At 52.8% G+C, this 46,135-nt stretch carries 37 protein-coding genes, 3 tRNA genes and 1 pseudogene; 13 read left to right on the forward strand and 28 right to left on the reverse strand.

What is annotated here, in order from left to right:
- Window positions 1–228 (reverse strand): hypothetical protein (locus KJ970_16055; GenBank protein ID MBU2692438.1); only part of this gene is annotated, 228 nt, incomplete at its 3' end.
- Window positions 229–390: 162 nt separating this feature from the next.
- Here KJ970_16055 and KJ970_16060 point away from each other — a divergent pair.
- The 5 genes from KJ970_16060 (at window position 391) to murB (ending at window position 9,362) form a co-directional block, all read left to right on the forward strand.
- Complete coding sequence (locus KJ970_16060) at window positions 391–966, forward strand: GNAT family N-acetyltransferase (protein ID MBU2692439.1); 576 nt, start codon at window positions 391–393, stop codon at window positions 964–966.
- Window positions 967–995: 29 nt separating this feature from the next.
- Complete coding sequence (locus KJ970_16065; protein MBU2692440.1) at window positions 996–2,177, forward strand: pyridoxal phosphate-dependent aminotransferase; 1,182 nt, start codon at window positions 996–998, stop codon at window positions 2,175–2,177.
- A gap of 242 nt (window positions 2,178–2,419) precedes the next feature.
- The gene (locus tag KJ970_16070) at window positions 2,420–4,543 is read left to right on the forward strand and encodes a hypothetical protein (GenBank protein ID MBU2692441.1); all 2,124 of its coding nucleotides are present in this window, start codon (window positions 2,420–2,422) and stop codon (window positions 4,541–4,543) included.
- 606 nt (window positions 4,544–5,149) lie between these two features.
- On the forward strand, window positions 5,150–8,350 hold the full coding sequence (locus KJ970_16075) for a T9SS type A sorting domain-containing protein (protein ID MBU2692442.1): 3,201 nt from the start codon (window positions 5,150–5,152) through the stop codon (window positions 8,348–8,350).
- A 172-nt stretch (window positions 8,351–8,522) separates the two neighbouring features.
- Window positions 8,523–9,362: a UDP-N-acetylmuramate dehydrogenase gene (gene murB, locus KJ970_16080; protein MBU2692443.1), complete on the forward strand. Its 840-nt coding sequence runs from the start codon at window positions 8,523–8,525 to the stop codon at window positions 9,360–9,362.
- Between the two features lie 101 nt (window positions 9,363–9,463).
- Here the strand turns inward: murB and pheT are convergent, their stop codons facing one another.
- The 16 genes from pheT to KJ970_16160 form a co-directional block, all read right to left on the reverse strand.
- On the reverse strand, window positions 9,464–11,329 hold the full coding sequence (gene pheT / locus KJ970_16085; GenBank protein ID MBU2692444.1) for a phenylalanine--tRNA ligase subunit beta: 1,866 nt from the start codon (window positions 11,327–11,329) through the stop codon (window positions 9,464–9,466).
- Entirely contained in the window at window positions 11,305–12,867 is a 1,563-nt protein-coding gene (locus tag KJ970_16090; protein MBU2692445.1) for a phenylalanine--tRNA ligase subunit alpha, read from the reverse strand. Before KJ970_16090 ends, pheT begins: the two co-directional genes overlap by 25 nt.
- Before the next feature lie 10 nt (window positions 12,868–12,877).
- The gene (locus KJ970_16095) at window positions 12,878–13,666 is read right to left on the reverse strand and encodes a 16S rRNA (uracil(1498)-N(3))-methyltransferase (GenBank protein MBU2692446.1); all 789 of its coding nucleotides are present in this window, start codon (window positions 13,664–13,666) and stop codon (window positions 12,878–12,880) included.
- Window positions 13,667–13,672: 6 nt separating this feature from the next.
- Window positions 13,673–14,860 (reverse strand): molecular chaperone DnaJ, encoded by a 1,188-nt coding sequence (dnaJ, locus tag KJ970_16100; protein ID MBU2692447.1) that lies wholly within the window; start codon window positions 14,858–14,860, stop codon window positions 13,673–13,675.
- A 215-nt stretch (window positions 14,861–15,075) separates the two neighbouring features.
- Window positions 15,076–16,509 carry a sugar transferase gene (locus KJ970_16105; GenBank protein ID MBU2692448.1) on the reverse strand — a complete coding sequence of 478 codons (1,434 nt, stop codon included), beginning with the start codon at window positions 16,507–16,509 and terminating at the stop codon, window positions 15,076–15,078.
- A gap of 17 nt (window positions 16,510–16,526) precedes the next feature.
- Window positions 16,527–17,624, reverse strand: a complete 1,098-nt coding sequence (locus KJ970_16110) for a glycosyltransferase (GenBank protein MBU2692449.1) — start codon at window positions 17,622–17,624, stop codon at window positions 16,527–16,529.
- 30 nt (window positions 17,625–17,654) lie between these two features.
- Window positions 17,655–18,839 carry a radical SAM family heme chaperone HemW gene (gene hemW / locus KJ970_16115; protein MBU2692450.1) on the reverse strand — a complete coding sequence of 395 codons (1,185 nt, stop codon included), beginning with the start codon at window positions 18,837–18,839 and terminating at the stop codon, window positions 17,655–17,657.
- Window positions 18,836–20,650, reverse strand: coding sequence for a translation elongation factor 4 (gene lepA / locus KJ970_16120; protein MBU2692451.1), 1,815 nt, complete (start codon window positions 20,648–20,650; stop codon window positions 18,836–18,838). The genes hemW and lepA overlap by 4 nt, the downstream gene beginning before the upstream one ends.
- Window positions 20,647–21,240: a hypothetical protein gene (locus KJ970_16125; GenBank protein ID MBU2692452.1), complete on the reverse strand. Its 594-nt coding sequence runs from the start codon at window positions 21,238–21,240 to the stop codon at window positions 20,647–20,649. Before KJ970_16125 ends, lepA begins: the two co-directional genes overlap by 4 nt.
- 71 nt (window positions 21,241–21,311) lie before the next feature.
- A tRNA-Sec gene (locus KJ970_16130) sits at window positions 21,312–21,409 on the reverse strand.
- A 111-nt stretch (window positions 21,410–21,520) separates the two neighbouring features.
- Entirely contained in the window at window positions 21,521–23,359 is a 1,839-nt protein-coding gene (gene glmS, locus KJ970_16135; protein MBU2692453.1) for a glutamine--fructose-6-phosphate transaminase (isomerizing), read from the reverse strand.
- A gap of 24 nt (window positions 23,360–23,383) precedes the next feature.
- Window positions 23,384–24,727: a phosphoglucosamine mutase gene (locus KJ970_16140; protein MBU2692454.1), complete on the reverse strand. Its 1,344-nt coding sequence runs from the start codon at window positions 24,725–24,727 to the stop codon at window positions 23,384–23,386.
- Window positions 24,728–24,767: 40 nt separating this feature from the next.
- Window positions 24,768–24,840 (reverse strand) — tRNA-Thr (locus tag KJ970_16145).
- Between the two features lie 98 nt (window positions 24,841–24,938).
- Window positions 24,939–25,014 (reverse strand) — tRNA-Phe (locus tag KJ970_16150).
- A gap of 24 nt (window positions 25,015–25,038) precedes the next feature.
- Window positions 25,039–25,488, reverse strand: a complete 450-nt coding sequence (locus KJ970_16155) for a response regulator (GenBank protein ID MBU2692455.1) — start codon at window positions 25,486–25,488, stop codon at window positions 25,039–25,041.
- Between the two features lie 22 nt (window positions 25,489–25,510).
- Window positions 25,511–27,595: a GHKL domain-containing protein gene (locus KJ970_16160; protein ID MBU2692456.1), complete on the reverse strand. Its 2,085-nt coding sequence runs from the start codon at window positions 27,593–27,595 to the stop codon at window positions 25,511–25,513.
- Between the two features lie 122 nt (window positions 27,596–27,717).
- Here KJ970_16160 and KJ970_16165 point away from each other — a divergent pair, with 122 nt between their 5' ends.
- Window positions 27,718–28,014 carry a DUF3467 domain-containing protein gene (locus KJ970_16165; protein ID MBU2692457.1) on the forward strand — a complete coding sequence of 99 codons (297 nt, stop codon included), beginning with the start codon at window positions 27,718–27,720 and terminating at the stop codon, window positions 28,012–28,014.
- Window positions 28,015–28,065: 51 nt separating this feature from the next.
- The gene (locus KJ970_16170) at window positions 28,066–29,271 is read left to right on the forward strand and encodes a pyridoxal phosphate-dependent aminotransferase (protein MBU2692458.1); all 1,206 of its coding nucleotides are present in this window, start codon (window positions 28,066–28,068) and stop codon (window positions 29,269–29,271) included.
- 2 nt (window positions 29,272–29,273) lie between these two features.
- On the opposite strand, the gene KJ970_16175 is transcribed toward KJ970_16170, so the two are convergent.
- The gene (locus KJ970_16175; GenBank protein MBU2692459.1) at window positions 29,274–30,179 is read right to left on the reverse strand and encodes a LysR family transcriptional regulator; all 906 of its coding nucleotides are present in this window, start codon (window positions 30,177–30,179) and stop codon (window positions 29,274–29,276) included.
- 330 nt (window positions 30,180–30,509) lie between these two features.
- Here KJ970_16175 and KJ970_16180 point away from each other — a divergent pair, with 330 nt between their 5' ends.
- Window positions 30,510–31,817, forward strand: coding sequence for an inositol-3-phosphate synthase (locus tag KJ970_16180; protein MBU2692460.1), 1,308 nt, complete (start codon window positions 30,510–30,512; stop codon window positions 31,815–31,817).
- A gap of 115 nt (window positions 31,818–31,932) precedes the next feature.
- On the opposite strand, the gene KJ970_16185 is transcribed toward KJ970_16180, so the two are convergent.
- The 10 genes and pseudogenes from KJ970_16185 to tatA all read right to left on the reverse strand — a co-directional run bounded on the left by KJ970_16185 (window position 31,933) and on the right by tatA (window position 39,143).
- Window positions 31,933–32,790: a fumarylacetoacetate hydrolase family protein gene (locus KJ970_16185; GenBank protein ID MBU2692461.1), complete on the reverse strand. Its 858-nt coding sequence runs from the start codon at window positions 32,788–32,790 to the stop codon at window positions 31,933–31,935.
- Between the two features lie 47 nt (window positions 32,791–32,837).
- On the reverse strand, window positions 32,838–33,755 hold the full coding sequence (locus KJ970_16190; GenBank protein ID MBU2692462.1) for a lysophospholipid acyltransferase family protein: 918 nt from the start codon (window positions 33,753–33,755) through the stop codon (window positions 32,838–32,840).
- Window positions 33,752–34,651, reverse strand: a complete 900-nt coding sequence (gene dprA, locus KJ970_16195; protein ID MBU2692463.1) for a DNA-processing protein DprA — start codon at window positions 34,649–34,651, stop codon at window positions 33,752–33,754. The genes KJ970_16190 and dprA overlap by 4 nt, the downstream gene beginning before the upstream one ends.
- 79 nt (window positions 34,652–34,730) lie before the next feature.
- On the reverse strand, window positions 34,731–35,351 hold the full coding sequence (locus tag KJ970_16200) for a hypothetical protein (protein ID MBU2692464.1): 621 nt from the start codon (window positions 35,349–35,351) through the stop codon (window positions 34,731–34,733).
- A gap of 166 nt (window positions 35,352–35,517) precedes the next feature.
- The gene (gene obgE / locus KJ970_16205) at window positions 35,518–36,687 is read right to left on the reverse strand and encodes a GTPase ObgE (GenBank protein ID MBU2692465.1); all 1,170 of its coding nucleotides are present in this window, start codon (window positions 36,685–36,687) and stop codon (window positions 35,518–35,520) included.
- 3 nt (window positions 36,688–36,690) lie between these two features.
- A complete protein-coding gene (locus tag KJ970_16210; GenBank protein ID MBU2692466.1) occupies window positions 36,691–36,990 on the reverse strand; it encodes a zinc ribbon domain-containing protein in 300 nt (99 codons plus the stop codon).
- Between the two features lie 82 nt (window positions 36,991–37,072).
- Window positions 37,073–37,594 (reverse strand): pantetheine-phosphate adenylyltransferase, encoded by a 522-nt coding sequence (gene coaD / locus KJ970_16215; GenBank protein ID MBU2692467.1) that lies wholly within the window; start codon window positions 37,592–37,594, stop codon window positions 37,073–37,075.
- Window positions 37,587–38,147 (reverse strand): RsmD family RNA methyltransferase, encoded by a 561-nt coding sequence (locus KJ970_16220; protein ID MBU2692468.1) that lies wholly within the window; start codon window positions 38,145–38,147, stop codon window positions 37,587–37,589. Before KJ970_16220 ends, coaD begins: the two co-directional genes overlap by 8 nt.
- Complete coding sequence (locus KJ970_16225; protein MBU2692469.1) at window positions 38,144–38,644, reverse strand: shikimate kinase; 501 nt, start codon at window positions 38,642–38,644, stop codon at window positions 38,144–38,146. Before KJ970_16225 ends, KJ970_16220 begins: the two co-directional genes overlap by 4 nt.
- A gap of 346 nt (window positions 38,645–38,990) precedes the next feature.
- Window positions 38,991–39,143, reverse strand: a pseudogene (gene tatA / locus KJ970_16230) (twin-arginine translocase TatA/TatE family subunit).
- 563 nt (window positions 39,144–39,706) lie between these two features.
- Between tatA and KJ970_16235 the strand changes: the two are divergent.
- From KJ970_16235 to KJ970_16255, 5 genes are read left to right on the forward strand one after another with little or no spacing between them, the layout of a single operon-like run.
- Complete coding sequence (locus KJ970_16235) at window positions 39,707–40,114, forward strand: hypothetical protein (protein ID MBU2692470.1); 408 nt, start codon at window positions 39,707–39,709, stop codon at window positions 40,112–40,114.
- 16 nt (window positions 40,115–40,130) lie between these two features.
- Window positions 40,131–41,744: a hypothetical protein gene (locus KJ970_16240; GenBank protein MBU2692471.1), complete on the forward strand. Its 1,614-nt coding sequence runs from the start codon at window positions 40,131–40,133 to the stop codon at window positions 41,742–41,744.
- A 9-nt stretch (window positions 41,745–41,753) separates the two neighbouring features.
- Window positions 41,754–42,251 carry a prepilin-type N-terminal cleavage/methylation domain-containing protein gene (locus tag KJ970_16245; protein ID MBU2692472.1) on the forward strand — a complete coding sequence of 166 codons (498 nt, stop codon included), beginning with the start codon at window positions 41,754–41,756 and terminating at the stop codon, window positions 42,249–42,251.
- 20 nt (window positions 42,252–42,271) lie between these two features.
- Window positions 42,272–45,121, forward strand: a complete 2,850-nt coding sequence (locus KJ970_16250) for a prepilin-type N-terminal cleavage/methylation domain-containing protein (protein ID MBU2692473.1) — start codon at window positions 42,272–42,274, stop codon at window positions 45,119–45,121.
- Entirely contained in the window at window positions 45,121–45,993 is an 873-nt protein-coding gene (locus KJ970_16255; GenBank protein MBU2692474.1) for a hypothetical protein, read from the forward strand. The genes KJ970_16250 and KJ970_16255 overlap by 1 nt, the downstream gene beginning before the upstream one ends.
- Window positions 45,994–46,135 lie beyond the last annotated feature (142 nt).

A 46,135-nucleotide genomic window follows, 5' to 3' on the forward strand; every position in this document is an offset into this window, starting at 1 on the left:
GAGCGCGCGGAAGAGTTCCGGCCGTTTCAACCAATAGTCGGCCTGGAATGTCTGCCGGCTGAAATCGCGGTCACAATGCTGACATTTATAACGTTGCACACGATAAGGTTTTGTCTTGCGGGAAAAGAATCCCGCTTTCTTATACCGCCACCCCTCCGGCTTCTTGTGATACCGGCAATGCGGATTGGGACAGTGCGGCGGCTTGAAATAGGTTCGACATTTCGACATACCCTGCTAGGTGTGCAGGAAACACGCCAAATGCAATCTTCGAAGCACAAGTAATTCTTTGGTGGCATTGGCTCTACCAAACCCCTATTCTCATTGATGCGAGACAACACAGACCGCCCACTATTAATGGAGCCGGCAGGATATTGCCAATAGGAGGATCACATGCTCATTGGCGGAAAGGTGCGTCTACGAAAGGTTGAGAGGGAGGATCTGTGCTTTCTATTCGACCTACTGAATGATACCGGGCTGCAAAACTATGATGTCTCAATGCATGCCGCCATTTCTCGATATGCCCTTGATAGGGATTTCGAAAAGCTCTTCCACCGGCAAGGTTGGGAACGTTTCCTCATCACCTCTCATGACGGACAGGACAAATACGGTATTATTTCGGTCAAGGAAATCAAAGGCGTTCCGAACTGCTACACGCTTTCCATCGCCTTGACGACACGAAACACGGGTTGCGGCTATGGGTCGGAGGCCATTCAGTTATTACTGGGCTTCATGTTTCGTAATCGCGCCGCCGTTCGCATTGGTCTGGAGGTTCGCTCCTACAATACGAGGGCGATTCATTGTTTCGCAGGATGCGGATTTATTAGAGAGGGTACGCTCCGCCAAGCCAGCTTCCATGACGGTGCATATTGTGATGTTCTTGTCATGTCCATTCTCCGCACTGAATTCATGGAGAAACAGCAAGGGAAGTCGCAAGGCCAGGACTCTTCATCGCAACATAAATGCTAATTTGACTTTATTCTCAGGAGGGTTGTGTAATGGCAATTTCCAAAAAGATCGAGACATTCATGACCAAGGCCTCCTGGATTAGAAAGATGTTCGAGGAGGGTATCCGTCTGAAGAATGAAGTTGGCGAAGAGAAGGTCTTTGATTTTACCTTGGGTAATCCCATACTTGAACCACCTGAAGAATACCAAGAAATCCTCCGAAAATATATTGCTGAACCCACTCCTGGAAGCCATCGGTACATGCCCAATGCAGGATATCCCGCCACGCGCTTGAAGGTCGCTGATTACCTTAAGAAGACAACAGGAACCCCGCTTGAAGCCGGTGATATTATCATGACATGCGGCGCCGGCGGCGCCATGAATGTGTCGCTCAAAGCCCTTCTGGATCCCGGCGATGAAGTTGTCGTGATCGCTCCCTTCTTCCCGGAATATCGTTTCTATATCGACAACCATGGCGGCTGCATGGTTATCGCCGAATCGGCAGATGATTTCGACTTGGATTTGGCCGCCCTAAAGGCGGCCATCGGCGGACGGACGAAAGCCATTATTCTCAATTCACCTAACAATCCGACAGGAAAGATGTATACCGCCGAGCGCCTCCGGGAGCTTGGCGATCTCCTGGGCGAGAAGGAACAAGAAGCGGGACATCCGATAACCATCCTGAGTGATGAGCCTTATAGAAAGATAGTTTTTGATGGGAAAAAGACTCCCTCGATTTTTGACGCTCATGCCAATACCATTCTCATCACCTCCCATTCGAAAGATATTGGTTTACCCGGTGAACGGATCGGTTTTGCCGCCATCTCAGCACAACACCAGGACCGGTCCATACTCCGCGAGGCCATGACTTTCACAAACCGAACACTCGGTTATGTCAACGCTCCAGCTCTTTTCCAGAGGACAGTCGCCCTCGCCCAAGATATGAGTGTCCCGGTAGCGGTATATCAGAATCTTAGAGATCTCTTTTGCGTGGGCCTCAATGAGGCGGGACTCCGCATCTCCAAACCGGATGGCGCCTTCTATCTATTTCCAAAAACACCGGGTGAGGATGATATGGCCTTCATTCGGGATCTGCAGAAAGAATATATCCTCGCTGTTCCGGGTTCCGGTTTTGGCCGTCCCGGCCATATCCGGTTGAGCTATTGCGTTACAGAAAAGGAAATAAGGGGCTCCCTCCCCGGCTTCAGGCGGGTCATGCAGAAGTACAACTAACTCATTCCATTTATTACGGTTACAGCGCTTCTTGGTTGGAATGCCTGGGATCGCTTTGTTGACGCCCTGAATCTGATCTAATATGAGGTATCGCAGCCGGGGAATCGTGTTGAAAGGATTTGAAGGATATTCTCCATGAACAATTCTCAGATCAACCAACTCGTCCCCTATCGGTTCGGATGGCCCTTCTGCAGCGCCTTCAATTCATGCATCCGATATGGATTATCAAGAGACTTCGGGAAATGAGAAGAACATGGGTCGTTTTCGCTGGAGTGATTCTACTGGGATTGAGTCAGATACAGTGTCTTCTAAAACCCGAAGAAGGAGTTATTGGCAGTCCCCTTCCGAATGAGCGGCCCCACGTCCGGATTACAGGAGGTGTCTTCAACGAAGATCCAGCAGGAGTAGATTTTCGTGTAAAATTTCTTTGGCATGGATGGGATAATGACGGCATAGTCACTGGATTTGAATGGGCTGTCGATGATACAACACTGGAACGGGCATGGCGAGGCACCTTCGAATTCGGTGAGGGTTTTAATTTTCGAGCAACAACTTTTGATCCAGCCGATTCATCATTCTATGATTGGCATCGATTCTTCATCCGATCCATTGACAACGAATTCGAGCGTTCAAAGATTGACTCAAGATACTTCAATGCAAGGACAATTGCCCCAAACACGAAAATCACCTTCCCCATTATAGCCGATGGTTCGCTTTTGCTTCGTAGACCACGCACCTTCAACGTAACTTGGAAGGGTGAGGATCTTGATTCCTCTACTCCGGTCAAATTGCCGGTCTATTATGAATACAAATTAGTTAATGTCAATTTGATGGATGATCCGGGGGAGGCTCTCATTCAAAATGACAATATATTTCTGGATACCCTTCTTGTTGGCGATAAAACCAAGTGGATAAGGATTTCAGCAGAGATCTCAAGCCTCCGGCTCACCGAACTTCCCTTGGGGGAACTCTATGTATTCGGCATTCGTGCCATTGATGAAGCGGGCGCTATTGAACCCTTTTTAGAGCAAGCACGTAACTATTTTCGATTTGAGGTGACGAACGAAGAATGCCAGCCCATCGTTACTATCAGGGAAAATCGACTGGGAGCATTTACCTTTCCAAGTGATGGAACCGTCTGGAAGGTTGAAGTTCCGAGCAAAACGCCGATTCGTTTTCGCTGGGAAGGAGATGCCGCCTTCTGCGGCAGCGGCCCTGGAAATGTGAATTATTCTCTCGACATCGAGGACCCTGGCGATGAGTACACAAATGCACCGAATGGAATCGGCGGATGGATTGGCTGGGGCCTATGGGATGAAATCCAGACACCTTTGATGTTTCCGGATACTGATAACGGAATAACGCATAATTTCTATGTAAAAATGTTAGACGAATCAAATAATCCAAGATCCGTTCGCTTCTGCTGGGTTCAGATTAAAGTCATAGCCTTCAGTTTCAATAGAACGGCATTGATTGTCGATGACGCGACATTGAGGCCTTACTTTTATGGCAATGACGCCGTACATGATGCCTTTAGAAACCGTCTATTTCAATGTGTCTATCAATTCATGGATCCGGGTGAAGCACTTGATGTTTTCGATATATACGGCAGACAGGATGAACATTTCAATGCCGCAAGAATACCTTTAGAATTGATAGCCTCCTATAAACTCCTGATATGGAATTCTTTTTTCTTCGGCACGCTCTCATCCGGACTGGCGCGGAATGAAGTTGAGAGCAGCCTATTGACAAATTACGTTGGGGCCGGCGGGCGGGTCTACTTCTATGGATCAAAAATAGTCGGGTGTCTTGCCGGCGACAATTTCAATTATGACGATGACGGATTGTGCCCCAGTGTTCCCGGAGTTGATACCCCAGCTTGGGATCAAAATGACTTCATCTGGAAATTCCTTCATCTAAGAAATTGCGTAAAGAAGCCCTCAAGTAACAGCCAGCAAGTAGATGGTTGGATTGGTTCCAGGGCGGTTCACCCACTCTATCCGGATCTCAGAATTAATCCAGACGTTTGGGATCCCGAAACACCCCGCATCGCCGATGGTCTTCCGGTCGGCGGCACAATTTGGTTTGAGGTTTATAAAAAAGGCCGGACCATCCCCATAAGACGCGAGCCCGGTCTTGATACGATCTACGTCGCCGAAACATTTAAATATCAAAATATACCATCACAAATAGACGGATGTCCCATTGCTCTGAGGTATGAATCGACCTCGGAAGACTCGGCCCTAAGTCTGGATCAAGGTAGGATATTTTTCCAACTCTTCCCATTCTTCCCATGCCAAGAGGGGCCGGCCGCCGAGGCGGCCCGCAAAGCTGTTACCTGGATGATGACCGGGCGGGATGAATGACCCGCTGTCGGATGGTCATCCATCCTTCCCCGTAGTAAACTGCAGTTGCCGGATAATATTTGGCTATTAAATATCATTATAAATAATATTCCACCTGGTTTTGGAATATTTGGAACGATTCATTGAGCGCATAAGAGACATCCCATCAATGAAATAATTCATAATTTTTGAAACAATTTCGTGGCCGATCCAGTAAAAGAGTTTTATACTCCTTGTGGCCGAAGTGGAATGGCCTGTCGAATGCATCCATGCCAATCTAATGACAGGCTGGAACGCTTAAGCATGAGAGATAGGAAGCACCAACCTCGAGTTTTTGCGGCGGCTGCAAAATGGATCGCAGCCAAAAGTGGGGATCCCCCGTCCTCCTGCCGGGGCGCGGACTACGGGGTTCCTAAGCAAAATTCCTTATTTAGGCCATCCAAGATGGGGATGCCTTAGTTCCCTAATTGGAATGGAGTCATCTGTAGGGAGTCCCCCCCTATTGGACGAGTATGTCCTTCGTCCGGGTTCTGTCGACCCGGATTATGGAGAGGAATGTCCAAAATCCGGCTGCAGGATTTGTACATTCTTCAGTCCGAAAAGACACAACCAATGGAGGCGGAAAACATGAGGAAGATATTAGTCGTTGTGGTTTGTCTCTGTCTTTTGGGGGCTGCTTCGAGTACGCAGGCTTTTACACCACGGGCCGATCGTTTCCTAAACACAAAACAGGTCGTTGCAAAGGAGATGGATGGCGATAAACCTTTGACCACGGCAAATACGTTCAGCCGGGCGGATACTATCTGCTTCGGTGGCCATGATGGGAATGGCTATGCCGTCGAAGGCGGTATCTGGGATTTTTCTGATGGAACAATGCAAGGTTGGTATGGCATTGATATGACCCAGAATTCCGGCCAGTACTGGTGGGCTCGTTATAGGGCGATAGATTATGAATGCCCCGCTTCCGCCCCGATGACCAATGCCAGTTCAGGCCACCTCTGGTGCGGCGGGGAACAATCTGACGCCGATGCGGGCTGCTGGACCTGTGACGCCGGCCTTGATTGCGCATTGGGTTATCCAAACAGCCTTTGTCAAAGAGCAACAGCGCCACTGATCCCCTACACTACCGGCGATATTTCGATCAATTTTCAATATTACACCGATTCTGAAGGCCTGACCTTTGATTACACGAAGGTTCAGATTCTGGCATACGATGGATCCATCCTGATAGAAGCAATGGATGTGGATGATCTCGGCGGAATCAATGGGTTGCCGGGCAGTCCTGTGACCTTCTCCAGTGAGATTTATGATTTCAATATCCCTGAAGGGACAGACGGCCTCAAGCTGCGTTTTGAATTCGTTTCGGATACCTTTTGGTCGGATGAGGACGGCCTCTACTGCTCTACCTATGGCGCCATCGGTCTTGATAATGTAACCCTCGCAAGTGATGCCGGATCGACAACCTATGACTGGGAAAGCGATAGTGAAGGTTTTGTTTACGAGCATTGTCCAGGGGTAGGAAACTGGATAGCGATCAATCCGATCGATAACTATCTCATCCTGGATCCATGCGCCTGTGAGCTATCAAATTATGTGCTCGCGTTCCATGATGACAACCTTACTCACGGCGATCCCGGTGCAGAAAACAGTCAGTGGAACATGGCGGTAAGTCCCATCATTGATAGGAGCGCCTATCCTGCGCCTGACTATAATTCCATCTTTGCCAGATGGGATATCTATTCCTGGCTTCCGCTCGAAAATGGGGTTTTGTATCGTCCCGGCTGGTTCTATTATCCTTGGGAATGTACAGAAACGGGTTCTTTGGGCTGGTCTCCACGGTCCGGCGATGATGACTACCTGTATGTTGGGACTGATCCGATCTGCTACGAATCCAATGATAATGCAACGGAAAATGAAGTCCCAGGCGGTGCAACTTATTATCGGTTCTGCATAGAGGTGAAAGCCTGCTGCACTTGCTTTGGAATCACAAATTGTACAGGTGCCAGCAACGAAACACCGCTCATTGATAACATCCAGGTCTGTGTCACCGGAATTCCCGATGCCCCCGTCGCGGACTATGGGAATGGATGTTACTACCAAGATGGATTCGGTCAATCCATGTTTATTGATCCCACGGCGACTGGACGTTGTGACTCATGGGACGTGGGCGCGGGAACAGCGCCGCCCTTCACATTGAGTGATTCGCTGTCCATTTCGGGTCCGCCGGTATTGGGTACAACGCCCTCATGGGAAGCTAAACTCTGGTTTAAACTTCCCCGGGTGGGGCCCGCCATCAACCAAACGGCCTACAATGCCTGGAAAAGCCGGCTGCCCGGCGATCCCGAGTTGGGATTTGTGGCGGTTAGAATGGACTCGTGTCAGACCATTATGCCCTTCAGCAATAAGTTCTGCTCCTACTTCCATGAGAGTGAAGCCGGGTTCAACATGGCTTTTAATGACCTGACCGATGAGAATGAGATTCTTCCCGACGATCTCTTCACACCGGGAACTTTAATTCAGTACTTCGTAACCACGAATTATATCGGCAATCCACAATTTGCCTTTGTTGAGGACACTACAAATGGTTTCTTCCGCGAGATTGAAATCCTGCCGAGCATGCGTGTGGATCCTGTTGCAGAAGAAATTGTTTGGCCTTGTGTCCTCTATGTGGACGCTTACAATCGTGGAGCGGAAAACTTCATTCAACCGGCGCTGGATTACTTTCTCCAGGAAGTTCCCGGTGTCGGTCCGAACAATGATCGCTACGACGAGGATGGCGCCAGCACCAATTATAATGGAAGTTCTCTCTACCGTACTGGAAATAATGGAGCCACACTGCCGCAGCTTCTGGCCTATTCCGGAATCATCGTGAACTCCGGTTTATTCAGTGGCGGCGCCTTGGAGGAAACTGATTTCATCGGTTTGGAGGACTGGCTCCTGACTTCAATCTGTGATCAATCTGAAGTCCGCCAGGGCTTGATCCTGAACGGCGATGAGATGGCCCTCATTATTCAAGAACACAGACCCTCATTCCTCTTCGGCGCCCTCGGGACGGGGCTTGATTGTTCACCCTACCGCGACGCCGGCTGCCCCAGTGGAACGCCCGAAGATACTTCATTCTGTATCCAGGTCATCGATGTCGATATGCCGGTCTTCCCATCCTCAACGGACTACTGGGCTTATGGCAATGGGTGTCCCAATATCTACACTTACTCGGTCCTCTTTCCCCAGGGAACGGGCCAGGGCAACCGGAGCTGGTTCGATTTTGACTTCAGCGGTCCAAAGGGAGTCGTTGAATTCGCTCAGATCGTCAATGAAGATCTTGGCTTGAACAATTACCGGACCAGTGTTGAGGGTTACAGCTATCACCACATTACAAGCTCATTTGCCGGCGGCACTTGTGTTCCCGACAGCGCCGGCATTGTTTCAGCGGTGGCGTCCGAGCTTGTTGGAACGCTCAACTGGCTGTTTGATGGTCCTCCTCCGGCATTCTGCACGGATCCCTGCGGGATTACCGATGATGTTCCCGATGTCGACGGTGTTGAAGTTAAAATAAACCGTCTCTACCAAAATCGTCCCAACCCATTCAATCCGCGCACCGTTATCTCCTTCGCTATCGCCCAGCGAAGCGACGTTGAGTTGGCCATCTATGATGTTTCCGGCCGACTCGTGCGCCAGCTGAAAAAAGGCGTTATGGATGCGGGGCTGCAGAATATTGTTTGGGATGGAACCGATGATACAGGCCGGAATGTCTCAAGTGGGATCTATTGGTCTCAGCTGACTATTGGAGAATATCGGTCGAACAAGAAGATGGTGCTTCTCAAATAGTCCTTCTCGTGAGAAAGGCACCCAGGCGGGCCAATCCAATGCCAGTGGATTGGCCCGCAACCTTTCTATTGGGATTCCTATTCCGTGATGAGATTCTTGACCCCCGCATCTTGAAGACACACAATACCCGATGGGCGGGAGTTCGATTCCACTCTCAAGAGAGATTTGTTTAATGACTCAGATTGAAAAAGAGATCCCATCGCATTGGAGAAAAGATGTTTCTCTGGCCTCTTTCACCTCCTGGAGGATTGGCGGTCCGGCACTATATTTCGCGGAACCCCCCGATCCCTCCTCACTCGCGTCGGATCTCCGGGCCGGTTTTGATCTTCAGCTGCCCGTCTTCTTTATTGGAGGCGGAAGCAATATTCTGATTTCCGATCGGGGATTCCCCGGCCTCGTTGTGCGTTACAGGGATCGCTCTATTCGTCTCCACGTTGAGGAAGATGGCAGATCAGCGCGGCTCCGGGCGGGCGCCAATGCCGCACTTGCCGGAACGGCCCGCGCCATGGCCTATCGGGGTTGGGCCGGACTGGAATGGGCGGAAGGTATTCCCGGCACGATCGGCGGCGCAATCGTCGGGAACGCCGGGGCCTTTGGCGGCGATATCAGCCAGGTCTTACTTCGGCTGGAGATCCTTGAAAAGGCATCAAAAATCATTCAATGGGACCCGGACCGGCTTTCCTATGGTTACCGGACGAGCGCTTTAAAGGAAAATCCGTCGGGTGATGTGCTCGTTTTAACGGGTGAATTTTTGCTACAAAGTGAAAACCCGACCGAGCTGAGAAGAAGGATGGTTCACTTTTCTCACAAAAGACGGCGATCGACACCAGCGAAAGCATCCTGCGGATCGGTTTTCAAAAACCCCCCGGGAGAAGCGGCGGGACGACTCATCGAGTCTTCCGGCCTCAAGGGAAAAATCTGCGGCAACATGATGGTTTCAGATATCCATGCCAACTATATTGTGAATCAGGGAGACGGCAAGGCAGTGGAAGCCCTGTCCCTCATTCGGTAGGTCCGCGATACGGTTTTTGAAAAGACGGGAATCGTGCTGCGTCCCGAAATCCGCTTCATCGGCTTTGAAGAAGATGACATTGGCGACATTTTGTCGGTGGTTTAGCTCTTTCTCCATACATCCTGATTCACCGGGTTTTCTCCCATCAAGGCCAGCAGCGATCCTTCCATGACAATGACCGGATTTGTGAGACCCAATCGCTCGAGGATCTCAGGATGCACTTCACCGAAAATGAGAACCTCGCTTTTCTCTCCTTGGGGATTGTTTCGAATGGCCCGCGCTCCGCGGCCCGCGAGGAATGGCGCTTCATCGTATGGTTCCAAATCCATGGTGCAATCGAATTCCAACGCGACTGACTGCGCAATGGCCTTCATTTCAGCAAAACCGGCGGAGGGATAAACAATAGCGCAGCCGATATGGCGTTCTTCGCGGGCGCCCGTTTCAGAGAACCGGTCCAACAAGGTGATATCACCAATCTCGAAGATGTTTTGTGGCAAGGGCCGATGCCGGTTTTGGTGAAGAATTTGAAGAAGACCCGGTATCAACTGTGTGCGCAACTGACTCTGATCACGACTGATGGGATTGTCGATACGCGCCGCATCCTTAGAAGGTTCCCGGCCGAGCATCAGGTCATTCGTTTCCGGATTGGTCAAGACTAATGCCATAACTTCAATCAATCCCAGACCCGTCAGGATTTCCCGGGCCTTCCCTGAATAGATTTCAACGGGCCGTTCAGAGGGTTTCGTGGTAACCGGTAGAAGTATCTTTGGAATTTTGTCATATCCATACGCGATGGCGAGATCCTCAAAGAGGTCCACCTCGTGGAGAATATCGTTCCGATAAGCGGGAATTTCCACAGCTATGGAATTTTCGCCTTCCGGCATCGCCCCATGTCGCATGCGCCTTAGGAGGTCGACCGCTTCATTTTGCGATAGATCAATACCCAGTACTTTCCGGGCCTCCCTCAATGAAATGATTCGGCTCTCCGATTTCAGGTTGGGCGTGATGCGTTCGTTTTTATCTGAATCCAGCACGCGGACAGCCCGAATCCTCATCTCTGGAATCAATTCCTTTAGACTCGTAACAAGAATGTTCAGTGCCTTGCCGACCGCCCTATCATTATGACCGGTGACATCGACAAAAAGTCTGGTTGAAGATTGCGTCACCCGCGTCTCCTCACTATTGATAATCGGCGGCATTGAGAGAACGCGGCCATCGGCATCATGGAGGATCGGATAATGAGTAAAACCCTTCAGGAGATGCGTATACCCTACTCCCTTTGGATGCTCCTCCAGAATTCGATTCAGGCTCCAATCCTCTCCCTCTGTCGCACCTAATGGTCTAAAAAAGAAGGAAGCAGGATCTTTCGCCGTATAGGTAAATGGAGGTTTAACACTATCCAAGTCATAAACGCCAATGCTGGCATGCCGTCGGTCCCGTCCCAAGGCCCAATGGAGATTCTCCTGAAGTTTCATCAGGATTTTAACGCGCTCCTCATCCAACGTCACATTTTCCAGGACGGCCACCGCGATCTTTGGGCGTAGAGAGGTCGGCCGGCTTACGATCCCGTCGACAGTGAGATCACAGCAGGGATCCTCGACTTTCAGCGTTCTAGGACCGGTTTCAATATTGAGGTATCCGCGCAGGGCGCGGCCCAATCCGCCCGGGTCAAACAGATCAGGACGAACGGCCAGCAGATCCATCCTCAAGACCTCAAGATCAGGCAGAGGCTCCGATGCCCCCCTTTCACGCAATTCAAATCCGCACTCCGGACACTCGAGTGGAATTTCTTCTTGGGGTGATAACTCCAATATGAAGCGGCACTGGTTGCAGCGATGGCGCTGCATAACTTGCAGCCCCTCTACATCGCAACCCATAAGACCGAGGGTCTTCTCAAGTGACTCGGCCTCGATGGGCCTGCCAATGACTTCCTGTAATTGTTCTACCGGGATTCCAACGACGGGCATATCGGCGCTTCCTTTAACCATTGAATATCGGGAAGGTAAAGATCCCGCATATGTGTCACTCCGTGGCGGAGCATGGCCAATCGTTCCAGACCCAGGCCCCAGGCCAGGACAGGGACGTTGCAGCCGAGAGGGCGCGTCACCTCCGGTCTGAAGACCCCCGCGCCGCCCATCTCGACCCACGTCTTTCTCGGTTCGTAGAAGATGAAGACCTCGACACTCGGTTCCGTATAAGGAAAGAATGCCGGCCGGAATTCATAATTTTTAAAACCCATTCCTTCATAGAAGGCGCCAAGGGTGCCCAGAAGGGTGGAGAATGTTCCGGCGTCGTCGATGATGATGCCGTCAACCTGTGTAAAAACGGGGAGATGTTTGTACGTTATCGCCTCACGCCGGAAAACACGGCCAACACAGAAAACCCGTTGTGGCCCCTTCGGATTCTTGGCGAGGGCCCGAACGGTGGCCGCCGTTGTATGTGTTCTCAAGACGGTCCCCTGGGCCAACTCCGGATTCCAGGGGATCTCCCATCCGCGCGATCCGGTCTCGCCCCCATCCTCATGAACACGGCGGACGCGCTCGACGAGGACACTATCCGCAGGAAGATCGGCGCGGGAAGGCTCCTTCATATAGAAGGTATCTTGCATTTCTCGGGCCGGATGATCCTGGGGTTGAAAAAGGGCATCGAAATCCCAAAAAGCCGATTCGACGAAGGGTGAGACGATTTCGGTGAACCCCATCCTCAGGAAAGCATTCCGGGTGCCTTGTATGACCGCCTGCAGCGGATGGATTTTACCGGAAACAACCGGTTTGACATCGAGGCGGACATCGTAGGGTTTCAGCTTGGCCTCTTTCCATTCACCACTGGCGAGGAGTTCGGGTGTTAGCTGCGACACCTCCAATTGAGGCTTTATTCCGACAAAGGCCGCCCGCCCCGCCTCCGACATCTTGGGGAAGCGCTGCTTTCGCGTCTTGATGTCAAGGAGACGCCGCTTTTGACTCAGAGTCTGGATTTCCGCTTCCGATGGAATCGAAGGAGCGGACGCCAAAGCGGTCTCCGGCGCCCGTTGCTCCGGCTGTTGCGCCAGCCAGTTTAAAAACGCCTCTTCGGCCGTTTGACCCGCTAAATCCTTCCGGCCTTGTTCCGTTATGCGAAGGGAAGGACCCTCTTGCTCCGCCCAATCACGCTGCCGCAGGAAGCGCAATATACCGCCGACCGCCTTGGGCTCCATGCCTACCCTTCCGGCGATCTCTTGCATAGAGCATTGCCCATCCGATTCCTGCAGGGCCCGAAGGATCCGGCGTTCCGGCAAACCATGTTCAACGGTTTCGATACCGGCTTCAGTTAAACAATAGATCCGTGTTTGAGTTTCTGTCGTCTCAACCCAGCCCCGCCGTTCCAGTAGAACGACCGCAGCGGCGACTTGGGATTGATCCGCACCGAGTTTCCGGGCCATGTCCTCGACATTCCCGGCATCGCTTTCTTCAACCAGATATTGTAACACTTTGAACTCGGACTCGGGGATCCTGGTTTCGTTAGCCATCCGTTCCTCTTTATGTGGCAAGCAAACGATCCTGGAGAAGACTCAGAAGATTGACCACCGCTGTTTCGGATCGCAAGCGGTGCGGCCCAAGGGAAACAGCCCAACCGGGCACCCCTCGCAACTGCTCCTCCTCTTCCTCCTCCCATCCTCCTTCGGGACCAACCAGCGCGAGAAAAGTCCCATTCCCATCATGCCGCAACGTTTCGCCCGACGGAAGCCGCTCCCCGGAGGGGACGGCCCAAACAATCCGCCGGTCGCCGCATCGGCTCAAGAGCGACTCAAGATCACTGGGAGGCTCCAGGCGGGGTCTCCAGGCTCGGCCGGATTGTTTCATCGCAGAAATGATAACCCTCTCCCACCGCTCGAGCCGCTTGGGTAATCGCTCTTCGACGGGAATAACGGTCGTCCTTTGCGTTACGATGGGTTGAATTTTGCGCACGCCCAATTCCGTCGCCTTTTCAAGGATCCAATCGAGGCGGCTGGACCGGTGCAGCAGCGGCATCCCCAATGAAATGTCCCACGGAAACTCCCGGGATGAGGGGCGGCTATCCTCGATCTGGAGCTGCACCCGGCGTCCAAGGCTTTCACCGATAACAACAAGGAATTCATTTCCTTCGCCATCGATCCCGCGAACCCGGTCCCCCTTCCTGAGGCGCCAGACCCTTAAGGCGTGATGTGACTCATCTTTTGAGAGGAGAGGGCCATCCGGTCCCTGAAGATCGCGCGGTGGGACATAGAGGAATCTCTCTTCTTCAACATTCCAAGCATTTGATGCATCTGTCGGGGGGCCGGAAGACATATCAGCTCATTCCTCAGAAACGCCAAACATCTCCTTAACGCGATCAAAGAAGCCCTTACCGGGTTTGGGTATCTCTTCCCCTTTGGTGTTCGCGAGTTCTTCGAACAGCTCGCGCTCCTTTGGATTCAATTTCTGGGGTGTCCAGACAAGGATGCGGATAAGAAGATCCCCCGTGCCGCTCCCCCTTACCCTGGGTAGACCCTTATTCCTCAGCCGCAGGATTTTCCCTGATTGAACACCGGGTGGAACTTGAAATCTGACCTTTCCATCCAATGTCGGCACTTCAACGGGTCCTCCTAAGGCCGCACGAGCAAAACTGATAGGGACGATGGTTAAGATGTTGTCTCCATGTCTCTCGAATTGATCATGCGGCTTCTCTTCAATAATCGCCAGTAAATCGCCGGCCGGCCCCCCGCGTAGTCCGGTATGCCCCTGTCCATCAAGTCTCAGATAGTTGCCGTTCATGACGCCTTTGGGGATATGAATCACGGTCGTTTCGGTCCCCTCGATCCGGCCGTCGCCGCCGCATACCTTGCAGGGATCGGCGATGATATTCCCTTCGCCATGGCAGCGGGGACAGGTCTGGACACTGACCATTTGACCGAAAAAGGATCGTTGAACCGTTCGAACTTGTCCGGCCCCCTGACATTGAAGGCACTCCGTTATGCCGCCGGATCCTTGGTATCCCTTGGTCCCACAGGCGACACACTTAATCAGTTTTTTGACCCTGACCTTTTTGTCCACGCCCTTGGCGATTTCCCCAAGACTCAGATGGAGATGGATTTGTATATCGCCGCCACGGCGGGAACGTTGCCGGCTTCGCCCCTGGGTCCGGCCACCGCCGAAGATATCCCCCAAGCCCCCCAAATCACCAAAATCACGCATGAAAGCACGAAGGGCGTCGGAGAGATCAAATTCGACGCCTCCCGGGCCAAATCCGCCGAATCCAGACCGCCCGCCGCCGGCCGGATCGAAAGCGGCATGGCCATATTGTTCGTAAAGCCGGCGTTTCTCTGTATCCCGGAGAATCTCGTAGGCTTCCGTCGCCTCCTTGAATTTTTCCTCGGCTTGCGCATCACCTGGATTGCGATCGGGATGGTGTTTCAAGGCGAGCTTACGATAGGCCTTTTTAATTTCCTCTTCGCCCGCCTCCCGGGGAACACCCAATACCTCGAAGTAGTCGCGTTTACTCATGCCCTCATTTGGCTCCTTCTTGTGAGCTGCTTCCCTTTTCTCTGTGCGCCATCGTTGAATGATACCAATTCAAGGACCACTCATCCGGGGCACATCAGTGAAATGCGTGGGGAAAGGTTATTGAGATCAGATTCATAATGTAGCCCAGGGACCGGTGAGGGTCAAGTTGGCCCCCCATGGAAAGGGGATGGAGCGATCCTGTTGCCGGCCGGCCTTCAGTTCCCCCTTGAAACGATAACGGAACGGAGGGTCATGAAGAGGATGCGCAAATCCAACCAGAGCGACCAATTTTCAATGTAATAGAGATCGTACCGGGTCCGTTCTTCTATCGGGACGTTTCCTCGGAGTCCATTGACCTGCGCCCATCCCGTGACGCCGCTCTTGACACGATGGCGATCAAAGTAATCGGGTACATGGTCCTGGAATTTCTCGACGAAGTGGGGCCGTTCCGGCCGAGGGCCGACAAGGCTCATCTCCCCCTTAAAAACGTTCCACATCTGCGGAAGCTCATCCAAGCTCCACTCTCTGATGAATTGCCCCACATGCGTCCTGCGATCATCATTTTCCCGGGCCCAAACCGGACCTGTTTCCGATTCGGCATCGGTCCGCATCGACCGATACTTAAACATATTGAAAATACGGCGGTCTCTTCCGATGCGTTCCTGTTTGTAAAAGACAGGGCGACCCGATTCAATGAGGACCGCAAGAGCGATACCACCCATGAGTGGTGCGAACAGAATTAGGAAGAGTGTGGATAAAATAAGATCGAGGGCTCGCTTGATAACGCCATTCCAACCGGCCAGCGGTATCTCCCGGAGACGGATGACAGGGACGCCGTCAATCGTATCCATGCGCGTTGTATGTGTCATGAGTCCCAGGAGGCCGGGGATGAACTCATAGTCAATATCCAAATCGCGGCAGCTCTTTAATACATCCAACAGGATCGATTGATCCTCCATCGGAAGGGCCAGAATCAGGAGATCGAGCCTTTTTTCCTCGGCGATCCGGTGCGTCATCTTCCAGGAGCCCAATTGTCTCGGTGTGCTCTCCGGATCCTCGGGCCCAAGGATGTACCCCGCGAAGGCATAAGAAACCCCGCGAACATGCTGAAGCGCGGATGCGACCCGGTGGCCATGACTCGTGGCGCCTAAAACGGCGAAGCGAATCGGTTGCCGGCGGAGACGCCGCAGAAAAATCCGCGCGCCGTAGCGCCGGCCGGCGAGTATAAATCCCAGAGCAAGAACCCAGACAATAACCAGTGTGAGGCGTGAAAAAGAAACGCCGCGAAAAAAGAAGGTCAATGCCGCTGAGAGCAGGATGGCCAGAATAGAGGCCTTAATAAGGGCCTCCATTCCGGGTCCGAACCCAGGACGGCGGATGGTATACAGACCGAAGGCATGGAAAATGGCCAGCCAAAGAAGGATGGAGGCCAATGCGGCGTAGAGATACAGGTCCAACCCGGGATCGCCTTTGGAAACCGGGAGAAGAGCGACAAAAAGCGGAAGGTGGAATCGAATGAAATAGCCGAGAATGAAGGCCAGCAGGATGCCCGTCACATCGGTCAGGTGACGGATGAACTGGAACCAGGTTTCACGTTTTCGCCGCTCGATATATCCCATGGCGCCCCTGGAAATCGGTACGATCATCATTACAATCGATGTGCTTCCTACCGATTTCTTAGAACCTTCTCAATCTCCGTCTCCATTTGATCCCGATATCGTTGCCGGGAAAAGGCCAAGGCCCGCTCACGGATCTTTTCAGAGTCCCACTCCATCGACTCAAGCTTAAGGATGGCTTCGGAAAGCGATTCGGGCGTCGGCTCATTGAAAAAGATTCCCGTTGTGCCATCGACCACCGTTTCGAGAGCCCCTCCCCTGCCATAGGCGATCACAGGCCGGCCGCAGGCCATCGCCTCGAGGGGCACGATTCCGAAATCCTCTTCTCCCGGGAAGAGAAGGGCCCGGCAATTCCGATAATGCGTCCGTAATTCCCCCGTCTCGAGCCAGCCTAAAAAACGGACATCGGATCCGGCCAAACGCTCCAGGCGACGCCGTTCAGGACCTTCACCAACGACAACCACCTTGCGGCCCAATCGGGTTGCGGCGGTGATGGCCAATTCGGTCTTCTTGTACGGCACCAGGGCGGTCAAAATGAGATAGGGGGCGTCCGGCCCCGGTTCCGATCCGATCTGAAAGGCATCGGTATCGACCCAGGGATGAACAACCGACGCCGTTCGGTCGTAATAGCGCCTTATTCGTTCCGCGACCGCATGGGAATTCGCCACAAAGTGATCCACCCTTCGGCTCGATATCACATCCCACACCCGCATCCAAGGGCTGAGAAGCGTCATCATTCTTCCCGACATTGAACTGGATCGTGGACCTCCGAAGTATTCTTCATAAGAGCCCCATATATAGCGAATCGGCGTGTGACAGTAGCAGAGGTGGCGTGATTCGGGATGGACAATGACGCCTTTTGCGACGCAGTGACTCGTTGAGATAATGAGGTCATATCCGCGAAGATCGAATCGTTCAATCGCGGCCGGAAAGAGAGGAAGATACCAGCGGTAGTGTTTGATCCCCCGAGGGAGGTTTTGAATAAAGGATGTCCGAATTTCATGAGAGTTGATGAGCGGCGAAACGGCGCCTTTGCGATACACTAATGTATAAATTGGAGCTTCCGGATAGATTTCACAAAGCACTTCGAGACACTTCTCTCCTCCCCTCATCCCCGTGAGCCAGTCATGCACGAGTGCGACTTTCAATGCCATTTGGACCTCTTGTCCGATTCCGGCCTAAACCGAGGCCGGTTCCCTCAATCCTTCATCCAAGACATGGATCAACTCTACGATAACAGCGTTGGAAATAAAGATCGCCTTTTCGGCCAAAGCGACTCTGCCTTGCTCGCGGTGAAGGAACCCACCCCTCACCATCGCCTCGATCTTCTCCTCCATGGCCATCCGGCATTCACTTGGAAGTCCACCGGCGAATCGGCGCCAATGAATCCCCTCTTTCCTCCGAAGACCGAGGAAGATCTCTTCTTCCGTGATCTGCCTCTGGGTCAGTTGTTTTAATTCAGCGATCGGCCGCTGATGATGCTGCAGGAGAGAATCAAGATAAAGCCCGAGATGAGGATGATTATTCATGCGGCGGTTTTTTAGAAATGAGTGGGCGCCCGGTCCCAGGCCGATATAGGGCTCCCGCCTCCAATACCGCTCATTGTGGATCGACCGCTGGCCGTTCCGGGCGAAGTTGCTGATTTCATAAGGCTCATACCCTCTTTCGGAGAGGGTGGAGCGGGTCCATTCGAAATCGTCGGCGCTGATCTCATCATCAGCCAGGCGCCATTCACCGGAATCGACCAGCCTTTGCAAGGGTGTCCCCTTTTCAATCGTGAGGAGATAACAGGAGAGATGACCTGGATCGATCCGGCAGGCGCATTCCAGCGAGTTGCGGTAACTTTGCGACGATTCCGGGTCAATACCGAACAAGAGATCAATACTGAGGCGATGGAACCCGGACGATTTTAAAATCTCGATACTTTCCATGGCCTTCCGCGCTGTATGAATGCGCCCCAAACGGCGAAGCTGGTTGTCATCAAATGACTGAACCCCGAGACTAACCCTGTTGATACCCTGGCTTCTCCAACCGGCGGCAAGCTCCTTTGTGATCGATTCGGGATTGCCTTCAATCGTGATTTCCAGATCCTGATTCCAATGCGTGTCCTTCAAAATGCGGGACAGAATCGGCGCTATCTGCCGGTTCTTCAGCAGTGAGGGTGTCCCCCCCCCAAAATAGATTGATTCGATATCGGGCCGTCCCCCGGCCAGTTCTTCCCGGCGGATAAGATCCCACTCCTGGCACATGGCCGCGATCAAGCGGTCGCCCTCCGATTCACGACCTGTCTCACTATAGAAATCGCAATAGCGGCAACGACTCTGACAGAAAGGGATGTGAAGGTAAAGGCTCAGCACCGTCAAGATTCCTCGTTTGGTTTCAGGAGAGCCAGAAAAGCTTCTTGCGGGATATTCACCGAACCAACCTGCTTCATCCGCCGTTTTCCCTCTTTCTGTTTTTCTAATAATTTCCGTTTTCTCGTGATATCTCCTCCATAACACTTTGCGATGACATCTTTGCGCAACGCGGGAAGGCTGGCGCGGGCAACGACTTTGCTTCCCAGGGAAGCCTGGATGGCGATCTGGAACATCTGGCGTGGGATCAGCTTCCTGAGCCGGTCCACCAATTCGCGGCCGATATAGTATGCTTTGTCGTTGTGGACAATAACGGAGAGCGCATCAACCATTTCACTGTTCAACAAGATATCAAGCCGGACGAGGTTTGAGAGGCGGTAGCTGTGAAATTCATAATCAAGGGTTGCGTATCCATGGCTCACCGACTTCAGACGGTCATAAAAATTCAACGCAATCTCGCTGAAGGGCAGTAGGTAGGTTAATCGTACGCGGTTCCCCTCCAGAAATTCCATCGATTGCTGCTCACCCCTCCGGTCCTGAAGCAGTTTCAAGATTCCCCCCAGAGAACTAGGCGGGGCATAGATATGCGTCAGGACATAGGGTTCTTCAACTTCGTAGCGGCGTCCCGGCGGCGGCATCTTTCCGGGGTGTTCAACAATGATTGTCTCACGCGTTATACGATCGATGACCCTGACAGCGACATTCGGCGTCGTCGCGATCAACTCACAACCGAATTCCCGTTGGATCCTTTCTTGTACAATTTCAACGTGCAGCGGCCCCAGGAATCCGCACCGGAAACCGAATCCCAATGCGGTTGAGGTCTCCGGCTCAAAGACCAGCGAGGCGTCATTGAGACGAAGTTTGATGAGAGCATCTTTAAGCGGGAGAAAATCATCGTTATTGACCGGATAGAAACCGCACCAGACCATCGGTTTCATCGGTTTGTAACCCGGCACCGGCTTCGGTGATGGGTTCTGATCCCATACCACCGTGTCGCCGACCTGCGATTCAGAAACATCCTTGATACCGGCAATAAAATAACCGACCTCGCCCGCGCTCAGCGTCTCTTGTGGCACCGGGTTTAAACGCAAGAGCCCTACCTCCAGGACCTCATACCGCTTATTTGTGGAGAGAAGACGGATCCGGTCCTTGACCGAGATGGCTCCGTCAACCACACGAATGAGGGAGATGACTCCGCGGTAACTGTCATACAACGAATCAAAAATGAGACCCCGCAGCGGGTGGCTGGGATGACCCTGAGGTTGGGGGATTTTTTCGATAACCTTTTCCAGAAGTTTCTGCGTCCCTTGTCCTGTTTTTGCGCTGACAAAGAGAACCTCTTCAGGCGGAATTCCAAGGAGCGCCGCGAGATCTTTCTGGACGCCTTCGACATCCGCCTCTTCCCGATCGATCTTGTTGAGAACCGGTATAATTTCGAGATTGTTATCCAGGGCCATATAGAGGTTGGCGATGGTTTGGGCCTCGATTCCCTGGGTCGCATCAACGAGCAGAATCGCCCCCTCTGCCGAAGCCAGAGAGCGGGAGACCTCATAAGAAAAATCGACATGCCCCGGCGTATCGATGAGGTTGAGGCGGTAATCTTGGCCGTCATCCGCCCGATAGTCCATTGCAATGGCGTGGGCTTTGATGGTAATGCCGCGTTCCCTCTCAAGATCCATGTTGTCCAAAACCTGATTTTTCATACTCTTAGGATCGATTGTTCGAGTGATTTCTAGAAACCGGTCCGCCAGCGTGGACTTCCCATGATCGATGTGGGCAACGACACAGAAATTGCGGATTCTTTCAAGTGGGTAGCTCAAAAGTTAATCCTCAAACCCATCTGGAATTTCATGATTGGTTCATCCTCCCCAGCATCCTGGGCATCGAATTCGACATCAAAGTACCGCAGGTGAGCGTCGACAAAGGCGTCCCCCATGCTGAGAGCGATGGCGAAGGCGGACCACCAGGTAAAATCATTGCGCCGTTCCCGCTGGCGATCGGCTTCCGCTTCCCAGAACGCGGCTTCATCCGGCCGGCTCACCATCATATCTTCAGCGTCACGCCGCTTCATTTCGTGGTCATAAAGGCGGTAGAGCATATACCCCTCCGCCCCGGCGACAACGATTGTCTTAATATATTTGCGATTCGTCAGCTGTCCCCAGCCGGGCACCAGCATCGATCGAACCATCACCCAAAAGGGAGCTTTCAACCCCCTCCCCGAATTGGTGGGGATGGAATCATTGACGGCGACTCCTCGACCGGTGATAGGCGCTCTTTCTTTGATCCGTATGTCAGGATTCCCCTTTTCAGCGGATTGCGCCAGGGCTCCGCCGAGCATGACCCCACAGAGAAGACCGATGATAACCAAAAGACCCGGTGACCGGTGATACCCCGATCCGGGCCTCGTCATATATTCCGCCATGGAGGTTTCGGATTCCCTCACCGCAGCCTGATGAAAGGGTCACGGTCTGAGTTAGAATTTGGCGGGAACGCGTGGGAATCGAACCCACCCCGGACACCACGAGATGCCCGACAAGGGATTTGAAGTCCCTGGAGCCCACCAGAACCCATGCATCCCCGCACATTCTGATGGTTGTTCCCGACCTTAAAGGCGGGTTGGACGCCTGTCAACGGTAAGCCCGGAGGCTTCGGAAATGAGGGAATGATTGGGGGTTGGCGTTCAGCCGGCCTTATTCGACGGTCACACTCTTAGCGAGGTTTCGCGGTTGATCGACATCACACCCTCGTAGGACGGCGACATAATAGGCCAAGAGCTGCAGGGGAACGATGGACAGCAAGGGCGTTATCAGAGGATCGCAATCGGGTATCGAGAATATCTGATCAGCTTGTCCGACAAGCAACTCATCCCCTTCGGTCACGACGGCCAGGATTCTCCCCTTTCGGGCGCGGACTTCCGACATATTGCTGAGAATTTTATCCATCCCCGGCCCCCGGGTTGCCAGAAAGATGACGGGCATTTTCTCATCAATCAATGCTATCGGTCCGTGCTTCATCTCAGCCGCGGGGTACCCTTCCGCATGAATGTAGGAAATCTCCTTCAGCTTCAATGCGCCCTCGAGAGCCACGGGGAAATTGATGCCACGGCCCAAATAGAGAGCGTTATGTTCATTCCCAAAGGATGAGGCGAGATCCATAAGCCGGGCGCTGCCGGCAAGCGTTTCGGCCATCAATTCGGGGACCCTGTTGAGCTCCTTCAAAAGATGGGTGGCCCGTTCATGCGACATGGTACCGTTACTACGACCTAATAATATTGCGAGGAGCGAGAGGACGGTCACCTGGCCGGTAAAAGCCTTTGTTGAAGCGACACCGATTTCAGGTCCGGCGTGAATATATATCCCCCCGTCGGCCTCTCTGGCGATGGTCGATCCGACCACATTGCAGATTGCCAGTATCCGGGAGCCTAGGGCCCGGGCTTCGCGCATCGCCGCAAGAGTATCAGCCGTTTCGCCGGATTGGCTGATGCCAATCACGACATCATGGGGACCGAGAACCGGTTTCCGGTAGCGCAGTTCGGAGGCGTAATCAACATCGACTGAAATCCGCGCACATTGTTCAATCAGGTACTCTCCGATTAAGGCCGCATGCCAGGATGTCCCGCATCCCGTCAAAGTAATCCGGCGGATTTTTTTCAGCTCGTCTTCATCGAGATTCAGGCCGTCGAGATAGACCTCCCCACGTCGCGGGTCAATGCGCCGCCGCAACGCCATGGCGACGCTATTGGGTTGCTCGAAGATTTCCTTCTCCATGTAGTGTGTATAGCCGCCGGTTTCGATTTCATCCAACTCCCAGGTAATATGTTCGACTTCTTTAACAAGGGCTTTTTCCTGCAAATTGAACAATCGATAATTATCGGGCGTGAGGACCACCAATTCCCCTTCACCAAGATAAATGGCGTCCCGGGTGTGCTCGAGGATTGCAGAGACATCCGAGGCAAGGAAATGCTCCCCCCGCCCCAATCCGACGATCAAGGGTGATCCCTTGCGGGCGCCGACGATGACGTGCGGGTCCAGCACGCTCATCACGGCCAAGCCATAAGTCCCCTCGACGAGACGCAATGCATTGGCGACAGCCGCTTCCAATGTGGAATCTTCTTTTTCCCGGCAGGATTCGATCAGGTGGGCCAGAACCTCAGTATCGGTCTCACTCTTGAATTGATGGCCTTCATTGAGGAGTTGAACGCGGAGGGTTTCCGCATTCTCAATGATGCCGTTGTGAACAACAATGATCGTTTCGGAGCAATCGAAGTGGGGATGGGCGTTTTCGAAGGATGGGCTCCCATGGGTGGCCCACCGTGTATGGCCGATTCCGGTTGTTCCCTTGGGCGGATGATCCTTGAGCTTAGCGGCGAGAACCTGGATTTTCCCTGCTTCTTTTACAACCTCAATCCTTGATTCATCGGCGATGGCCAGCCCGGCGGAGTCATATCCCCTGTACTCGAGCCGCTGCAATCCCTTGAGTAGGATGGGGCAACATTGGCGAGATCCGGTATATCCAACAATTCCACACATGCAGCCTCCCAGGGAGGCTCCGTTCTAGATCCTCCCGACCCGCCGAATTTTTTCAACCCATTCCTCAAGTTGGGCTTGAGTCGCCGTCTCTGCCGTCAAGCGCATCGCCGGTTCCGTACCCGATTTGCGGATGTGGATCCATCCTCCCGGCACGAGCCATCTCAACCCATCGGATCGATCCGGCGCGGCGGAGAAGAGTCCTCGAAGTCGATCTTCCAGCTCACCTAAATCGTCGGGTGCCGGGAGCTTGACCTTGACCATGAAGAAAGATGGAAATTCCCTCGAAGCCCCTGCAACTCCACCCGGATATGAGGATTCCAGAGCCAGGAGGCGGGCGATCCCCACCCCTGAATCCCGGCCGAGATGAATCTGTGGATCGATGACGCCCCCATTCCCCTCGCCCCCAATGAGAGCCTCATACTTGAGGATTCCCAGCACGACATGGGCCTCGCCAACCGGGGTGCGATAGACGGGAACTCCAAATCGGCTCCCAACCCACTCCAGACGTCCCGAGCTGCTGAGATTGGTCACCAGAGGTCCCTTCTTGCTTTGGAGGACTTGGAAAGCGGCCAGAGGCAGCGTCCATTCTTCACCCAGAACCTCTCCACCCGGTGTCACCACCGCCAGGCGGTCTCCGTCCGGATCCGTCCTAAAACCGAGATCGGCGCCGACTTGGCGGACGGTCTCAAGGAGTTGGCCGAGGACTTCGGTGCGAGGCTCAGGATCAGCCGGGAGTTGTCCATCGGGTTCGCAATCAATAGGGTGAACTTTGACACCCAACTGCTCTAGTAGAGGAAGAAGCAGAACTCCGCCGGCACCGCGAACGGCATCGACGACAACCTTGAAACCACCGGACCGGATTTTCTTTAACTCTTCCTTTTCAAAGGCTTGAAGGATTCTCTTGATATGTCTTGTTACGCTATCGGATCGCCTCTCTGTCCCGCCGATCCGCTCGTAGGGGACCCAGGCAAAACGGTTTTCATGATACTGCCTGAAGAGAATCTCAGCCCTGGCGGGCGAAAGAAAACGTCCATCCGGACCGACGAACTTGAGGGCATTCCATTGGGGAGGATTATGGGATGCCGATATGACGATCCCCCCGGCGGCCCCGTATTCTTCGACGGCGACCTGCACAGTCGGGGTTGTCACGATCCCCAAATCGCAGACGTCACACCCGACGCCTCTCAAGGCTCCGCCTGCGACTTGTGCAAAGTGTTCTCCACTGGGGCGGCTATCCCGTCCGATGATAATGAGACCTGGACCGACGAGGGTCCCAAAGGAGGCCGACAGCCGGGCGATGATGCAAGCGTCCAGGCCGTCACCAACCAGACCCCTTGCACCGGATATACTGGTGATCAGAGTGGGCATCGATTATCTCCTTGAATGGGGATTGTGCGAGGAAAGACAGAGCTGGTGAGCGGAGTCGAACCGCTGACCTGCGCATTACGAATGCGCTGCTCTACCAACTGAGCTACACCAGCTTGATTTAAACCGGCCTGATCTTCACCGGCCTGAATTACATCGGCTGGAACGACAACTGCCTGAGTCATGACAGCTGGTTCCGGAGGGTAAAAAAAGATGGTGCAACCCCCCGGACTTGAACCGGGGACACCCAGATTTTCAGTCTAGTGCTCTACCAACTGAGCTAGGGTTGCACCTTCATGATGGAACGGAAGCTATCAAAGCCTTGAAATGCTGTCAAGCCGGCGTGGATCCACCGCCCTCTCCATCTCCACTTTCAGCGGGGCGTTATTTACACCCTGCCTTGCTCCGGCCTTCCGCCTCAAGATTCTCGAGACCGCATCCTTCAGCGGCCCGAGATCCGCGGATTTCAGTATATAGGCGGCCGAGGACCAGGTTGAAAAGTCATTGTGGTGGATTGGATATGCGGTATTGATCACCACCGGCAATTCCGGAATCTCTTCAAGAGCCGTTCGAAGCACCTGAATCCCCGAAATGTCAGGTAGTGACAGATCCAGAATGACAAGATCAATGCTGCCCCTTCGAATCAATTGCAGCCCCATTGCCCCCTCCGAGGCCGTGAGGACATGATATTCCTCATCCTCGAATTCGGCGCTGTAGAGATCCCGCAAGATCTCTTCGTCTTCAATGATGAGGATTGTCGCCATCCGGCCATCCTCCTCTTTTCCGTTATGCGGCTTCCCGGCGATCACGGCCTGAACGCCGGTTGCGGCCGCGCCGGTCCCGATTCAGCGCGATGGGGAATGCCAGGGTAAATATCACGCTCCAGGTATCATCCGATCGAACAAGGATCTCTCCACCGTGATCTTTGATAATCTGCTGCGAAATCGCCAATCCCAACCCGTGTCCCTGAGGATGACCGGATGTGAAGGGAACGAAGAGCCTTTCCAATATTTCGCCGGCCATTCTTTCACCTGTATTTGCGATTTCGACGAGAACCTTTTCCTCCGACATATAAGTGTCAAGACGGATCGTGTCCCCTTCTTCTGTGCTTTCACGCGCATTGTTTAGAACATTGACGAGGACTTGTTTAATTCTGTCGGTATCGAGTAAGACTTTAGGAAGATTCGGTGCATAATTCTCCTCGATAATAATTCCGCTCTCCATGAGGTCGCCGCGTGTCAATTCAAGGGCATCCCGGATGATGTTGTTAAGATCGATGACTGTTTTTTGGGATTGAGACACGCGCGACATGTCTAGAAAATCAGACAGCATCCCCTCAAGACGCACAGCCTCTTTAACAATAAGATTCGCTTGGTCCCGGTTCGTATCTTCGGCAGCAAGAGATTTTGCAATGCGCCGTGCCAAGCCGCCGATCGCCGCCAGCGGGGACCGGACCTCATGGGCAAGCCGCGTGCTCAACTCCCCCACGGCGACCAGTTTCTCATTTCTTCTAAGCCGATTTTCCGTTTCACGCAGTTTTTCCTCTGAACATCTGATAAAATCCTGCAATTTGGCCATGCGAGTCACGAGGGCAAGAAGTGAAGCCTGTGTTCGTATCCATGTTTTGTCCTCGTGTGAAAACTCGGTGCGTCCCTGGGGCAATGTGACTCCAATCACACCCAGAATAAAGCCGTGGGCCAATAGGGGCTCCATAACGCAAGGGACTGGTTTTGCTGAGGGATTCCGATCCCCCGCCTCCGCCGCAAGGTCCAGTATCGTTCGAGACGCCTCCATGTCGGCCACCTTCTGCGCCGCCGCCTCCAATCCCTCGGCCAGATCTGATGCGTTTTCGGGGGTTTCTTTGCGAAACTCGACGGCGGTATCAAAACGTTGGCTTTCAGGGTCCATCCTCCAGATGGTGACCCAAGATGCATTGACGGCCTCGGCCACTAGCCGGGCGGCATGACTCAGGATATCAGGCAAATTTCCGAGCGTGACAACCCGGCCGATGAGTTCGTGAAAATAATTCAATGACCGGACGGCCGTATCGGTATCAATGGAGATAAGGCTTCTTTCAAGAGCTGCGGTACCCAGGCCACACCACCATTCCAGACCAGCCCTCTGCTCCGCGCTCGATTCCTCATCTGTGCCAAGATCGATCGCCAGGATACCCAGGCAGGATTCGAGTCCCTTCATGGGCAAGAAGAGGAAGTGCCCCTCTTTGGGACAGAGCTGGGATGGATTTTCCGAATCAAGATCGGTTTCAAGGTCACAATCAAGATCACCGGCAAGATCACCGCTGAGATCACTGTCTAGCTCACTGCCGAGATCCCCGCCAAGATCACCGGGAGAAACAACGCACCCCTTTTGCGTGCTCAAGACGTGATTCAGAATGAATTGTGGGTTTTCACCCGGAGAGCTCACGCGGAATTCCCGGCCGGGAATTCCATTCCAGCTTCCCGAAAGCCCCTTAGCCTGGGCCTCGTGGAGCGCGTTCAGGAAAGGATCCCATGAAGCCGCCGACCTCTCTGTTGAATCCTGAGTCTCGTACGGGGAATTGGTTGCGAATGGCCAATCGATCTGCCGAAGGTTTTCCCCTTGGAGCCCCATCCAGGCGTGAAGCCTGGTTCCCTCGGGCGAAAGCAAAAAGATCATGGCCTGCTTCATCCCAAACGCGCCGGACACTTTTGATCCGACAAGACCGGCCAATATGATCCGCCCTATCGATTCTGAATCCCTGGTTTTCCATAGGCCGGTGGATAAAGAAAGAGGCAGCGGGAGGGACAGCGGCATGGGGGTGTCTTTAGGGGCCTTACCCTTGTTATACTGTTTGTGGTTCTCGCTTTTTTGTATCACGCGAGGGCGAGGCATCTTTTATCCTCCCATTGAGATGTGGGATAGTGTGTTGGTATGGCATTTCCCAAGTGACTCCAAAAGGAGAGATCGGAACCATGAACCTTTTGAATTGGGGCGGCAAACAGGAGAATAAACCGATGGAACAGGACCAGAAAAAAACATCCGTCCAAGTTGACATTGATCCCAAGGAAGCCGAGGGGATCTACTCCAACCTCGTACTTCTTTCCCACTCACCCTCCGAATTCATTCTGGACTTTGCCCGGGTTCTTCCGGGAACTCGCAAGGCCAAAGTCTACTCGCGCATCATTATGACACCTCAGAACGCCCACTCGCTTCTCAACGCGTTACAGACCAATATCGAACGCTTTGAAAAGCAGTTCGGGAAGATCCGGGTGTCTGGAACAGATTCTAAGGGAGATATCGGCTTTAAATAGACTCTCTTGAGTTGAAATATCCTCGAACTGCCTGAAGGTAAGGAGGTTGTGATGACGTATCGTGTGAAGGTTTCAGAGAGGGGAAGTGGCGCGCCATCCTCACCCATTCGTAAACTGGTTCCCTTGGCCGATGGAGCGAAAAGCAAAGGGCGGCACGTCTATCATCTGAATATTGGGCAGCCGGATATCCCCACGCCCGAACCGATGCTTCATGCCGCTCAAGAATATAAAGGTCCTGTTTTGAGCTATGGCCCATCGGGGGGATTGCCTGAGTTCATCAATGCCCTGGCTGGATATTACGAATCCTGCGCGATTTCGCTGCGGAAAAATCAGATCCTCGCGACCACGGCGGCAAGTGAAGCTCTGCTTTTCGCCCTGGCCGCTGTCACCGACCCCGGGGATCAGGTCCTCATTCCCGATCCGCTCTATGCGAATTACCTCGGTTTCGCTGCGATTCTCGGTGTAACGGTCACGCCCGCCGTTTGTTCACCGGAGGATGGTTATAAAATTCCCCCACCGGAAATACTCGACAAACTCTGCGGCCCTCGGTGCAAAGCGATGCTATTGTGCAACCCAGGAAATCCCACCGGGCGCGTCACCAGCTCCGATGAACTGCGGGCGATAGGTGATTGGGCCAAAGCGCGAAATATATTTCTAATCGGCGATGAATGCTATCGCGAGTTCTGTTATGAGGGTTCGGCTCCTCCATCGGTTTTGAATCTTGAGGGATGTGAAGACCTAACGATCATGACCGACTCCATCTCGAAGAGATTTTCAGCCTGTGGGGCCCGGGTCGGATGCCTTGTCTCCCGTAATGAGGAGGTGATGGCGACGGTGATGAAATTCGCCCAAGCCCGGCTTTGCCCTCCCACCCTGGGACAACTGATGGGGATAAAGGCTTTTACTGAGACGCCGCCATCTTACTATCAGAAAATCATCGATACCTATCGCGAAAGGCGTGATTTACTCTGTGAGAAGCTGAGTGAGATGCCGGGAGTTTCTTACCGGAAACCTGAGGGCGCATTTTACATTATGGCGACATTGCCCGTATCGGACAGTGAGGATTTCACGCGCTGGATGTTGACGGATTTCCATTTGAATAACAAAACCGTCATGGTCGCGCCCGGCGCAGGCTTTTATGCAACGAAGGGATTGGGCGCCAAGGAAGTCCGCATCGCTTATGTACTGGAGTTGGTTCACCTCGAGACAGCGATGAAAGTTCTGGCTGCTGGTCTGAGGGCTTTCTCAGACCGCTGAGACTATCGTCCGGGTTTGACCGAGGACGGCAAATGAATGGTTAAATGTTCAACCCAGGCGGCGGCGATCTTTGATAGCGGCCGCCAGGTCGGCCATATCAGACCGCTCTGCCTCTCCAGATGCCAGCCTTGAATCCTGACCCGCCCGAGCAGTCCGCGGCGCAGGTCTTCCTTGACCAGGCTTTCCGGCAGAACGGAAATACCGAGGCCGACCCTGACCAGGCGCTTGATCGGTTCGGGGTGTGACATTTCCATTGAGATACGGGGTTGCAGGCCTTGTGCGCGGAATACCGCTTCTATCGTTCGCCGGGTCACAGATTCCGGTTTGTGCAGGATAAGAGGTTCGTCTACAAGTCGTTCCAGTTTTACTTTCCGTTTGCCGGCCAGAGGATGGCGCGCCGGGGCTACAACGACGAGAGGCTCCCTGTGGATCGGTTGAACGATGAGATCCTCCCGGCCCACCGGCATAGTGACCAGCGCCAATTCAACATCCCCTCGAAGGGTTTGTTCAACCAATGTCTGGCTGCCCTCAACATTGACAATAATTTTGATGGATGAGTGTTTTCTTAGAAAAGATCGGATATGACGAGGCAGCCAATGACTCGCCGGAACATCCGTCGTCCCCATCCTCAAATGACCCCGCTCCACCGTGCCCCAAATGCGGACTTCTTCTATGGTGCCTTCCATCTCACGCAACCAATCCTCGGTAAGACGAACAAAGCGACGTCCAACTTCTGTCAGCTCAACACCGCTTTTTTTTCGATGGAAAAGACGCTGTCCCAGCTCTCTCTCTAAATTCCGCAGCTGCGTGCTGATGGCCGGTTGAGTTCTGTGCAGCGCCCTGGCGGCGGCTGTGAAGCTTCCCCTACGGCTGACCTCGAGAAAGGTTCGTAATTGTTGGAGCTCCATAGCAACCTCCGCGACAAATTTCTAAATAGGACGCATAGCACTCTTCAATGCAACTCGCACAGCAACAGAGGGCGCAGCTTGCGCACGCGTTTTTGAGTTCAAATATAACCATAAATTAAATTTATGGATACAAGAGAAACTATTATCTTTAAGAAATATGGACACGCATGGCATGCTGTCCGAGATATGACTCCGCATTCATGAGCGGTCCCGACTTTTGTCCGGCGTGACGATCCCGCCAATGAAAAACCAAGGAGATATCAGCTAACCACTGATATTACTGTGAGTTGCGTTGCCTATGCGGCAGCGGCTCTGGGAGGTATCATCAGAATGAGTGTGAAAATCGATGAGCCGAAAGGCAAACTTGGAGTGCTTCTCCCCGGTATGGGGGCTGTGGCCACGACCTTTATGGCCGGTGTTCTATCCGCCAGAAAGGGTTTGGGGAAGCCGATCGGCTCCCTCACGCAAATGGGAACCATCCGCCTCGGGAAAAGAACTGAGGGCCGGAGCCCTATGATCAATGAATTTATCCCCCTTGCCTCAATGGATGACCTCGTTTTCGGAGGATGGGATATCTTCACGGATAATGCTTATGAAGCCGCTCTCAACGCCGGCGTGCTCAGCAAGGCCGATCTCGACGCCGTTCGCCCGGAATTGGAGGCGATCCAGCCCATGAAGGCCGTCTTCAGCAAGAAGTTTGTCAAGAAGCTCGATGGAACCCATATCAAAAAGGGAGATAACTGGTGGGACCTCGCCGGGCAACTGCGTGAAGATATCCGGAACTTTAAAAGTAAGAATGGTCTCGATAGATTGGTGATGGTCTGGTGTGCTTCAACCGAAATATTCCTGCGCCCAGGGCCGGTTCATCAGACAATTGAGGCCTTCGAGAACGGTCTAAAGAATAATGATCCGGAGATCGCTCCCAGCATGGTCTACGCCTATGCGGCGATAAAGGAAAGGGTTCCTTTTGCCAACGGCGCCCCCAATCTTTCCGCCGACATTCCCGCACTAATGTCACTCGCCAGGGAAATGTGTGTTCCCTTGAGTGGAAAGGATTTCAAGACGGGTCAAACATTAATGAAGACGATCCTCGCTCCGGGATTCAAGGCGCGCCTCATCGGCATTGCCGGCTGGTTCAGCACCAATATCCTGGGCAATCGCGATGGCGAAGTCCTCGATGACCCTGAGAGTTTCAAGACAAAAGAAGAATCGAAGCTTTCTGTTTTGTCATCGATTCTCCAACCTCACCTTTATCCTCAACTCTACAAGGATCTCTATCACAAAGTTCGGATAAATTATTACCCGCCGCGCGGCGATAACAAAGAAGGTTGGGATAATATCGATATCTTTGGTTGGATGGGCTACCCTATGCAGATAAAAATCGACTTTCTGTGCAGGGACTCTATCCTCGCGGCGCCGATCGTTCTCGATCTGGCTATTTTCATGGATCTCGCCCAGAGAACCGGAATGAAGGGCATTCAGGAATGGCTGAGTTTCTATTTCAAGAGCCCCATGCACGCTCCGGAGCTGTATCCAGAGCATGATCTCTTTATCCAGCTCATGAAGCTGAAGAACACACTCCGCCATTTGAGAGGTGAAGAGTTGATTACACATTTGGGATTGGAGTACTACGACTAAACAAACACAAATGACTCACAAGAAAGGGCGGCCCTGAAGGGCCGCCCTTTCTTTCTGGATTGGGATCGATTCGGCTGGATTGATGATTCTTCCTGCACTCTTCTGAGAAATGGATCTATTCAACCGTATTCATGAGTTTTCCCACACCCTCTAATTCAATTTCAATCCTATCCCCGGCCTCGATGAAGAGCGGGGGATCTCTAAAAACGCCGACACCGGCCGGCGTTCCGGTACTGACGACATCTCCCGGCATGAGGGTCATTTGGTGACTGATATAACTTAAGAGCTCGCGAATGCCGAAGATCATGTCGGATGTATTGCCATCCTGACGACATTCTCCGTTCACAAAACAACGAAGAGCAAGCCGTTGAGGATCCCCTATCTCGTCCAAAGTCACAACCCAAGGACCGATCGGTCCAAAGGTGTCAAAACTTTTTCCCCGGAACCACTGCCGGTCACCATATTGGGCCTCCCGTCCGGAGACGTCATTCATTACCGTGATGCCGGCGATATATTCGTAGGCCTTTTCCGGGCGCACTTGACAAGCTCTTTTTTGAAGGATAAATGCCATTTCAGCTTCGACATCGGGCTTGCTCTCGCCGGCGGGGAGCCGAATAGGTTCTCCCTGGCCGATAAGGCATGAGGGAGCTTTGGCAAATAGTAATGGCCGCATCGGAGCCTCTTTTTTCTGTTCTTCGGCGTGATCTCGATAATTGAGCCCGATGGCGATCACCTTTGAGGGAGATGGGACCGGTGGGGCAAGTCTGAGTTTATTCAAGGGGATCGGACCGCTCTTCCACATCTTCCGGTGGTATCGCTCGGAAATGTCCGACAATAGATTCTCTTCCAAGATCTTCTTCCATGAGCACGGCCAATCTTCTTCTTCCTCACAAAGATCTATGATCCCATTACTTTCCTGAAGCAGTACACCAGGCCGGACCTTTCCCCCATGATAGAAACTGAGCCAGCGCATTCCTTTCCCTCCTCCATTGTACCGGCGATTGGCATTCCACTGCCATTTTACACGGCGCTTGTCTTCCAACGTCTGTGCATCCAGAACCATTGCTCGGGAAATCTACGGATCACTCCCTCTAGATGTCTTATGTACAATCTTGTAATTCTGTCCACGTCCTCATCTTCGGAAAGATCGGGATCCGTTTCGATGGGAGGCTCTATCTCGAGAACGAACCTCCCTCCCGGCCGCCGATAGCCATATCCAATAAGAATGCTGGCTCCGGTCCGGCGTGCGAAGAGAATGGGCCCGGTGGCAAACGATGCAGGTCTGCCCAAGAATTCGAAAAAGCGCCCATCATGCCCGGCATCCTGATCGAGTAAAAAAGCCACACATTCATTGGCCCTGAGGTGTTTGTAAATCAATCGAACAGATGGGCCGACCGGAATGATGCCGACGCCGAGACGCCGCCGGTTCTTATTCAGGAATTCATCAACAAGCCGGTTTCTCTGCGATCGAACCAGGAAGTTGATCGGATATCCCCGCAAAGCGAAATATCCGCCCAGATATTCCCAGTTACCGAAATGCGCCGACAGCAGAACTCCACCGCTCCCCCTCTCAAGGGCTACATCAAAAGCCATCTCACCATGAGCTGTTTGACGCTTTAAGATATCCTCTTTTGAAAAACGGTTAAGAAGTCCAACCTCGATCATCGTCATGGCGAAATTTCTGTATGCCGAGCGTGCGACACGAAGAATCCAGGCTTGTTCCCTATCAGGAAAAGCACACCGCAGATTCTCTAATGTGACACCTCGCCTGATTCTGATAATCTCAAAGGCGATGTCACCCCAACGCCGGGCCCACCATAGCGCCACCGCTCTGGGCCCTATAGAAACAGCGCCGATAAAGAGCCGCAGGGCGGCGTACTGCATACGGTGCGCAAACGTTATCTTCTGTGAGGAACCGCGCGGGAAAGCCCCTTTCATGACCGGGTCTCCCAACTCCCGACCTCATCAGCACACTCAAATCCCTGCGGTCCCCTCCGTATGCGTCCATCGAGTTCCAACCGGCTTAGATGCCGACTCAGCTCAGATGGGGAAAGCTCAGGCATTGATAAATAGAGTCGCTCTAAATCGGCGGAACCTTTCTTTTTAATCTCCCCAAGAATCGCTTCCACCGCTGAGAGCCCATCAAGACGATTCGACGGGGCTATGGTTGAGGTGGCATCGTTCATTGGCTCGCGAATAAGGGCGTCGAGGCTTTCCACAATATCCCGGGCATCCGTCACCGGGCGCGCTCCATCGCGAATCAAACGATTGACGCCCTCCGATCCGGAATCCCAGGGATTTCGGGGAATCGCCATGACCTCTTTGCCTTGCTCCAGACCCCATTGGGCCGTGATCAACGCGCCGCTGCGCAATTCCGCCTCGACCACTAAAATAAGATCACTCATGCCAGCCAGTATCCTGTTGCGGCGTGGGAAATGATAGGCCAAGGGAGGCGTCCCATAGGGAAACTCACTGACAATCGCTCCCACCGCCGCAATATCACGCCTCAACTGATAATGCTCACGAGGATAATTGACATCGAGACCCGTCCCGATCACGGCGATCGTAACGCCCTTCGCCTTGAGCGCTCCCTCATGGGCGGCCCGGTCAATCCCCCGAGCGAGGCCGCTCAATATGACGATACCACGGAGAGCCAATTCATAGGCGATCTCCTCAGCTATCCCACGACCTCCAGCTGATGCGGCACGCGTTCCAACAATGGCGACAGAGGGGCGATGCCAATCGGTAAAGGGTCCTTGAATGTACAAGGGTTCGGGTGGGCGGTGGATATATCTCAATCGATTTGGATAATCCGGACTTCCTCGATCAAGCATCTTCCGAGGTATGCTGGTATTTAAATCCATGGGATCCATAAAATCTTCTTGCAGCCGGAGTACTCGATCCGCAAAAGGATCAGTTGTTGTCCTGTTCGTTGGAGTGCGCCGGTTTCTCGAGTGACTTGTTCGCCGCTCGAAGGCCGAAATTCATATTCGTCTCCGGCCCTGTTAAGGGTTCCAATACCGATCGCTTATCAATCTTAAGCGGTTCGGAAGGGATAAGATCGGCCCATACAAGTCCCCAGCGATCATCACGAACCGTCTCTGTGATTTTCTTCTCCTCACCCTTGCTCAGGCGGGCCTCAGGTCCCATCAGTTCCCGCTCTTCCCAAAGCCGTTGAAACCGTCCCACTGCAGCGGCGTCAATCTCCTGAAGTCTTTGTGCAAATTCATGGCGCGCTATAGGACCTCTTGAGTGCACGATCTTTGCGACGGCCAGGGTGAAACCTCGCCGGCAGAAATCGAGCACAGCCTGAAGCCCATCCTCGCTTACTGTTTGGTTTTGATCCCAGCAGGCATTAAGGACAGGAAGGAGAGCCCGCCAATCCCCCATTCGTCCTAGAGCTTTTAGCGTCGCGGCGCGGGAATACCAGAGGCCGTTTTCGAGCATCTCCAAGAGCGCCGGTATGGCTACCGGTCCGGCCAGTACCAGTCGATCCGCTATCTTTTCGCGCAGGGACCATTTTTCTGTAGCCAATGAGGCCACCAGTGGACGGCATTGATCAGCAGATGGTTTGGGCGGCAATTGACGAAGCATCTCTTCACAAGCTTCCGGGGGTAAAGGGTGCGGAAACCGCTTCCTTTCCCTTAATTCATTCCCCGCCTTTCTAGGTATCGAAGTAGGACTTGAATGTTGAATTGGATCAGGCATGAGAAGAACCTTCCTTTTTTAAGCCCGAATGATGCGGCCGTCGCTTATGGATGATCCAGCGCGTCGGCCAGGGTTTCTTATCTGTATATGGATCAAATAATCCCGAGGATTTATCTGGCGTTTGCGGCGCCGGTAGGCGGACGTCCGCCTTTTCAAGAGCTACTTCCTGCTCCATCTTTTCCATCTTTTTAAGACGGGCGGCGATACCCGTTTTGAGCTCCTTCAATCCCTCTCCCGAGACTGAAGATATCCAAAGCAATGGGTCATTGCCGGCCTGCAGGGCACCCAATTGGCGTTTCTGTGGACTCAAGAGATCCGCTTTGGTCATAACAATCCAACGCGGCCGGTTGGCCAGAGCGGGGCTTGCCTCAGCCAATTCATTTTGCAGGACACGAAAATCCTCCGCGGGATCCTCCGAAATTCCCTCAATGAGAATGAGGAGGAGGCGCGTTCGTTCGATGTGACGCAGGAATCGATGGCCCAGACCCTTTCCCGCGTGAGCGCCCTCTATAAGACCGGGCAGGTCTGCCATGACAAAACTTTCAAGTCCGTCTCCGATGGCCACAACACCGAGATGAGGTTCGAGGGTTGTAAAAGGGTAATCCGCGATTTGCGGTCGCGCCTCAGATAGACGGGAAAGCAGCGTTGATTTTCCCGCATTCGGAAGTCCGACCAGCCCCACATCCGCCAGTAGCTTTAACGTTAGGAGGAGTGACCGTTCTTCGCCCGGCGTCCCCATTGTCGCCTTGCGGGGCGTTTGTTGAGTCGATGATTTAAAATGTACGTTCCCTTTTCCACCACGTCCCCCATGACAGACAATCACGCGCCCGCCGGGTTCTGAAAGATCGGCGAGAAGTTCATTTTTCTCTATATCGGTGACAATGGTCCCCAAAGGTACCCGGATAATGACATCCCAGCCTGAAGCGCCGGTCTTTTGATTCCCCTGCCCCGACATTCCCCGCTGACCCCGGAAGGAGGGTGTATGGCGGAAGGAAGCGAGGGTCCGTTGATTCGGGTCGGCGATCAACACGACATCACCCCCATGACCGCCGTCGCCCCCGTCGGGCCCCCCTTTGGGGATATACTTCTCACGCCGGAAGCTCACACAGCCATGGCCGCCGTCACCTGCTCGAACGCGGATATATGTCTCATCGACAAACATTGTTTAATTCTTTTCTTTCTCGCTCTTGGTGCTGATCTTCCCGTCACTCTTCGAGTCACTCTTTGTTTCCACCTTGCTCTCGCTGCTCGTCGTGTCGATTGTCGAATGCGCCTTTTTCTCTGGTTTGCGATAGTCAGTGGCATAGAATCCGGAACCTTTAAAGATGATTCCCGCGCCGGATCCCACTAGCCGGCGAACTTTGTGACGGCATTTGGGGCATCGTTTACGCGGTTCTTCCGTCATTGACTGGAAAAGCTCATAACGATACCCGCAACTCATGCATTCGTATTCATAGGTGGGCAATGAATCATCTCCTTCTAACGATGGGGTGTTTCCCCAACGACACCTAATTAATGAAAATGCAGGGCTCATGCCACGAAATGGGCTATGAATCCTTCCTCTTAATTTTATCGCCAAAGGCAATCCCGTAGTATTCTTGCAGTCTTTTTGCCACATAGGGCGATACCAGACCTGTTAAATCCCCTCCATACCGGGCCACTTCTTTTACCATTGTAGAAGTGATGAAGGAATAACGGGGTTGCGGGGCAAGGAATATCGTTTCCAATTCCGGCGCCAGGCGCTGATTCATGGACGCAATCTGAAACTCGTACTCGAAATCTGAAAGGACCCGAAGACCCCTTATAATGATGGTTATCCCCTTTTTCCGGGCGAATTCCACCTGGAGTTCCCGGAAAACCTCGATCTGGATCTGGTTTTTAATCCCATCCGGGAGGCTGTGGCGAATCATATCAATGCGGGATTTGGCATCAAAGATCGGATTTTTGCGATGCTGATCGGCAACGGCGATGACAAGCTCATCAAAGACCCGTAATCCCCGCTCCATGATATTGATATGTCCCAATGTGACGGGATCAAAAGTCCCGGGAAAGAGACCACGCTTAGCCATCCCCAATATCTCCCCTTATAAAGATCTCCAACCGCGTGTCGCCATAGACCCTCCCAAGCCTCTCAACCCATAACGATTCCGGCCCTTCGATGAGTCGGTCAAACCTCGCTTCAAGCACGAAACAGCCCGCGGGAATTAGAATCCGTCCGAGCTGTCTCCAATCCTCCGGCTTGGGCCAGATCAGGTCATAGGGTGGGTCGGCGAGAATCAGGCCTTTGGATCTATCGGCAATCGACGGCAAAGCCCGATCTGTCGATTGTATCAGAATCCGACCGGTTTTCTGAAGTCCACAATTCTCCAGGTTTTCCTTTAGAATTCTCGCCATCGGGCGATGATATTCCACAAATGTCGCTGATAAGGCGCCCCGGCTCAATGCCTCAATCCCCAGAGCTCCCGTCCCGGCAAAGAGGTCTAAAATATGGGCCCCGGCCACCCTATCACCCAACATGGAGAAGAGGGCCTCGCGGGTCCTTCCCAAACTGGGTCGGCATTGAATCCCGCGCACCGTCTTGAGCCTTCGTCCTCGGAGTGTCCCCCCCATGACATGAATCACTTCCGGCCCTCCCATCCCACGATGAGATCGCGGAGATCTGAGACAATCTCCTCCGGGGTCTGATCGTCCGTCGTGAGAGTCAGGTCGGCCTGGCTGTAATGAGCTTCCCGTTCGGCCAACAGCTGATGAATCATCTTTCTCAGGTTTCCGGCCTCAAGCAGTGGACGTTCCGGTCTTCCCGTGTCGGAGAGCCGCTGGTAAAGAGTTTCTTCGGAAACCTTTAGCCAGACACTAAAGCATCTCTCCTGCAAAATCCGGCGATTCCCTTCTCTCAGAATGAGCCCCCCCCCACAACTGATGATGGAGCCCCTTGCCCCGCTCACCTCGTGAAAGACCTCACCCTCAAGCTCTCTGAATCCCCCCTCACCCTGAAGCCGGAAGATCTCCTTGATGGTCCTACCCGCTCGGTGCTCGATCATGAGATCCAGATCAAAATAAGGGGCGCCGATTTGATGCGCTAATAATCGACCAACATGGCTTTTCCCAGCCCCCATCATGCCAATTAGCGCCAGATTGGGTCTGGGCCATAAGATTCCGCGGTGAGAGGTCATTCGGTTATTTTTTTGACGATTCCGGCGGGTCTTCCGTCGGGTCTTCCGTCGGGTCTTCCGTCGGGTCTTCCGTCGGGCCTTCCGTCAGCCCATCCGGCGGCCTTTCTGCCGGCTCCTCCAGAAGGTCTTCTGCCGGCTCATCAATGGGATGAGGCGTCGCGGATCGGGTCGGGCTCACTTCGGGGGGGAATTCCGCCGTTGAAACGCCTTTCTCAGCTACCGCAGCTTTGTCTGGCGCGGCCGGGAGACTTTGAGATCGCGGGCGCAAGTCTGTTTGTTGTTCCTCCGTAATGTTGACCTCCCGCTGCACCTCATTCAAGGCTTTGCGGAAATCCCTCATCCCATTGCCGATAGTGCGAGCCACCTCGGGGAGCCGGCGCCCACCGAACAACAGGAGCGTGACCAGGAAGATGACCAGCAGCTCTTGCATTCCGAGATTGAACATGCGATCCCCCAGTGTCTCGTGCCGTCCTAGGTGAGTCTAGTTCAGAGTCGGCATCTCCTTCAACAGAACTTCCACTGAAGAGATCGGCGGCTCGCCTGGAAGGATTCGAAAGATCGGGATTCGCTTTGGTGAAGATCCTCTCCATGAATATCAGGATCAGTCCTGAAGATTTCCTCACAACTGGGTCAAATGCCCCAATCCCCGCGCCCATTTAATTCGCGACATTTCGGAGATCCGCGTCCTGCAATCGCCGACATGCAGACTGCATGCATGAGAGTTTTTGTTGATGAGACGGCCTGAGGGAATAATTCCTCAACTTGTTGTTATTCATGCCGATACGTAAATCATAAATCCTATTTCTTAAGGACGAGAAGGGCACGACTCCTGCAGTAACCCGTACGGGGAAGTAGTAGGAAATTTGATTTAGTGACAGGAGAACCGACGCCATGACAATCCCGATCCACCAAAGATGGCCGAAATTTTTAGTGGACAGGTCCAGGAGGGCTTTACGGTTTCTGAAGTCAACAGGAGGCCGGCAAGAGGGTTTCACCCTTGTTGAATTGATGGTCAGTCTCCTGATTCTTTCCATCAGTATCATGGGGGTTGCAAGGCTCTTTATCTTTTCGAACCAACACTCCCTCTCGGGAAACAAGGAACTCGTGGCGGCCTCGCTGATCCAAGAGATCAGAGAGAAGATCCTCAGCGAAACTTTCGATGACATTCCCTCCATCTTTGACGGTGTTGATACAAATTACGATGAAAATATACCCGTACCGTGCCAGGCCTGGGCGGCGCATTTGGCTGCACAATTAGGCCAAGATGGGCGCGGTCGGATTGAGATTCTTGAACCCGGCGAGGAAGCCGCAATTCTCGACAGAATGGTAGGTGTCGTCATTACCATCAGCTGGCCGGAAAGGGGTGAAACAAATGACTTGGTTATGCGTTTCGCCCTCAGCAAAGTCGGTCAATAAGCCTAAGGAGAATCCTGTGCCCTCCTCGAAAAGGAATAATCGGTTTGAATCACAGCGGGGTTCCGCCCTGGTGTTGACACTTTTGATCCTTGGATCACTGGCGCTGTTGGGTACCTCGTTGGTCCTTTCTGCAGTTGAAGACCGGACGGTAACCCGGTATAGCCGCCATAGCATGGAGGCCTTGGGCGTCGCAGAAACGGGGATCGCATACGGAAAGCACCATATTCAGGACCTCACAGCGCCGATGGAAGACGCAGACGAAGATGGCCGACCAGATTTTACTCTATCCGACAGTCTTACCTGGGGAGGCGGAGCCTATTATCTTGTGGCTGAGGCCACTGATGTCAAGGGCTTGGGAATTTCAGCCTATCGATCAAACGGCTTCACCCTTATCGCCGAGGGTGATTTTGCCGGGGCGATCCGCAGGGTAAAAACTCAAATGGTTCATGACTCGTTCCTGAAATATGCTCGTTTTGTCGCTGCAACAGGAACAAGTTACTCCTGCGGTGCCATCCTCACGGGGGCCGTCCATGTCGGAGCCGATCTAGGGGTCTCCTGCGGTTGCTCATCGGGTGATGAAGTGACATTCCTGGAAGAGGTCACCGCGGTGGGAGATATTCCAAATGCAGGCTGCGCCATCTTCATGCGCGGTTATATTACAGATGCCGATCCAATAGACTTGGACAATTCGGTCGACTTCACCGAGATCGCACAAAGGGCGAAAGGCGTCGCTGCAGATAATGCCTGTGAAGGAGTCGGTATGGTTGGCATTTATATCAGCCTGCCTTCAACCGATCCCCTCGGATTAGGTTCAATGGCGAAAACACTCAATCTCAGCCTTTTTGATTTCTTTGACACAACGACACAGCCTCCCGACACCCTCGTTCGCTATAACGGCAACCTTGTAATGAATACGGTCACAGGCTCTCCATTAAAGAATTCCGACTTCAACGGAATCGTGTTCTTCCAAGGTGATGGAAGAGTCAAAGGCAGGGCGGACGGAATCACGAGCCATAATCTTACCATATTCGCCAGCGATGACATGTTCGTTATGAATAATCTCACGACTGGACACACCGGATTTGATCCTTTCACAAGAGTGGCGAACGGCACCGGTAATCCCGTTAATCTCGGATTGGTTGCAAACGACTACATATATATAGACGATGACACTCCCAGAGTCTTGGACATAGATGCCGCCCTGATGGCCGTTCACAATAATTGGTGTATCCTAGACGACGAATTTGGAGGTTCCGGCAGCATCTCTTCCCACCCCTCCGCGGCCCCCGGCCCATTGGATCTCGACCGCGATGGAATATATGGTGAAGCCCCGGTAAATAATGATCCCAGGCCCGGTGAGGGTTGGAATGAGTTCACCATCACTTCAAATACATGGGTGTTGAATATTAATGGTCCAATCATTACCTATAACGGCGGCAATGCCTGGCCATGGAATGATTCGAGTGTTTTGGCCAGCGCCTCCGGTCCAACCCGCCGGTACAACTATGATCTCGATATCACCGAATTCCCGCCGCCCTGCTTCCCGGTACCTTTGAATCTTTGGAAGGATGTCAGCTGGACCGAAATCTTTGAAACAGATTCTACCTTGACCTCATATATGCCAAATTAGGAAGGAATCATGTTTAAGATTCACAGAAAACTAACAGGGTTGTCCCGAGGCTTCACGCTGGTGGAGACGATGGTGGTTCTGCTGATCATGGCCGTAGTTCTTGGCACGGCTTTGCCGAATTTCGTCGATCACCAGAGAAGAAACAAGGTAGAAACAAGCGCTGAAAATCTGGCCGCCCGATTAAAACTGGCGCGACAAAAGGCGATCGCCCGCCGCACCAAGTATCGCCTCACCTTGAATACTGTATCCGGCACCTACCAATTGGATCGCCGTGAGACGGGTGGCGCCTGGGTCGCTGATCCGCCGGAAGTCTTCATACTTCCTGACGGCATACAGATGGAAGCTGAACTTGGAGCCGAGGCATCTAATTTAGATATAATTTTGGGGCCACAGGGTACTGTCGATTCCATTGATGTCCCCGCCACCATCCATTTCATTTCAGAAGATGACACCCTCACCGTCTCTGTGGTCCGCACGGGCCGGATCCGGGTCATTCGAGGCTCGTGAGATTGGAAAGGATGAGATTCATGCGAACCCCTTTGAAAGCCTCATCACGCGGGTTCACCGTTGTTGAACTCCTGGTGGCCGTTGTCATTCTAGCAATCGTCGCAACCGGTCTATACGGTGTCTTGTATAGAACCCGGGACTCCTACGATCTTCAACGGGATATCGTTGAGATGCGGGATAATACCCGCATTGCGCTGCAAACCGTCTCGGATGATTTCCGCCATGTAAGCTATGGAAAAGATCCAACGCAACCATCGATTCATTACGCGGGACCGGATTCTGTTACCTTCATTGCGGACATAGACAACACCATAACCGGCGCCGAGCTGATCAGCTATTTTCTCGGATCCGATGGCGATCCCGACACGCCCAACCCGAACGATACCGTTTTGATGAAAACAATCGCTGATTCAGGCGGCGTCGCAATATACTCGGCCCCGCAGGCATATGGGCTCGCAATGGATGGAATACAATTCCGATATTTTAACGGCCAGGGAGTCGAATTGGCCAATCCTGTTCCTTCACCGGAACAGATTGGTGAGATTGAGATTCTGGTCAAGGGCATGACAAAAAGGCCGCAGGGTGAGCAATACCAGGAAATGACGCTATCGACCACGATTTACCCACGGAATCTCCCCCTCTCACCAGCGCGTTCAAGACCCAGTACACCCGCCTGTGGACCGTTTAATTATCCTGATTGTCAAAGCGTGACCCAGGTCTGGACGACACCCACCACGAACACAGATGGCACAGAGCTCGCTTTCAACGACATCAGCCATTTCAATGTCTATGTCGGCACAGATCCTGACGATTTACCCTTGCATTCCCGGTTAGCGAGAACTTTTAACCAATGGACAGTATCAGGTCTTGATCCGTCCGAAAGCAATTATATTTCTGTCACATGTGTCAGCCGGTCTGGTGTTGAAAGCTACCCCTGTTTGGAACTGGCGGCGCTCGGCAGTGCTCTGGAACCACAAATCCCACAGAACGTCACTGTCACATTTCCGGTGGGACTTAATGGTGTCCGTCTGTTTTGGGATCAGGTCACTGAATTCCAAAGCGGCGGCCAAATCACAACTCCTGTCAAATATTTTGTTTACCGTGATGTTGTTGATAATTTTGAACCGGATATCGGCAATCTGCTTGCTTCCATCGAAGTCATTACTCAATACGACGACACAACAATGGTGGATTGCCAGCAATATTTCTTTAGAGTGAGCGCTGAAGGCTGTGGGAATGAAGGAGAGGCTTCTTCGACCAACTCCGCCAGTATCCCCTCTCCTCCGACCTGCCCCAGCTTCCTATCAGGGAACATTACTGAGACACCGGGGATGGTCCAACTCAATTGGGGCATTCCGACCACACGAATGGATGGGAGCCCTCTCTCGCCGAGTGAAATCGGAGGATACTACGTTGTCTACGATTCCATTCCGGGTGGATACACATTCACGCAAGATGTTCCCGATGGTGAAACCAACAACACAGCCATTTCCGGTTTGGAGCTTTGCAAAGACTATTATTTCAACATCAGAGCCTATGATCTTTGCCCTGCTCTTGGCGATATCTGCATGTATAATGAGATCCATCTTCACACTGCGCAGCCGTGCGATCCAGTCATTCCTGAAACACCCGGGAATCTTTCCCTCATTCCTCTCGATGATCGCTTGAATCTCGCATGGGACGCCAATCATACTGATTGTGACCTTTATGGTTATCGAGTCTACTACGGCGTGACGCCGGGTGGACCCTACAATGGGGTTGGCGCCACTGAAGGGGATTCTCCTATCGAGCTGACTTTTGAAGAAGTAACTGTTGCTGATCAGTGTATCTTTACAATTAATGGACTCTCGGAATGTCAAGGATACAATGTCGTCGTCACCGCAATTGACAAATGTGATCCTGGAAATGAAAGTCCACCCTCGGCGGAGGCCAGCGGAGAGACTGATTGTACGCCATGCATGCTTGAAGCCGGCTGCACTACATGGCAGGCTTCAGCATCAAACTATACCAGGGTCAATTTGGAAATTTATACACTGCAGTCTTCCTCAGAAACACTGAGCGAAATTACACCCCAATGGACAATGGGCCATCTCATCCGGCAGATTTATACAGGCAGACCCCTGCAGAAGATCTGGGATCAGGACGGTTCCGCTGGCGAAAATGGAAATATCGGACCGCAACCTGCAGGCGTCGCTCTGGATGTCGACGATATCGACATTGAGGGATGGACGGACGCCGCCGACGGCGAGCCTTTAACACTCGTCTTTGATGGCGATATGCGCGGAGATGAACTCCAGCTTGAATTCCGATCACTCGGGAGCCTCTGTTCCTCGTCAAACACAATTAGTCAGGGATGCTTATTTGAAAATCTTGATGACGGGCAGGCAAATGGATGGTCTTTTAATTCCGGCAGCTGGAATGTCATTAATGGAGAACTGTATCAGGGTAATAGCTCTGTTACGGCATTAGCGTATGACACCAATAGCTGGGTGAGTGATTTTGTTTATTCAACAAAACTCAAAGTCGTTTATAGTCAAACACCCTATTTAATTTTCAGAATGCAAAACACAAGCAATTACTACCTTGTGGGCTTGAAAACGTATGACAATACCATCCGTATCGGACGGATTGTCAATGGCGGCTGGACCCAGCTGGCATCCACGAATGTCGGGCTCAATAACAATACTTGGTACAATGTGACGGTAAGGGTTGATGGATCTCAAATTGACGTTTATCTCGACTGCAACCATGTACTGTCTGATAATGTTTCTTCAATGTGGCCTTCCGGCTACTTGGGGTTGAGAACTTTTCAGACCAGGGCCTATTTCGATGATCTACAGGCCACGGTCTTGAATGTCTCGGGGCCGTAATGTTTTCCCCTAAAATCTGGGGGTTGTTATTTGTTTGCGTGGCTTTTTATACCCAGGTCCCGGCAACCGGATCCGAAATCACCTCCACTGAATTGATACTCATCGCCTCGGCGGAAAGCCGGGGCGAAATCGATCCTTGTGATTGTCCCGTGCAGCCCTTGGGCGGCCTGCCCCGTCGAGCTTCTCTTCTGCGAGAGGTCAGGGACTCGGGTCATCCCGCCGTTCTCATTGAATTAGGTGAGGTGTTTCCTCCGGCATATCAGATGAGTAATTCATTTACCTGGGCGGCGGCCCTCGGAACGGCCTATGGTTTCATGGGATACAATCTCGTCGTGTTTGGCGATGAAGACCTGGCTCTCGGAAAGGCGGTCCTTGATCGCTTTCAAGCGGCCTTTGTCGCAGAGAATCCCTACGGCAAAGTGGCGGTTCCCCCCAAAGGTGGGGCGGGATACTCCTGGATTCGATTCGACGCCCCAACTCGGGATCAACAGGACCTATCCCTATCCTTCCTCGTTGTCTGGCCCCCAGTGAATCCATCGGAGATTGCTGTATTATTGGACAGATACCATGAACAAGCAGATATGAAAATCGCTGTCATTCACGGAAATCTGGTTGCGGCAAAGGGCCTTTTGGCGGATTCAACATTCTTTGATCATATTGTTGTCGGGGATGGATCCAAGTTCGACGAAGTAAGGCGAATCAACCGAACAAGCGTCTCCGGCCCGGGTATCCGTGGCCGGACTTTATCCTTTGCACGCCTCATATATGGAAGTAAAAACGATTGGATTGTTGCCGGTTATCGATTGGTGCCTGTCACTCCGGATTATATGGATGATGTTGTTATCTCCGAAGTTATTCATGAATTGCATTAGCTTGTGCTTCGAAGATTGCATTTGGCGTGTTTCCTGCACACCTAGCAGGGTATGTCGAAATGTCGAACCTATTTCAAGCCGCCGCACTGTCCCAATCCGCATTGCCGGTATCACAAGAAACCGGAGGGGTGGAGCTATAAAA

Source organism: Candidatus Eisenbacteria bacterium, from assembly GCA_018831195.1.
Taxonomy (GTDB): domain Bacteria; phylum Eisenbacteria; class RBG-16-71-46; order CAIMUX01; family JAHJDP01; genus JAHJDP01.

Excerpts from the sequence above, each read along its gene's own strand:
- KJ970_16090 (MBU2692445.1), bottom strand. The coding sequence starts at position 12,867 with ATGGCTAACGAAACCAGGATCCCCGAGTCCGAGTTCAAAGTGTTACAA.
- KJ970_16250 (MBU2692473.1), top strand. The coding sequence starts at position 42,272 with ATGCGAACCCCTTTGAAAGCCTCATCACGCGGGTTCACCGTTGTTGAA.
- KJ970_16175 (MBU2692459.1), bottom strand. The coding sequence starts at position 30,179 with ATGGAGCTCCAACAATTACGAACCTTTCTCGAGGTCAGCCGTAGGGGA.
- KJ970_16185 (MBU2692461.1), bottom strand. The coding sequence starts at position 32,790 with ATGCGCTGGCTCAGTTTCTATCATGGGGGAAAGGTCCGGCCTGGTGTA.
- obgE (MBU2692465.1), bottom strand. The coding sequence starts at position 36,687 with ATGTTTGTCGATGAGACATATATCCGCGTTCGAGCAGGTGACGGCGGC.
- KJ970_16075 (MBU2692442.1), top strand. The coding sequence starts at position 5,150 with ATGAGGAAGATATTAGTCGTTGTGGTTTGTCTCTGTCTTTTGGGGGCT.
- KJ970_16125 (MBU2692452.1), bottom strand. The coding sequence starts at position 21,240 with ATGACGAGGCCCGGATCGGGGTATCACCGGTCACCGGGTCTTTTGGTT.
- KJ970_16155 (MBU2692455.1), bottom strand. The coding sequence starts at position 25,488 with ATGGCGACAATCCTCATCATTGAAGACGAAGAGATCTTGCGGGATCTC.
- KJ970_16095 (MBU2692446.1), bottom strand. The coding sequence starts at position 13,666 with ATGTCTTCCGGCCCCCCGACAGATGCATCAAATGCTTGGAATGTTGAA.
- KJ970_16160 (MBU2692456.1), bottom strand. The coding sequence starts at position 27,595 with ATGCCTCGCCCTCGCGTGATACAAAAAAGCGAGAACCACAAACAGTAT.
- dprA (MBU2692463.1), bottom strand. The coding sequence starts at position 34,651 with ATGCTTGATCGAGGAAGTCCGGATTATCCAAATCGATTGAGATATATC.
- KJ970_16170 (MBU2692458.1), top strand. The coding sequence starts at position 28,066 with ATGACGTATCGTGTGAAGGTTTCAGAGAGGGGAAGTGGCGCGCCATCC.
- KJ970_16235 (MBU2692470.1), top strand. The coding sequence starts at position 39,707 with ATGGTCAGTCTCCTGATTCTTTCCATCAGTATCATGGGGGTTGCAAGG.
- glmS (MBU2692453.1), bottom strand. The coding sequence starts at position 23,359 with ATGTGTGGAATTGTTGGATATACCGGATCTCGCCAATGTTGCCCCATC.
- dnaJ (MBU2692447.1), bottom strand. The coding sequence starts at position 14,860 with ATGAGTAAACGCGACTACTTCGAGGTATTGGGTGTTCCCCGGGAGGCG.
- KJ970_16065 (MBU2692440.1), top strand. The coding sequence starts at position 996 with ATGGCAATTTCCAAAAAGATCGAGACATTCATGACCAAGGCCTCCTGG.
- KJ970_16245 (MBU2692472.1), top strand. The coding sequence starts at position 41,754 with ATGTTTAAGATTCACAGAAAACTAACAGGGTTGTCCCGAGGCTTCACG.
- KJ970_16070 (MBU2692441.1), top strand. The coding sequence starts at position 2,420 with ATGAGAAGAACATGGGTCGTTTTCGCTGGAGTGATTCTACTGGGATTG.
- KJ970_16105 (MBU2692448.1), bottom strand. The coding sequence starts at position 16,509 with ATGATGATCGTACCGATTTCCAGGGGCGCCATGGGATATATCGAGCGG.
- murB (MBU2692443.1), top strand. The coding sequence starts at position 8,523 with ATGACTCAGATTGAAAAAGAGATCCCATCGCATTGGAGAAAAGATGTT.
- pheT (MBU2692444.1), bottom strand. The coding sequence starts at position 11,329 with ATGCCCGTCGTTGGAATCCCGGTAGAACAATTACAGGAAGTCATTGGC.
- KJ970_16190 (MBU2692462.1), bottom strand. The coding sequence starts at position 33,755 with ATGAAAGGGGCTTTCCCGCGCGGTTCCTCACAGAAGATAACGTTTGCG.
- KJ970_16225 (MBU2692469.1), bottom strand. The coding sequence starts at position 38,644 with ATGATGGGGGCTGGGAAAAGCCATGTTGGTCGATTATTAGCGCATCAA.
- coaD (MBU2692467.1), bottom strand. The coding sequence starts at position 37,594 with ATGGCTAAGCGTGGTCTCTTTCCCGGGACTTTTGATCCCGTCACATTG.
- KJ970_16255 (MBU2692474.1), top strand. The coding sequence starts at position 45,121 with ATGTTTTCCCCTAAAATCTGGGGGTTGTTATTTGTTTGCGTGGCTTTT.
- KJ970_16060 (MBU2692439.1), top strand. The coding sequence starts at position 391 with ATGCTCATTGGCGGAAAGGTGCGTCTACGAAAGGTTGAGAGGGAGGAT.
- KJ970_16140 (MBU2692454.1), bottom strand. The coding sequence starts at position 24,727 with ATGCCCACTCTGATCACCAGTATATCCGGTGCAAGGGGTCTGGTTGGT.
- KJ970_16165 (MBU2692457.1), top strand. The coding sequence starts at position 27,718 with ATGGAACAGGACCAGAAAAAAACATCCGTCCAAGTTGACATTGATCCC.
- KJ970_16180 (MBU2692460.1), top strand. The coding sequence starts at position 30,510 with ATGAGTGTGAAAATCGATGAGCCGAAAGGCAAACTTGGAGTGCTTCTC.